This is a genomic window from Eubacterium sp. 14-2 (assembly GCF_000403845.2).
Taxonomy (GTDB): Bacteria; Bacillota; Clostridia; order Lachnospirales; family Lachnospiraceae; genus Petralouisia.
Genome location: NZ_KE159568.1, coordinates 1 through 57,671, shown reverse-complemented (window position 1 = coordinate 57,671; position 57,671 = coordinate 1). Strand labels below are relative to the sequence as shown.

50 protein-coding genes (1 of these 50 running past the window's edge) are annotated in these 57,671 nt (G+C 47.3%); 44 read left to right on the top strand and 6 right to left on the bottom strand.

All coding sequences use genetic code 11. The features are described 5' to 3' along the window. From smc to C805_RS17405, 20 genes are all read left to right on the top strand, one after another. Positions 1-690, top strand: the 3' portion of a protein-coding gene (gene smc / locus C805_RS17500; RefSeq protein WP_016215274.1) for a chromosome segregation protein SMC. Its footprint begins 2,871 nt before the window's first position; only the last 690 of its 3,561 coding nucleotides appear in the window; the start codon falls outside the window, past its left edge; it ends in the stop codon at positions 688-690. Positions 691-711: 21 nt separating this feature from the next. Next, positions 712-1,683: a signal recognition particle-docking protein FtsY gene (gene ftsY / locus C805_RS17495; protein ID WP_016215273.1), complete on the top strand. Its 972-nt coding sequence runs from the start codon at positions 712-714 to the stop codon at positions 1,681-1,683. Between the two features lie 26 nt (positions 1,684-1,709). Further along, positions 1,710-2,921: a threonine ammonia-lyase gene (ilvA, locus tag C805_RS17490; RefSeq protein ID WP_016215272.1), complete on the top strand. Its 1,212-nt coding sequence runs from the start codon at positions 1,710-1,712 to the stop codon at positions 2,919-2,921. Between the two features lie 33 nt (positions 2,922-2,954). After that, positions 2,955-4,988 carry an Ig-like domain-containing protein gene (locus tag C805_RS17485; protein WP_016215271.1) on the top strand — a complete coding sequence of 678 codons (2,034 nt, stop codon included), beginning with the start codon at positions 2,955-2,957 and terminating at the stop codon, positions 4,986-4,988. An 81-nt stretch (positions 4,989-5,069) separates the two neighbouring features. Continuing rightward, the gene (gene ylxM, locus C805_RS17480; RefSeq protein WP_022751225.1) at positions 5,070-5,414 is read left to right on the top strand and encodes a YlxM family DNA-binding protein; all 345 of its coding nucleotides are present in this window, start codon (positions 5,070-5,072) and stop codon (positions 5,412-5,414) included. 1 nt (position 5,415) lies between these two features. Next, positions 5,416-6,771, top strand: a complete 1,356-nt coding sequence (ffh, locus tag C805_RS17475; RefSeq protein WP_016215269.1) for a signal recognition particle protein — start codon at positions 5,416-5,418, stop codon at positions 6,769-6,771. Between the two features lie 124 nt (positions 6,772-6,895). Further along, complete coding sequence (rpsP, locus tag C805_RS17470; protein ID WP_016215268.1) at positions 6,896-7,138, top strand: 30S ribosomal protein S16; 243 nt, start codon at positions 6,896-6,898, stop codon at positions 7,136-7,138. A gap of 18 nt (positions 7,139-7,156) precedes the next feature. Further along, positions 7,157-7,387: a KH domain-containing protein gene (locus tag C805_RS17465; RefSeq protein ID WP_016215267.1), complete on the top strand. Its 231-nt coding sequence runs from the start codon at positions 7,157-7,159 to the stop codon at positions 7,385-7,387. 55 nt (positions 7,388-7,442) lie between these two features. Next, on the top strand, positions 7,443-7,988 hold the full coding sequence (gene rimM / locus C805_RS17460; protein ID WP_016215266.1) for a ribosome maturation factor RimM: 546 nt from the start codon (positions 7,443-7,445) through the stop codon (positions 7,986-7,988). Between the two features lie 9 nt (positions 7,989-7,997). Next, positions 7,998-8,750, top strand: coding sequence for a tRNA (guanosine(37)-N1)-methyltransferase TrmD (gene trmD, locus C805_RS17455; RefSeq protein ID WP_016215265.1), 753 nt, complete (start codon positions 7,998-8,000; stop codon positions 8,748-8,750). A gap of 87 nt (positions 8,751-8,837) precedes the next feature. After that, on the top strand, positions 8,838-9,191 hold the full coding sequence (rplS, locus tag C805_RS17450; protein ID WP_016215264.1) for a 50S ribosomal protein L19: 354 nt from the start codon (positions 8,838-8,840) through the stop codon (positions 9,189-9,191). A 118-nt stretch (positions 9,192-9,309) separates the two neighbouring features. Further along, positions 9,310-9,891, top strand: a complete 582-nt coding sequence (lepB, locus tag C805_RS17445) for a signal peptidase I (protein WP_016215263.1) — start codon at positions 9,310-9,312, stop codon at positions 9,889-9,891. A gap of 15 nt (positions 9,892-9,906) precedes the next feature. Further along, positions 9,907-10,758 (top strand): ribosome biogenesis GTPase YlqF, encoded by an 852-nt coding sequence (ylqF, locus tag C805_RS17440; protein ID WP_016215262.1) that lies wholly within the window; start codon positions 9,907-9,909, stop codon positions 10,756-10,758. A gap of 22 nt (positions 10,759-10,780) precedes the next feature. Beyond that, entirely contained in the window at positions 10,781-11,410 is a 630-nt protein-coding gene (gene lepB, locus C805_RS17435) for a signal peptidase I (protein ID WP_022751224.1), read from the top strand. 44 nt (positions 11,411-11,454) lie between these two features. Further along, positions 11,455-12,225, top strand: a complete 771-nt coding sequence (locus C805_RS17430) for a ribonuclease HII (RefSeq protein ID WP_016215260.1) — start codon at positions 11,455-11,457, stop codon at positions 12,223-12,225. Between the two features lie 5 nt (positions 12,226-12,230). Continuing rightward, positions 12,231-14,132 (top strand): flagellar hook-length control protein FliK, encoded by a 1,902-nt coding sequence (locus C805_RS17425; protein ID WP_196811087.1) that lies wholly within the window; start codon positions 12,231-12,233, stop codon positions 14,130-14,132. A 121-nt stretch (positions 14,133-14,253) separates the two neighbouring features. Then, entirely contained in the window at positions 14,254-14,538 is a 285-nt protein-coding gene (locus C805_RS17420) for an EscU/YscU/HrcU family type III secretion system export apparatus switch protein (RefSeq protein WP_031201377.1), read from the top strand. Between the two features lie 57 nt (positions 14,539-14,595). After that, positions 14,596-14,964 carry a YraN family protein gene (locus C805_RS17415; RefSeq protein ID WP_016215257.1) on the top strand — a complete coding sequence of 123 codons (369 nt, stop codon included), beginning with the start codon at positions 14,596-14,598 and terminating at the stop codon, positions 14,962-14,964. 24 nt (positions 14,965-14,988) lie between these two features. Beyond that, entirely contained in the window at positions 14,989-15,855 is an 867-nt protein-coding gene (gene pgeF, locus C805_RS17410) for a peptidoglycan editing factor PgeF (protein WP_016215256.1), read from the top strand. Between the two features lie 64 nt (positions 15,856-15,919). Beyond that, positions 15,920-16,951 (top strand): M42 family metallopeptidase, encoded by a 1,032-nt coding sequence (locus C805_RS17405; RefSeq protein ID WP_016215255.1) that lies wholly within the window; start codon positions 15,920-15,922, stop codon positions 16,949-16,951. Positions 16,952-17,020: 69 nt separating this feature from the next. On the opposite strand, the gene C805_RS17400 is transcribed toward C805_RS17405, so the two are convergent. Next, positions 17,021-18,661 (bottom strand): ABC-F family ATP-binding cassette domain-containing protein, encoded by a 1,641-nt coding sequence (locus tag C805_RS17400; RefSeq protein ID WP_016215254.1) that lies wholly within the window; start codon positions 18,659-18,661, stop codon positions 17,021-17,023. Positions 18,662-19,053: 392 nt separating this feature from the next. Here C805_RS17400 and C805_RS17395 point away from each other — a divergent pair, with 392 nt between their 5' ends. Together C805_RS17395 and nifJ are read left to right on the top strand one after the other, a co-directional pair. Further along, the gene (locus C805_RS17395) at positions 19,054-21,312 is read left to right on the top strand and encodes a GGDEF domain-containing phosphodiesterase (protein WP_016215253.1); all 2,259 of its coding nucleotides are present in this window, start codon (positions 19,054-19,056) and stop codon (positions 21,310-21,312) included. A 184-nt stretch (positions 21,313-21,496) separates the two neighbouring features. Further along, positions 21,497-25,033 carry a pyruvate:ferredoxin (flavodoxin) oxidoreductase gene (nifJ, locus tag C805_RS17390; protein ID WP_016215252.1) on the top strand — a complete coding sequence of 1,179 codons (3,537 nt, stop codon included), beginning with the start codon at positions 21,497-21,499 and terminating at the stop codon, positions 25,031-25,033. Between the two features lie 142 nt (positions 25,034-25,175). Here the strand turns inward: nifJ and C805_RS17385 are convergent, their stop codons facing one another. Continuing rightward, positions 25,176-26,465 (bottom strand): GHKL domain-containing protein, encoded by a 1,290-nt coding sequence (locus C805_RS17385; RefSeq protein ID WP_016215251.1) that lies wholly within the window; start codon positions 26,463-26,465, stop codon positions 25,176-25,178. 9 nt (positions 26,466-26,474) lie between these two features. Then, on the bottom strand, positions 26,475-27,209 hold the full coding sequence (locus C805_RS17380; protein WP_016215250.1) for a LytR/AlgR family response regulator transcription factor: 735 nt from the start codon (positions 27,207-27,209) through the stop codon (positions 26,475-26,477). Positions 27,210-27,447: 238 nt separating this feature from the next. On the opposite strand from C805_RS17380, the gene C805_RS17375 reads away from it, so the two are divergent. The 10 genes from C805_RS17375 (at position 27,448) to C805_RS17345 (ending at position 38,594) form a co-directional block, all read left to right on the top strand. Next, the gene (locus C805_RS17375; protein ID WP_016215249.1) at positions 27,448-28,059 is read left to right on the top strand and encodes an MATE family efflux transporter; all 612 of its coding nucleotides are present in this window, start codon (positions 27,448-27,450) and stop codon (positions 28,057-28,059) included. Further along, positions 28,056-28,247: a hypothetical protein gene (locus tag C805_RS25365; RefSeq protein WP_155957643.1), complete on the top strand. Its 192-nt coding sequence runs from the start codon at positions 28,056-28,058 to the stop codon at positions 28,245-28,247. The genes C805_RS17375 and C805_RS25365 overlap by 4 nt, the downstream gene beginning before the upstream one ends. Before the next feature lie 123 nt (positions 28,248-28,370). Next, a complete protein-coding gene (locus C805_RS17370; protein WP_016215247.1) occupies positions 28,371-29,690 on the top strand; it encodes an aspartate kinase in 1,320 nt (439 codons plus the stop codon). Between the two features lie 164 nt (positions 29,691-29,854). Further along, positions 29,855-31,921, top strand: coding sequence for a glycoside hydrolase family 31 protein (locus C805_RS17365; RefSeq protein WP_016215246.1), 2,067 nt, complete (start codon positions 29,855-29,857; stop codon positions 31,919-31,921). Between the two features lie 9 nt (positions 31,922-31,930). Then, complete coding sequence (locus C805_RS25360; RefSeq protein WP_016215245.1) at positions 31,931-34,735, top strand: PAS domain-containing hybrid sensor histidine kinase/response regulator; 2,805 nt, start codon at positions 31,931-31,933, stop codon at positions 34,733-34,735. Between the two features lie 21 nt (positions 34,736-34,756). Then, entirely contained in the window at positions 34,757-35,218 is a 462-nt protein-coding gene (locus C805_RS27575; protein ID WP_016215244.1) for a hypothetical protein, read from the top strand. Next, positions 35,196-36,026 carry a hypothetical protein gene (locus tag C805_RS17360; RefSeq protein WP_016215243.1) on the top strand — a complete coding sequence of 277 codons (831 nt, stop codon included), beginning with the start codon at positions 35,196-35,198 and terminating at the stop codon, positions 36,024-36,026. Before C805_RS27575 ends, C805_RS17360 begins: the two co-directional genes overlap by 23 nt. Continuing rightward, entirely contained in the window at positions 36,023-36,691 is a 669-nt protein-coding gene (locus C805_RS17355; protein WP_016215242.1) for a DUF6320 domain-containing protein, read from the top strand. Before C805_RS17360 ends, C805_RS17355 begins: the two co-directional genes overlap by 4 nt. 23 nt (positions 36,692-36,714) lie before the next feature. Beyond that, positions 36,715-37,650, top strand: a complete 936-nt coding sequence (locus C805_RS17350) for an alpha/beta hydrolase (protein ID WP_016215241.1) — start codon at positions 36,715-36,717, stop codon at positions 37,648-37,650. Between the two features lie 89 nt (positions 37,651-37,739). After that, positions 37,740-38,594 (top strand): ZIP family metal transporter, encoded by an 855-nt coding sequence (locus C805_RS17345; protein ID WP_016215240.1) that lies wholly within the window; start codon positions 37,740-37,742, stop codon positions 38,592-38,594. Positions 38,595-38,698: 104 nt separating this feature from the next. On the opposite strand, the gene C805_RS17340 is transcribed toward C805_RS17345, so the two are convergent. Further along, on the bottom strand, positions 38,699-39,922 hold the full coding sequence (locus C805_RS17340; RefSeq protein ID WP_016215239.1) for a 6-phosphofructokinase: 1,224 nt from the start codon (positions 39,920-39,922) through the stop codon (positions 38,699-38,701). A 219-nt stretch (positions 39,923-40,141) separates the two neighbouring features. Between C805_RS17340 and C805_RS17335 the strand changes: the two genes are divergently transcribed. The 6 genes from C805_RS17335 to C805_RS17310 all read left to right on the top strand — a co-directional run bounded on the left by C805_RS17335 (position 40,142) and on the right by C805_RS17310 (position 46,523). Beyond that, positions 40,142-41,542, top strand: coding sequence for an ECF transporter S component (locus C805_RS17335; protein WP_016215238.1), 1,401 nt, complete (start codon positions 40,142-40,144; stop codon positions 41,540-41,542). 296 nt (positions 41,543-41,838) lie between these two features. Beyond that, positions 41,839-43,512 (top strand): M3 family oligoendopeptidase, encoded by a 1,674-nt coding sequence (locus C805_RS17330; RefSeq protein WP_016215237.1) that lies wholly within the window; start codon positions 41,839-41,841, stop codon positions 43,510-43,512. A gap of 54 nt (positions 43,513-43,566) precedes the next feature. Then, entirely contained in the window at positions 43,567-44,202 is a 636-nt protein-coding gene (locus C805_RS17325) for an ABC transporter permease (protein WP_016215236.1), read from the top strand. A 23-nt stretch (positions 44,203-44,225) separates the two neighbouring features. After that, the gene (locus tag C805_RS17320) at positions 44,226-45,125 is read left to right on the top strand and encodes a glycine betaine ABC transporter substrate-binding protein (RefSeq protein ID WP_016215235.1); all 900 of its coding nucleotides are present in this window, start codon (positions 44,226-44,228) and stop codon (positions 45,123-45,125) included. After that, entirely contained in the window at positions 45,088-45,888 is an 801-nt protein-coding gene (locus C805_RS17315; RefSeq protein WP_016215234.1) for an ABC transporter ATP-binding protein, read from the top strand. Before C805_RS17320 ends, C805_RS17315 begins: the two co-directional genes overlap by 38 nt. Then, entirely contained in the window at positions 45,885-46,523 is a 639-nt protein-coding gene (locus tag C805_RS17310) for an ABC transporter permease (protein ID WP_016215233.1), read from the top strand. The genes C805_RS17315 and C805_RS17310 overlap by 4 nt, the downstream gene beginning before the upstream one ends. Positions 46,524-46,525: 2 nt before the next feature. Here C805_RS17310 and C805_RS17305 read toward each other — a convergent pair whose 3' ends face one another. Further along, on the bottom strand, positions 46,526-46,765 hold the full coding sequence (locus C805_RS17305; RefSeq protein ID WP_016215232.1) for a hypothetical protein: 240 nt from the start codon (positions 46,763-46,765) through the stop codon (positions 46,526-46,528). Between the two features lie 195 nt (positions 46,766-46,960). Here C805_RS17305 and C805_RS17300 point away from each other — a divergent pair, with 195 nt between their 5' ends. The 6 genes from C805_RS17300 to deoC all read left to right on the top strand — a co-directional run bounded on the left by C805_RS17300 (position 46,961) and on the right by deoC (position 54,677). Beyond that, positions 46,961-49,063 (top strand): cadherin-like beta sandwich domain-containing protein, encoded by a 2,103-nt coding sequence (locus C805_RS17300; RefSeq protein WP_016215231.1) that lies wholly within the window; start codon positions 46,961-46,963, stop codon positions 49,061-49,063. Positions 49,064-49,078: 15 nt separating this feature from the next. Then, positions 49,079-49,450: a GntR family transcriptional regulator gene (locus tag C805_RS17295; RefSeq protein WP_016215230.1), complete on the top strand. Its 372-nt coding sequence runs from the start codon at positions 49,079-49,081 to the stop codon at positions 49,448-49,450. Positions 49,451-49,487: 37 nt separating this feature from the next. Then, on the top strand, positions 49,488-51,941 hold the full coding sequence (locus C805_RS17290) for an ATP-dependent Clp protease ATP-binding subunit (RefSeq protein ID WP_016215229.1): 2,454 nt from the start codon (positions 49,488-49,490) through the stop codon (positions 51,939-51,941). Between the two features lie 126 nt (positions 51,942-52,067). Further along, complete coding sequence (locus C805_RS17285) at positions 52,068-52,484, top strand: hypothetical protein (protein ID WP_016215228.1); 417 nt, start codon at positions 52,068-52,070, stop codon at positions 52,482-52,484. Between the two features lie 83 nt (positions 52,485-52,567). Further along, positions 52,568-53,935, top strand: a complete 1,368-nt coding sequence (radA, locus tag C805_RS17280) for a DNA repair protein RadA (RefSeq protein WP_016215227.1) — start codon at positions 52,568-52,570, stop codon at positions 53,933-53,935. Between the two features lie 91 nt (positions 53,936-54,026). Then, positions 54,027-54,677, top strand: a complete 651-nt coding sequence (deoC, locus tag C805_RS17275) for a deoxyribose-phosphate aldolase (RefSeq protein ID WP_016215226.1) — start codon at positions 54,027-54,029, stop codon at positions 54,675-54,677. A 157-nt stretch (positions 54,678-54,834) separates the two neighbouring features. Here the strand turns inward: deoC and C805_RS17270 are convergent, their stop codons facing one another. Further along, positions 54,835-57,261 (bottom strand): heavy metal translocating P-type ATPase, encoded by a 2,427-nt coding sequence (locus C805_RS17270; RefSeq protein ID WP_016215225.1) that lies wholly within the window; start codon positions 57,259-57,261, stop codon positions 54,835-54,837. Positions 57,262-57,671 lie beyond the last annotated feature (410 nt).

Genomic DNA, 57,671 nt, shown 5'->3' with positions numbered 1-57,671 from the left:
GAACTGCGCCAGCAGGAACTGGACAGCCCCGCGGAGCTGAAAAAACAGATTTCTCAGATAAAAGAAGAAATCCGTAAGCTGGGAGACGTGAATGTCAATGCCATTGAAGATTACCGGAATCTGTCGGAGCGGTATGTGTTTCTGAAAACCCAGCACGATGATCTGGTGGAGGCGGAAAAAACTCTGCTGGGAATTATCGAAGAGCTGGATACCGGAATGCGCAGGCAGTTTATGGAAAAATTCGGACAGATTCAGAAAGAATTTGACAAAGTATTCAAGGAACTGTTCGGCGGGGGAAAAGGGACGCTGGAGCTGGTGGAAGACGAGGATATTCTGGAATGCGGCATTCGCATTATTGCCCAGCCTCCCGGAAAAAAACTTCAGAACATGATGCAGCTGTCCGGCGGGGAGAAATCTCTGACTGCCATTTCCCTGCTGTTTGCCATTCAGAATCTGAAACCGTCGCCCTTTTGTCTGCTGGACGAAATAGAGGCGGCGCTGGACGATTCCAATGTGGGACGGTTTGCAAAATATTTACATAAGCTGACCCGCCACACCCAGTTTATTGTAATTACCCACAGGCGGGGAACCATGGAAACGGCAGACCGGCTGTATGGGATTACCATGCAGGAAAAAGGAGTGTCCACTCTGGTATCGGTGGATCTGATCGAGACGCTGGCCACAGAGTAAGGACAGGAAGGAGTGTTGTCAATGAGTGAAGAAAAAGAAAAGAAGGGCTTTTTCAGCCGGCTGGTACAGGGGCTGACAAAAACCAGAGATAATATCGTATCCGGAATTGATTCCATATTCAGCGGATTTTCCAGTATAGATGAAGATTTTTATGAAGAAATCGAAGAGATTCTCATTATGGGGGATCTGGGGGTTCATGCCACCACGGAAATTATTGAGAACCTGAAAGTAAAAGTAAAGGAACAGCATATCAAAGAGCCGGCCCGGTGCCGGGAACTGCTGATTTCCAGTATCCGGGAACAGATGGATGTGGGAGAGACCGCATATCAGTTTGAAAATGAAACTTCCGTGGTTCTTGTAATCGGCGTCAACGGAGTGGGAAAAACCACTTCGGTGGGAAAACTGGCGGGAAAACTGAAAGATCAGGGAAAGAAAGTGGTACTGGCAGCTGCAGATACGTTCCGGGCAGCCGCAGGAGAACAGCTCAGCGAATGGGCCGGCCGGGCAGGCGTGGAAATGATTGGCGGCCAGGAAGGGGCAGATCCGGCCTCTGTAATTTACGATGCGGTGGCAGCCGCGAAAGCCAGAAAGGCCGATGTGCTGCTGTGCGATACGGCCGGACGTCTCCACAACAAAAAAAATCTGATGGAAGAGCTGAAAAAGATCCATCGGATTCTGGAAAAGGAATATCCGGAGGCATTTCGTGAAACACTGGTGGTACTGGACGGAACTACGGGACAGAATGCACTGGCACAGGCAAAACAGTTTTCAGAAGTGGCAGATATTTCCGGTATTATTCTGACGAAAATGGACGGAACGGCCAAAGGCGGTATTGCAGTGGCCATCCAGTCTGAGCTTGGCATACCAGTGAAATACATTGGTGTGGGAGAAACCATCGAAGATTTGCAGAAATTTGATTCGGAGCAGTTTGTAAACGCTTTGTTCTCCGGCAATGAGAAAACCGGGGAAGAGGAACAGGAACCGGAAGAGTAAACCAGGAAGACAGGAGAGAGAAAACCATGCTGACGCTGGAAAGATTTGAAGAAGCAAGTAAAATTGTAAAAGAAGTGACACTGGAAACAAAACTGATGTACAGTGATTTTCTCAGTGAACAGACCGGAAACAAAGTCTATCTGAAACCGGAAAACATGCAGTTTACGGGAGCCTATAAAGTGAGGGGTTCCTATTATAAAATCAGTACCCTGTCAGAGGAAGAACGGGAGAAAGGGCTGATCACCGCATCTGCGGGAAATCATGCCCAGGGCGTTGCCTATGCGGCAAAATGTTTTGGAGTGAAATCCACCATCGTAATGCCCACCACTACTCCTCTGATTAAAGTAAACAGGACCAAAGGATACGGGGCCGAAGTGATCCTGTACGGAGATGTATATGACGAATCCTGTCAGAAAGCATACGAACTGGCAGAGGAACACGGATATACCTTCATCCATCCCTTTGACGACCTGGCGGTGGCCACGGGTCAGGGAACCATTGCCATGGAGATTTTTAAAGAACTTCCGCTGGTGGAATATATTCTGGTTCCCGTGGGAGGCGGCGGACTGGCAGCCGGCGTATCGGTGCTGGCCAAACTTCTGAATCCCAAAATAAAAGTGATCGGCGTGGAGCCGGCCGGAGCAAACTGTATGCAGGCTTCCCTGGAAGCAGGGAAAATTGTTACGCTGCCTGGCGTCAGCACCATTGCAGACGGAACAGCGGTCAAAACTCCGGGTGAAAAAATCTTCCCGTATATCCGGGAAAATCTGGATGATATTATAACAGTGGAAGACGATGAACTGATTGTAACCTTTCTGGATATGGTGGAAAATCACAAAATTGTGGTGGAAAATTCCGGGCTTCTGGCTGTGGCGGCTCTGCGCCATCTTCCGGTGGAAAACAAACGGGTGGTGTCCATTTTAAGCGGCGGAAATATGGATGTGATTACCATGTCCTCCGTGGTTCAGCAGGGACTGATTTTCCGGGACCGTATCTTTACCGTATCTGTACTGCTGCCCGATAAACCGGGAGAATTATGTAAAATTGCAAATACTATTGCCACAGAGCTGGGAAATGTTATAAAATTAGAGCATAATCAGTTTGTGTCAACGAACCGCAATGCGGCTGTGGAACTTCGGATTACCATGGAGGCTTTCGGCACAGAGCATAAGAAAAAGATTATGGCTGCTCTGGAACAGAAAGGCTACCAGCCGAAACCGGTGCAGACCAGTCTGTAAAGCAGGATACGGAAGAGACGGAAAGGAGAGACTATGAAGAAACTGATATGTGTATTGCTGGTTCTGGTACTCAGCAGTATGGGAAGCATGGAAATCAATGCGGCTTACCTGGGAGAGGACACACATTCAGCAGAAATATCAAATCGGAATTCCGGCGGACGTTCCGGAGAGGATGCAAATCAGAAACCGGAGGATGACCCGAATCAGAAACCGGGAGACGATGAGAATCAGAAGCCCGGCGATAATACGGGGGATAATTCCGATAACAGCCCCGGAGACAGGCCGGATAACAAGCCGCCGGTCAGCACGGAAAGTCCCATACGCGTGCTTATGGTGGGAAACAGTTTTACCAAATATAAGCCATATAATGTCACATACTCTGTGGAGAAGCCTCTGGAGGAACTGGCTGCCTGGGAAGGGCATAACCTGGATGTGAAAACCGTGAGCCATGGAGGCGCCTGGCTGAGCTATTATGCAGGAATGCAGAGTGAATACCTGTCTTATCACAAGGAACTGATGGTGCAGCTTCTGAATGAAAAATGGGATTATATTGTCATTCAGGAACAGAGCAAATCCCTGGTGGAACAGTTTGACACCAGGACTTATCCGGCCGTAGAGCGTATTCTTCGTATGATAAAAACCTATCAGCCTCAGGCTACGCCTCTGCTGTATATGACCCACGGGTACAGTGATAATTCCCTTACAAAAGTCAACGGAGTACCCACAATGCTCACAGCAGGAGAGCTGGAGCTGTATGTTGCCGCTGCCTGCAAATCACTGGAAGTAAGACTGGGGATTGAGGCGGTTCCGGTGGGAATGCATTATAACCGGGCCCATATTCTCTATCCCTGGATCCGCATGGTGGGACCGGATTTCAAACATCCCACCTATGCCGGGTATTATCTGGCGGCCTGCTCTTTTTACTACCGGATTTTCAAAAGTATTCCGGACCCACGAAAAGCCACGCTGAGCGACTGTGATATCGGAGAACGGGAACAGGTGCTGCTGGCTTCTCTGGTATCAGGCTCCATCCGGATGAGCACCGGCAGTATTACCCTTAATCCCAATGAGTCCACAAAGGTGACAGCGCTTTCCGGCTACTCCCCTGTTTCCAGTGTGACATACAGGAGCCTGAATACGGATGTGGTGTCAGTAAACCCCGCCACCGGAGCAATTCGGGCAAAACAGGGTGGAACCACTTCAGTGGCAGCCATAACCCCTGACGGTCTGCAGGCCTTTTGTGATATTACAGTAAGAATTCCTCTGTCTTTTCCAAGGGAATGGTATCTGGCCAGCAAGGGAGACCGGCTGCAGATTCAGCCTGATACAAATGCAAAAGATCTCAAATGGACCAGCAGCCGGACAAAGGTGGCTTCCATAGATTCCGCTACGGGAATGGTAACGGCAAAAACCTCCGGCCGGGCAGTAATCACCGTCCGCAATAAAGAGGATGCAAACGACAAGGCTTCTTACTATCTTTATGTGACCTGTGATACACCCACAGGACTGAAGGCCTCTTCTGTGGACACTTCTGCAGATAAGGATACTTACGGCAGCATAAAACTGACCTGGAAGGCAACGTCTGATGCCAGCAGCTACGCCATTTACCGTTCCACCAAAAAGAACGGTTCCTATACTTTAATCGGAACCAGTAAAAAGCCCACATATACTGATAAGAAAGCAAAAGTAAATCAGTGTTACTATTATAAAATTGCGGCACGAAATTCCTATCCTCAGTGCGGCAGCAAACTCAGTGACAGCGTGCGGGGAGTTATTCTGAAAGCCCCCGCACTGAAGGGCAGCAGTACCTCAAAAGGATATGCGAAACTTACCTGGAATAAAAATAAAAATGCCAGCGGCTATATTATCTATGCTTCAGCCAGAAAAGATTCCGGGTATAAAAAGATTATCAAACTCACATCAGCTTCCAGAAAAAGCTATACGGATAAATATCTGAAGAAAAAGAAACGCCATTATTACAGAATCCGGGCGTTTAAAGTGTTAGACGGAAAGACTTTTTACGGAATGAAATCCAAAACACTGGAAATACCGTACACAGCTTCTTAAGGAAGAAAAAATATCCGGAGTGTCAGGGAAAAACACTTGACACCCCGGATGTTTTATAGTATGATAGCTCAGGTGATAGAAATGGAAAGAAAAGTAATGCAGACTTACCTCTATGATTTTTACGGAGAGCTGCTCACAGAGCGCCAGAGAAACATTTTTGAGGATTTTGTACTGAATGATTTATCATTGAGTGAGATTGCAAAGGAAGAGGGAATCAGCCGCCAGGGAGTTCACGATCTGATTAAACGGTGTGACAGAACACTGGAAGGCTATGAGGAGAAGCTGCATCTTCTGGAACGCTTTCTGAATACGAAGGCAAAAGTCACCCGAATCCGGACACTCAGCCGGAACTGTCAGGAACAGAGAGAATCGGAGGTAATGGCGGAGATTGAAGCCATTTCCGATGAGATATTAGAGGAGTTATGAAATGGCGTTTGACAGCTTGTCAGAAAAACTGCAGAGCGTATTCAAATCTCTGCGGAGTAAAGGGCTTCTTACAGAAGAAGATGTAAAAACAGCATTAAAAGAAGTAAAGCTGGCACTGCTGGAGGCGGATGTCAACTTTAAAGTAGTAAAACAGTTTGTGAAATCTGTACAGGAGCGGGCAGTGGGACAGGACGTAATGAACGGACTGAATCCTGGACAGATGGTGATAAAAATTGTAAATGAAGAACTGGTTTCCCTGATGGGGTCTGAGACTACAGAGATAGCTTTAAAACCGGGCAGTGAGATTACCGTAATCATGATGGCAGGCCTGCAGGGTGCAGGTAAGACCACCACCACTGCCAAGATAGCAGGAAAACTGAAGCAGAAGGGCAGAAAACCCCTGCTGGCAGCCTGCGACGTTTACCGTCCTGCAGCCATTCAGCAGCTTCAGATCAATGGAGAAAAGCAGGGCGTGGAAGTATTTTCCATGGGAGACAGCCACAGGCCTGTGAACATTGCCAGAGCAGCAGTGGAACATGCCAGAACCAAAGGGTTTAATGTGGTGATTCTGGACACAGCCGGGCGGCTCCATGTGGATGAAGACATGATGGGGGAATTGCAGGAAATCAAAGAACAGGTGGAAGTACATCAGACCATTCTGGTGGTGGACGCCATGACCGGGCAGGACGCGGTGAATGTGGCTTCCACATTTGAAGAGAAAATCGGCATTGACGGCGTGGTGCTGACCAAGTTAGACGGTGACACCAGAGGCGGAGCTGCATTGTCCATCCGGGCAGTGACAGGCAAGCCCCTGTTATATGTGGGCATGGGAGAAAAACTCTCTGATCTGGAGCAGTTCTATCCGGACCGTATGGCCAACCGGATTCTGGGTATGGGAGATGTGCTGACGCTGATTGAAAAGGCCCAGGAGAACATCGACGAGGAAAAAGCCAGAGAGCTGGAACAGAAAATGAAGAAGGCGGAATTTGGCTTTGACGATTATCTGGAATCCATGAACCAGATGAAGAAAATGGGCGGCCTTTCCAGCCTGCTCAGTATGATGCCGGGAATTGGAAGTTCTCAGATTGCCGAAATTGAAAATGCCATGGATGAGAAGAAAATGGCCAGAATCGAAGGCATTATTTATTCCATGACGCCCAGGGAGCGGGCCAATCCCTCCATTTTAAATCCCAGCCGCAAACACAGGATAGCCCAGGGAGCAGGCGTGGACATCAGCGAGGTAAACCGTCTGGTGAAGCAGTTTGAGCAGAGCCGGAAAATGATGAAACAGATGCCGGGGTTAATGGGCGGCAAAGGAAAACGCCGAAGCGGTTTCAAACTGCCCTTTGGATTTTGACAGAGATTTCTGAAAAGATACTGCCCATTCGGGGCAGCGCAGCAAAGTTCGTAACAGGACAGGCTTTTTGCAGGTTCTGCTTACTGATAGAAAACAGTTTAACAATCAGGAGGTGAGAAGTAAAATGGTAAAAATCAGATTGAAAAGAATGGGACAGAAGAAGGCTCCTTTCTATAGAATCGTGGTAGCTGATTCCCGGTCTCCGAGAGACGGTAAATTTATCGAGGAGATTGGAACCTATGACCCTACAAGGGATCCAAGCGAGTTCCATGTGAATGAAGAACTGGCAAAAAAATGGCTGGCAAATGGTGCTCAGCCTACAGAAATGGTAGGAAAGATTTTTAAAGCAGCCGGTATCGAAAAATAATCTTCGTGAGGTGACGTAATGAGAGAATTGGTAGAAGTAATTGCGAAAGCACTTGTGGATAATCCTGAAGAAGTTGCAGTTACAGAGACTGAGAACGAAAAGTCCATTGTGATAGAGTTACGTGTTGCCCAGGCAGATATGGGAAAGGTCATCGGAAAGCAGGGGCGCATTGCCAAGGCAATTCGTTCCGTTGTAAAAGCAGCAGCAGCTAAAAGCGAAAAGAAAGTTATTGTGGATATTATGCAGTAACAGACGAAAATCACAGTGAAGTTTCACTGTGATTTTTATCTGGAAAGGAAACCGTATGGAAGATTTGTTTCAGGTGGGGGTGATTACCACCACCCATGGAATACGGGGGGAAGTAAAGGTATTTCCCACCACAGATGATGCAGCAAGATTTAAAAAATTAAAAAAAGTATTGCTGGATACCGGCAGTGAAAAGCTGGAGCTGGAAATTACCCAGGTGAAATTTTTCAAAAATCTGGTGATTTTAAAATTCAGTGGTATTGACAGTATAAATGATGTGGAAAAATACAGAGGAAAAAGTCTTTTCGTAACCAGAGACCAGGCAGTGAAATGTGAAGAAGATGAATATTATATTGCAGATTTGCTGGGGGTGAAGGTTCTGACAGAAGAAGGACAGGTGCTGGGGCATATTGCAGATGTACTGCAGACCGGGGCCAATGATGTCTATGTGATTCAGGCAGAGGAAATGTCTGCTGCTGAGAAGATTCCCGGCAGAAAGAAAGAACTGCTGATTCCGGCCATTAAAGAATGCATTCTGAATGTGGATATGGGACAGAGAACCATGCGGGTACATCTGCTGCCGGGACTGCTGGAAGAAGACTGAGGAAAAGCTATGAATTTTTATATACTGACTTTATTTCCGGAAATGGTGATGAACGGACTGAACACCAGTATCATCGGACGTGCCATGGAAGCGGGTTTTTTGCATATTGAGGCCGTAAATATCAGAGATTACTCCACAAATAAACATTATAAAGTAGATGATTATCCTTATGGAGGCGGAGCGGGAATGCTCATGCAGGCCCAGCCGGTATACGACGCCTGGAAATCTGTGGTGGAACGGACAGGAAAGAAACCAAGATGTATCTATGTGACGCCTCAGGGAAAAACTTTTTCTCAGAAGGACGCCAGAAGTCTGGCAGAAGAGGAAGATATTATTCTGCTCTGCGGCCATTATGAAGGCATAGATGAACGTGTACTGGAAGAAATTGTGACAGATTACATGTCCATCGGAGATTATGTGCTGACTGGCGGCGAGCTGCCGGCCATGGTGATGGTGGACGCCATTGCCCGCATGGTGCCCGGTGTTCTGGGCAATGAGTCCTCCGGCAGCGCGGAATCTTTTGAAGGCAGTCTGCTGGAATATCCCCAGTATTCCAGACCGGAGGAATGGAATGGGAAAAAGGTGCCTTCCATACTGCTGTCCGGCCATCACAAAAATATCGAAGCCTGGCGCAGGCAGCAGTCTATCCTGCTTACCAGAGAGCGGCGGCCGGATTTGCTGGCCCGGGCAGAACTGACGCCTTCCGAACAGGAATGGCTGGCGGAATATGAAAAATCCCTTGATTTTTCAGGGGAATTATGATAAAATATCAACCTGTGAGACAGAAAATGATGGTCCTCTGTTACGGAAAGTATTAAGAACATCGGAATTTAATCAGGAGGTCACAAGATGAACGCAACAGAAATTATCAAAAGTATTGAACAGGAACAGTTAAAATCAGAGATTACGGAATTCCGTGTAGGCGATACCGTTAAGGTATATGGTAAGATTAAAGAGGGAAACCGTGAAAGAATTCAGATTTTTGAAGGTATTGTTTTAAAAAGACAGGGCGGCAGCAACCGCGAGACCTTTACCGTAAGGAAGTTCTCTAACGGTGTGGGAGTGGAAAAGACCTGGCCGCTGCATTCTCCCAATGTTGAGAAGATTGAAGTTGTTCGCCGCGGTAAAGTAAGACGTGCCAAATTAAATTACCTGAGAGGACGCGTAGGAAAGAGAGCAAAAGTAAAAGAGCTGGTAAAATAATCCGGACAGAATGCAGAAGGGACAAATACAATTGTAGTTGTCCCTTTTTCCTCATACCAAAACTTCCCTGGGAGTTCCGGTATGAGGAAAATCATATGCGCAGTTTGCGGAGAGAAAAATGAGAAGATCATCAGGCTTAAATTTTAATCGGAAAAAGCGAAAAGTTAATACAGGATTGCTGAGAGAGATTGCGCTCTGGACAGGAGAAATTCTGCTGACCATGTTTGTTGCAGTCCTTTTGGTGTTGTTTGTGGGCTTTCGCATATCGGTGGTAGGTCCTTCCATGTCTCCCACACTGGAAAACGGGGAGAAGGTACTGGTCAACCGTCTGGTATACAAGGTATTCAGTCCGAAACAGAATGATTTGATTGTATTTCTGCCCAATGGAAATGAAAAATCCCATTACTATATCAAACGGGTTATCGCCGTGCCGGGAGATAAAGTACAGGTGAAGGACGGAATGATTTATATTAATGGGGAACCCTTTGAAGAGAAGGTGGAAGTTTCTGCCGTGGAAAATGCACTGCTGGCAGAAGAGGAACTTACCGTAGGCGAGGACGAGTATTTTGTGCTGGGAGATAACAGGAACAACAGCGAGGACAGCCGGTATGCCAGTATTGGAAATGTCAGGAAAGAATATATTGTGGGGAAGGCATGGTGCATTGTCTGGCCCTGGGACAGGTTCGGTCTGCTGAAATGACGGAAAGGTGATAATATGCAGTTTCAATGGTATCCTGGACATATGACGAAAGCCAGACGTCAGATGCAGGAAGATATAAAATTAATAGATCTGGTAATTGAGCTGGTGGACGCCAGAATTCCTTTAAGCAGCCGCAATCCCGATATTGATGAGCTTGGCAGGCAGAAAGCCAGGCTGATTTTGATGAATAAGGCGGATCTTGCCAGTGAAAAGCAGACTGCTGCCTGGACGGAGTATTTCAGAAAAAAGGGCTGGTTTGTGGTAAAACTTGATGCCAGGTCCCGGACGGGTATGAAGACCATCACCAATGTGATTGCAGAAGCCTGCCGTGAGAAAACAGAACGGGACCGGAAGCGAGGCATCAAAAACCGCCCCATTCGCGCCATGGTGGTGGGAATCCCCAATGTGGGCAAATCCACTTTTATCAACACCTATGCAGGAAAGGCCTGTGCCAAAACAGGGAATAAGCCGGGGGTAACCAAAGGAAAACAGTGGATTAAACTGAATAAAAGTGTGGAGCTTCTGGATACGCCCGGAATATTATGGCCCAAATTTGAAGACCAGCAGGTGGGACTGTTTCTGGCCCTGACTGGCTCCATAAAAGACGAAATTTTAAATATTGACGAACTTTCTCTGGAGCTGATTCGGATTCTGAAAGAAAATTATAAAGGCGTGCTGGCTGCCCGGTACGGGGTGGAGGAAGAACAGAATCCCCCGAAACTGTTAGCACAGATTGCCGAAAACCGCAATTGCATAAAAAAAGGAAATGAGCCTGATTACAGCAAAGCGGCAGCCCTTGTAATTGACGAGTTCCGCAGCGGCCGTCTTGGGAACATAACCCTTGAGTTTCCCCATGAGGAGAGTTGAAAAGAAAGAAGAATGTATGGCTATGAATAAGAAGGAAGAGGACAGGAAACAGGAAGAAAAGCGCAGAGATAAAAAAGAGGGGCGGGAGAAGTCTCCCAGGGATAAGTCCGATATGGTGAAAGAGACCCTCAGTTTTATTCTGTATATAGCAATTGTATTTCTGGTGACGTATCTGGTGATTCACTATGTGGGACAGCGTACCCAGGTCAGCGGAACCTCCATGGAATATACCCTCAGCGACGGAGATAATCTGATTGTGGATAAAATCAGCTATCGGTTCCATGAGCCGGAGCGATTTGACATCATTGTATTTCCTTTCCGGTATAAGGAAGATACCTATTATATCAAGAGGATTATCGGTCTGCCGGGCGAGACGGTACAGATTGACGATGAGGGGAATATTTACATTGACGGAGAAGTTCTGGAAGAGTCCTATGGCAGAGAGATTATTTTAGACCCAGGAGAGGCTGCTTCTCCCATAGAACTGGGGGACGGAGAATATTTTGTGCTGGGAGATAACCGGAACGCAAGTTCAGACAGCCGGGATCCCAGTGTGGGTAAAATCCTCAGAGAAGATATTATCGGAAGAGCCTGGCTGCGTCTCTATCCCTTTGACCGGATTGGGTTTATCAAACATCAGCAGGAAGAGTGATTCCGGAACTGTCCGGAGACATTTAAGGATAAGAGGAGCGTACAGTGGGAGAACAGAAGAAAATCAGTGAGATAAAAGAGGAATTACAGGCAGCAGAGGAGACGATGCTGCCTGCCTTTATTTCTGAATACGGAAATGACAGCCGCTTGGGGGTTCAGAAACTGCTGCAGCAGGCCAGGAGGCGGTTAGAAAAGCTGGAACAGGAGCGGGACCGGATTGAAAAGCTGAGGGTATATGAAAAACAGTATGAGAAGACAGGATATGTATGCGGAGTCGACGAGGTGGGCAGAGGCCCGCTGGCCGGCCCTGTGGTTGCCGGTGCGGTGATTCTGCCCAAAGACTGCAGGATACTGTATATCAATGACTCCAAGAAACTCAGCGGGAAAAAAAGAGAGGAACTCTATGAGGTGATTATGGAGCAGGCTCTGGCTGTGGGAATCGGCATGGTAAGCCCCGCCAGAATTGATGAAATCAATATTCTGCAGGCAACCTATGAGGCCATGCGGCAGGCTATTCAAAATTTATCCCTGACGCCCGATATATTATTAAATGATGCTGTGACTATCCCTCAGGTTTCTATTCCCCAGGTTCCCATTATCAAAGGAGATGCAAAAAGCATTTCCATCGGAGCGGCAAGCATCATTGCGAAAGTAACCAGAGACAGGCTGATGGTGGAATACGACAAAATTATGCCGGAGTATGGATTTGCCAGAAATAAAGGATACGGCTCTGGAGAACATATACAGGCGATTCAGACTTTTGGACCGTCGCCCATACACCGTCAGACCTTTATTAAAAATATAGAAAGGCAGTGATGGATATGTCATTTTTAGAGGGCGTTCATCAATATCAGGCCAATACAGCCTCCAATACCCAGACCTTAAACAGTGTAAAAGAAACAGCAGCGGTGCGTCCCGCCGGCCGGCTTCCGGAGATGGTTCCGGGCAGAGTATTTGAAGGAATGGTGACGGACATCAAAAGCAACGGTCAGGTAACCCTGGGACTGAGCGACGGAAGTACCATACAGGCCAGAATGGAGGCAGGAGTCACACTGGAAAAAGGGCAGCCCATGCTGTTTGAAGTGAAGGGCACCACAGAAGAACAGATTTCCATCCGCCCTGTGACGTTAGAGAGCGCTCAGAACCCCACCCTGTTAAAAGCGCTGGAAGCAGCGGGTCTGAAAGTAAATCCCCGTAATCTGTCCATGGTAAACCAGATGATGATGGAGCAGCTTCCCATAGACAGAAACAGTCTGATGCAGATGGCCCGGGCAGTGGCAGGCTTTCCCCAGGCAGACATGCAGACGCTGGTGCAGATGCAGAAACTGGGATTTCGGATTACGGAAAATTCCCTGAATCAGTTCCAGAATTACCAGAACGGCCAGCAGGCAATCCTGCCGGATCTGCAGAATCTGATGGATGGTCTTGCCAGTCTGCCTAAGCAGCTGTTCGGACAGGAGGGACAGGGACTTCCGGAGAATTTTATGCTGGGAGGCAGCGGGCAGAATATTGCAGCGGGAGCCGGCGGGCAGACAGGTCAGATTCCCGTAATTCAGCAGCAGATTATGGAAATTCTGCTGGGAGAAATCCCTCAGGGAGAGGGAATGGTTTCAGGAGAAGCACAGACCGGGGCAGCAGATCAGACGGTACAGAATCCGGAGCTTTTCCGTTCCGCTATGGAGCAGGTTCCGGAATCCATGGCAGAAGGAAGTGATATTCTGAATCCGGGGCTGCAGGAAGGAACTGCCGAAGGAACCATGGCGGCGCCGGGAACCGGGGCGCCGGAAAGCCTCACCGGGAAAACAGGTGCGGAGTCTCTGATACAAAGCGGAGTGGGAGTTTCCCCGGAGACGCTGGAATCTGCCGGACAGGACAACAGCCTACAGGGCCAGAATCCCATAGACAGGGTTCTGACCGGGGAGCAGCAGGAAAATCTGGCTTCCATGCTGAAAGAATTTTCCGGTGCGGCAGAGAATCAGCAGCTTCTTCCCCAGGGAAAACTGAATACGGCTTTGTCTGCCGGAGAGCTTTTACAGCAGATGATGAAGCTGTTGGAAAACAGCGAACATGCAGACGGAGGGGCCATGAAAAAGCTGTTTTCCTCAAAAGAGGTGAAAAACCTGATGAAGCAGGCCATGACAGAGCAGTGGATGCTGACGCCGGAAAAATTAAAGGAAGAAGGGGCGGTAAAGGAACTGTACCAGCGTCTGAACCGGCAGATGACGGAGCTGCAGCAGGTTCTTTCCCAGGCAGGAAAGGAAGGAAGCGCTCTGGCAAAAACGGCCCAGTCCGTCCGGAATAATCTGGATTTTATGAATCAGTTAAATCAGGTGTACACCTATGTACAGCTTCCTCTGAAGCTGCAGCAGCAGAATGCTCACAGTGATTTGTATGTGTATACCAACAAGAAGAGCCTGCGGGAGAAGGAGGGAGATCTCTCTGCACTGCTTCACCTGGATATGGAACATCTCGGCTCCACAGACATTTATGTGAAAATGCACGGACAGTCTGTGCAGACGGATTTTTATCTGGAAGACGAGAAATCTTACCGTCTGATTACAGGATTTACAGACAGGCTGGTAGAACGTCTGGAGCAGAAAGGCTACAGCTGCGAAATTAAAGTGGAAAACCGGAAGCTGCAGAAAGAATCCCCCCAGGAGTTTTTAGAGCAGGAAAAGCCCGCCGGGAAACTGCACCGGTATTCTTTTGATGTGAAGGCATAGAAACTATGCCCATACAGACCGTAAACAGAAATACAGTATACAGTCTGTGAACATTATGTGGGAAGGGAGCCAAAGGGCCATGGATGGAACGAGATACAAAAATACAAAAGAGCTGGTGACCATGGAAACCGCATCGGGTGAAAAGCAGAAAACCGCTGTGGCCATAGCCTACAATCCGGGAGAAACCGCACCGAAAATCATTGCCACCGGAAAAGGACATCTGGCGGAGCGGATTATTGAGAAAGCAAAAGAAGACAACATCCCTTTTTACCGGGATGACAAACTGGCAAAAACACTGTCCAAACTGGAAATCGGCGATATGATACCGCCGGAACTGTATGAAGTGGTGGCGGAAATTCTGGTATTTGTGGATGATATGGAGCGAATGCGGGAAAAACTGCGATAGATGGCAGCAGGAGACTCAGAGGGAAAATTTCCGGGAGAACAGAAGGGATAGTATAAGTTGGGAAAAGCAGGAAATAAGAACCGCAGCCTGGGCACAGCCTTCGAACAGAAGGCGGCAGAATTTCTGAAGGAAAAAGGGTATCAGATTCTGGAGGCAAATTTCCGCAGCAGGTACGGGGAAATAGATCTGGTGGCAAAACAGGGGAAGTATCTGGTATTTGCAGAGGTGAAATACCGTAAAGATGGAAAAGGCGGCCATCCCCTGGAAGCAGTGGACCGTTTCAAACAGCGGCGTATCTGCAAAACGGCGGAATATTACTGTTTCCGCCATGGCTATGGGGAAGAAACACCCTGCCGGTTCGATGTAATAGGAATTCTGGGCACAGAGATCATTCATGTGGAACATGCATTTTCTTTTCAGCGATAAGAGGTAAAACAGGAAGGAGCGGTTATGGAGAAGCACATTGCATTTCAGTACAGAGGGCAGGAACAGGTGCCGGTGTTAAAACAGGTGGAGACAGAGACAGGAATGTTTCCCTGCCTGTATTTTCCTCTGCTGGAGGAAACCGGGATAGCAGGGCACTGCTTTACCACCAGACTGGGCGGCGTCAGCAGAGGGATGTTTGAAAGTCTGAACCTGAGCTTTGCCAGAGGAGATGAGCGAGAGGCCGTGGAAGAAAATTTCCGCAGAACTGCAAAGGCTCTTGGCACAGCATATGGGGATTTTGTGCTGACAGACCAGACCCATACCACCAATGTGAGACGTGTGGGCAGAGAAGATGCAGGAAAGGGGTTGCTCAGGGAGCGTGGATATACCGATACGGACGGTCTGATAACCAATGAACCGGGGCTGGTACTGTCTGCTTTTTTTGCAGACTGCGTGCCTTTGTATTTTGTGGATACCAGACAAAAGGCCATTGGACTTTCTCATTCCGGCTGGCGGGGAACCGTGGGACGTATGGGAAAAGCCACACTGGAAGCCATGAAGCGGGAATTTCAGACGGAGGTGGAGGATGTGGTCTGCGCTGTTGGCCCCTCCATCTGCCAGAGCTGCTATGAGGTCAGTGAAGATGTGGCCCTGGAATTTGAACAGGAATTTTCCGGTCACAGAGACGAGATTTTGCAGAATAAAGGAAATGGAAAATACCAGCTTGATTTATGGCGGGCCAATGAAATCGTTCTGTCAGAAGCAGGCATCCGGAAGGAACACCTGGCAGTAACCAGGCTATGTACCTGCTGCAACCACAAACTGCTGTTCTCCCATCGGGCCAGCCATGGAAAACGGGGAAATCTTGGGGCATTTCTTTACCTGAAGTAAACAGCAGAGCCGGTATGCCAGACAGGTGGTACAGAAAGTAATTACAGGAGGAAAAGAGGAAAAGATGGAAACAATAATGGAATATATTCTGGAGCAGACCAGGAACATTCTGGCCATAGACAGTCCCACCGGATACACAGAGGAAGCGGCGGAGTATCTGATGAATACCTACCGCTTACTGGGATATGAACCGGTAAAAACCGTAAAAGGCGGCGTATTGGTGAATCTGGGAGGGGAAAAGGAAAAAGACGGGATCCTGCTGGAAGCCCATATGGATACGCTGGGAGCCATGGTCTGTGAAATCAAAGGGAACGGCAGGCTGAAAGTATCCCCTCTGGGCGGTCTGAATCCCAATAATACGGAAGGGGAAAACTGTCGGATCATAACCAGGTCTGACGGTGTATATGAAGGGACCTTTCAGCTGGAAAATGCCTCTGTCCATGTAAACGACGATTACAGCACTGCCAGACGGAGTTTCAGTACCATGGAGGTGGTGCCGGACGAAAAGGTGAGTTCTAAAGAAGAGACAGAAAAACTCGGAATTATGGCGGGGGATATTGTGGCCTTTGAACCCAGAACCGTGATTACGGAAAAAGGATATATCAAAAGCCGGTTTCTGGATGATAAACTGAGTGTGGGTATTTTGCTTGGATTTGCAAAATATATGAAAGAAGAGAAGATTACGCCCAAACGGAATATTTACCATCATATTACCGTCTATGAAGAAGTGGGGCATGGAGCCTGCGGAACCGTACCGGAAGGCGTAACGGAAATCCTGTCGGTGGACATGGGATGTGTGGGCGAAGGACTGAACTGTACGGAGCAACAGGTATCCATCTGTGTGAAAGACAGTGTGGGGCCCTACAGCTATCCGGTGGTAAGCGGCCTGATAAAAGCGGCGAAAGAACATGACATTGATTTTGCTCCGGACGTTTATCCCCATTACGGATCCGATGCGGACGCTGCACTGAGCGCAGGCTACGACTGCCGCCATGGGCTGATTGGTCCGGGCGTCTATGCCTCTCATGGTTATGAGCGGAGCCATGTGGACGGAGTAAAGGCCACGCTGGAACTGCTGAAGGCTTATTTACTGTAAAAGTTCCGGATTTTTTATCTTAACAGGAAAGACCCTGTCACGCTAAAGAGCGGCAGGGTCTTTTTACGGTCAGTCGTCTTCTTCCTGCGCATTACTGGTAGAATACACCTGACGTTTTCTGGCCATTTCGTCGCTTTCCAGATATTCATCATAAGTGGTGATTTTATCAATCATGGAGCCGTTTGGAAGAAACTCGATAATACGGTTGGCAGTGGTCTGTACCACCTGATGGTCTCTGGAAGCGAACAGCAGGACGCCGGAGAACTTCATCAGTCCGTTGTTCAGGGCGGTGATGGATTCCATGTCCAGATGGTCAGTGGGCTCATCCAGAATCAGAACATTCGCTCCGGTAATCATCATACGGGACAGAAGCACGCGTACTTTTTCCCCGCCGGACAGCACCTTCATTTTCTTTACGCCATCTTCCCCGGCAAACAGCATTCTGCCCAGGAAGCCCCGGACATAGGTGGCGTCCTTGATTTCAGAATACTGGGTCAGCCATTCCACAATCTGCAGGTCGTTGTCAAAGATTTCCGTATTATCCTTGGGGAAATAGGATTGGCTGGTGGTTACGCCCCATTTGTAATTGCCTTCGTCGGGTTCCATTTCTCCGGCAAGGATTTTAAACAGGGTAGTCTTTGCAGTTTCGTTGCTTCCCACAAATGCAATTTTATCGTCATGTCCCACAATAAAAGATACGTTGTCAAGTACCCTGACGCCGTCAATGGTTTTGGTTAAATTTTCAACGGTAAGCACTTCATTTCCAATTTCCCGGTTGGGTCGGAAATCAATATAGGGATATTTCCGGCTGGAAGGTTTGATTTCATCCAGCTGAATTTTTTCCAGCGCTTTTTTCCGGGAGGTAGCCTGTTTGGATTTGGAAGCATTTGCGGAGAACCGGGAAATAAACTCCTGCAGTTCTTTGATTTTTTCTTCCTTTTTCTTGTTGGCTTCCTTCATCTGACGGATTAAGAGCTGGCTGGACTCATACCAGAAATCATAGTTTCCTGCATAAAGCTGGATTTTGGCGTAGTCGATATCCGCAGTGTGGGTGCAGACTTTGTTCAGGAAATACCGGTCATGGGATACCACAATAACCGTATTGTTGAAATTGATTAAAAATTCTTCCAGCCATGCGATGGCGTCCAGATCCAGGTGGTTGGTGGGCTCGTCCAGAAGCAGAATGTCCGGGTTGCCGAACAGCGCCTGAGCCAGCAGGATTTTCACTTTCTGTTCTCCCGTTAAATCCTTCATAAGAGCATAGTGGAATTCCGTTTCAATACCGAGACCGTTTAAGAGCTGGGCTGCGTCCGATTCCGCATTCCATCCGTCCATCTCTGCGAATTCCGCTTCCAGTTCGCTGGCACGGATACCGTCTTCATCGGTGAAATCCTCTTTCATGTAAATGGCGTCTTTTTCTTTCATAATGTCGTACAGATGCTGATTTCCCATAATAACAGTGTCCAGCGCTGTAAAATCATCGTACTTGAAATGGTCCTGCTGCAGGAAAGAGAGCCGCTGGCCCGGAGTGATAAAAACATCTCCTTTGGTGGGCTCTAACTGTCCGTTTAAAATTTTGAGAAAGGTGGACTTTCCGGCTCCGTTGGCGCCGATAAGGCCATAACAGTTCCCTTCGGTGAACTTGATATTCACATCTTCAAATAACGCCTTTTTTCCGATTCTGAGAGTTACATTGTTTGCACTGATCATATTAAAATCCTCGTTTTTCTGAATTTTGCTTTTCATGAAATGATACAGTCCGCAGGGCATGGCGCCATACCATATGCCGCAGTGCTTATGGCATGATACGCTGCTGTTTATGTTCTGGTCAGCGCAGGGCGCCGGCCCTGATAAAGCAGACAGTAACTATTATACATAAAATCCCTGTATTTTCAAGGAAAACAATTGAAAACAGGGGAAATATTTGCTATGATTGGGATTAATGAAATTTATTTGTGAAAGCAGCCGGCTTTCACTAAGAAAGATCAGGGTGTCAAAAGGGTGCGCCGCACCAAAGGTGCGTTTGACACCCTAATCTAAGAATAAGAAAGAAAATAAAGAGCCGCGTAAAAGAAGGGAACAATGAAACGGAGAATGCTTTTATGGACAAACAGGAGATCAGAGAAATATGTCCCAGAGGGCAGGCCGGGTCAGAGGAGACCGGTAAAGCGTCTGACTGTGCAGTTGAGAAAATGCCTGTGGGCTGTGCAGTTATTCGAGGTTTTGAAGGTTGTGAGCTGATAAGGGGCAATGAAGAATTTTTTCATGAGGCAGGGTATACGCAGGAAGAGATACAGGCAGTGGAAGGTGATTTTTCCCGCATTCTGGATCAGGAGGACAGAGCATGTCTGAAGGAAGTCATGGAAGAGGTGATCCGCAGTGACAGTGTGGGGCAGTGCCAGGTGCGCGTCTGCGGCCATGACGGGAAGAGACGTCATCTCACACTGAAAATCCGTCTGTTTTATTATGAGGGCAGTGTACCTTATTTTCTTGCGGCAATCCAGGGCAGCCGGAACGGAATGGAGGAGCCAGAGGCGGGTAACGGCCGGTATAAAGCGGGACAGATACAGGACATGGATTTCATCTCCCAGGCTTTTACCCTGCTTTCCCATGCCAGGGATGTGAACGATTCTCTGAATCTTCTGATGGAACGGATCGGAAGACAGTATGACCTGGATATTGTGGCGGTGCTGGAATGTGACAGGGAGAAAAAGGAACTGATACAGACAAACTGCTGGACCAGAGAGAAGGGTATTCTGACCAGCCTTCAGTTTGTGGATAAATATGAGAACTGGGACGGTTTTTTCAAAGGATTTGACGACTGGGGACTGGCTTATATCAACGACTGTCTGGGAGACAGCCATGTATCGGAATCTGATAAGGCGGTGTTCCGGGAGCGGAGAATGCGGGCATTGGTAAACTGCGGTTTTTCATGGTTTGAACGGGGAGAAGGGTATGTGTCTTTCTGCGATATGGAAAAGCCCAGACAGTGGACCGATTTTGAAAAGGAAACATTCCTGGAACTGTCCCGGATGATTTCTGTGTTTGTGGCCCTGCGGGTACAGCGGGAAGAGGATCAGAAGGCCATTCTGCGCCTGAAAAAGCGGGATCTGCTGACGGGGCTCTATGTGGAAGAGGCTTTTAAAAGCCGGGTACGGCAGGAACTGGAGCGCTGGCAGGAAGGCAGGCAGTATGCCGTTGTTTATACAGATATCAATGATTTTTCCTATCTGAATGATAATTTCGGCCATGAGGCGGGAAACGGGATTCTCAGGGATTTTGCCGCCATGATCCGAAGGGACGGACGGATGGTGTCCTGCAGGCTGTATTCAGATTTGTTTATTACCTTTCTGTGGGATACGGACCGGGAATCCGTGCTGCAAAATATTGTGAAGATCAGCCTGAATTTCACCAGGCGCCAGAAAGAGTATTATCCTTCCTGCAATATAAAACTGACCACAGGCATTTATTTTATGGAAAGCAAAGATGAAAATCTGGACATGGCCATTGAAAATGCCAATCTTACCAGAAAGAGCATTAAGGGAAATCACAATGCATTCTGCAAAGTGTACGAGAGCAGAATGCGCAGTCAGCGGGAGGAAGAAAAGCGGATACTGGCGGAATTTCAGGGAAGCCTGAAGGAGGGAGGCTTTCAGGTATATGTACAGCCCAAATTTCATCTGTCCCGGTTTGTCCTTTCCGGCGCAGAAGCGCTGGTGCGCTGGAAGAAAGGGGATGGAAGAGTGGAATCACCGGGACAGTTTATTCCCCTGCTGGAGAAAACAGGGTATATTGTGGAACTGGATTTTTATGTGTATGAACAGGTGCTGATTTATATGCGAAACTGGCTGGAGGCCGGAAAAGAACCTCCGGTGATTTCCGTGAATTTCTCCAGAAGCCATTTTGAGCAGAACGGAATTTACCAGCGGATTCTGTCGCTGACAAAAGCCTATCGGATTGAGCCGGGATATATTGAAATCGAAATAACGGAAAGCCTGTTTGTGTCAGGTTACGAGCTGGTGAAAACAGAAGTGCAGCAGCTGCGCCGGGCCGGCTTCCGGGTGGCTATTGACGACTTCGGGACCGGATATTCCTCTCTGGGAATGCTTCTCGATATTCCGGCGGATATTGTGAAAATCGACCGGAGTTTTCTGAACCAGGGAACCCGTGAAAATGCAAAGGAATTTATCCGGAATGTGGGCAGATTAATTGAGAGCGTCAAGGAAGAAGTGATTTTTGAAGGAATAGAGACGCAGGAGCAGAGAGAGTTCCTTGTAGACTGCGGATTCCGTTATGGCCAGGGCTTTTTGTTCGACCGCCCCATGCCCATGGAGGTGTTTCAGGAAAAATACATGAAATAAGCGAAAAACTATTGATTTTTTCAGTCACAATTATTATAGTATAAAGGAAGAATCTGTTATTGTCAGGCCGGTCTTTTCGGGTATCGGCGGAAAGAGTGCCGCAGAGTCGGCAGGGCGGACAGCAGCAGGTTAAATTGTAACAATGAAGATGTTACATTCAAATTCAGGCAGGAGGAAAAATGTAATGAAAAGATCTATGAAAACCATGGATGGTAACCATGCAGCAGCTCATGCTTCCTATGCATACACAGATGTTGCAGCCATCTACCCCATCACACCGTCTTCTGTTATGGCAGAAGCTACTGATGAATGGGCAACACAGGGAAGAAAGAACATTTTCGGACAGACTGTTCAGGTAACAGAGATGCAGTCTGAAGCCGGAGCAGCAGGTACGGTACACGGTTCACTGGCAGCAGGTGCTCTGACCACCACTTATACTGCATCTCAGGGACTGTTGCTGATGATTCCCAATCTGTACAAAATTGCAGGTGAGGGGCTTCCGGGCGTATTTAATGTATCCGCGCGTTGCGTGGCAACTCATGCACTGAACATTTTTGGTGATCATTCTGACGTATATGCCTGCCGTCAGACCGGTGCGGCAATGCTCTGCGAATCTTCTGTACAGGAAGTTATGGACTTAACTCCGGTTGCACACTGTGCAGGACTGGAAGGACATCTTCCTTTCATCAATTTCTTTGATGGATTCCGTACTTCCCACGAGATTCAGAAAATTGAAACATGGGATTATGAAGACCTGAAAGACATGGTGGATCTGGATGCAATCGACGCATTCCGCAGGAATGCACTGAATCCGAATCATCCCCGTCAGGATGGTTCTGCTCAGAACCCGGATATTTTCTTCCAGACCAGAGAGTCCTGTAACTCCACTTACGATGCATTACCGGCAATCGTACAGAAATACATGGACAAGGTAAATGAAAAAATCGGAACAGACTACAAACTGTTCAACTACTATGGAGCTGCTGATGCCGACAGAATCATCATTGCTATGGGTTCCGTATGTGATACCATTGATGAGACCATTGACTACTTAATGGCAAAAGGCGAGAAAGTGGGCGTTGTAAAAGTACGTCTGTATCGTCCGTTCAGCAAAGAAGCACTGATTGCAGCAATTCCTGATACGGTTAAGACCATTGCTGTATTAGACAGAACCAAAGAGCCTGGCTCTCTTGGCGAGCCTTTATATCTGGATGTGGTAGCAGCATTAAAGGGAAGCAAATTCGACGCTGTTAAGATTACAAGCGGCCGTTACGGATTAGGTTCCAAAGATACCACACCGGGACAGATTATCGCTGTATACAACAACACTGAGAAAGAAAGATTCACCATCGGTATCTATGATGATGTAACCAACCTTTCTCTGGAAGTAAAAGAAGATCCGGTTACCACACCGGAAGGGACCATCAACTGTAAGTTCTGGGGTCTGGGAGCTGACGGTACTGTTGGAGCAAACAAGAACTCCATCAAGATTATCGGTGACAACACAGACATGTTTGCTCAGGCATACTTTGATTATGATTCCAAAAAATCCGGCGGCGTTACCATGTCCCACCTGCGTTTCGGTAAGAAAGCAATCAAATCTACTTACCTGATCAAACAGGCGAACTTCGTGGCATGTCACAATCCTTCCTATGTACGCAAGTACAACATGGTTCAGGAACTGGTACCGGGCGGAACATTCCTTCTGAACTGCTCCTGGACTCCGGAAGAACTGGAAAACCATCTGCCTGGACAGGTTAAGAGATACATTGCGGAAAACGATATCCAGTTCTATACCATCGACGGTATTAAGATTGGTAAGGAAATCGGACTTGGCGGACGTATCAACACCGTGCTTCAGTCCGCATTCTTCAAACTGGCAGCTATTATTCCGGAAGAAAGAGCCATTGAGCTGATGAAGGCTGCTGCAAAGGCAACCTACGGCAAGAAGGGCGACAAGATCGTACAGATGAACTACGATGCAATCGACGCCGGAGCAACCGGAGTTGTTAAGATTGACGTACCTGCAGGCTGGAAAGACGCTCAGGATGAGAGCTTTGCAAAGGTTGCAACCGGAGACAGAAAAGATGTTGTTGATTTCGTAAACGACATCCAGATTCCGGTAAACGGACAGGAAGGTAACAGAATTCCGGTATCCGTTGTTAAGAAATACGAAAACGGACAGACTCCTTCCGGTTCTTCTGCATATGAGAAACGCGGTATCGCAGTTGACGTTCCTGTATGGAATCCGGAAAACTGTATCCAGTGTAATATCTGTTCCTATGTATGTCCTCATGCAGTTATCCGTCCGGTAGCTCTGACAGAAGCAGAGGCTTCCAATGCACCGGAAGGAATGCAGACACTTCCTATGACAGGAATGCCGGAGTACAAGTTCAGCATGACCATTTCCGCGCTTGACTGTACCGGATGCGGCTCCTGTGCAAATGTATGTCCTGGCAAGAAGGGCGAGAAAGCTCTTACCATGCAGAACTGCGAAGCAAATGTGGGCGAGCAGGCATTCTTCGATTATGGTCTGACTACAGAGAAGAAAGTGGACGTAGTAGAGAAATTTAAAGAGAATACCGTAAAAGGTTCTCAGTTCAAACAGCCGTTGCTTGAGTTCTCCGGAGCCTGCGGCGGATGCGGTGAGACACCTTATGCAAAACTGATTACACAGCTGTTCGGTGACAGAATGTACATTGCAAATGCAACCGGATGTTCTTCCATCTGGGGTAACTCTTCACCGTCCACACCTTATACCGTTAATGAAAAAGGACATGGTCCTGCATGGTCCAACTCCTTATTCGAAGATGCTGCAGAGTTCGGCTATGGTATGCTGCTGGCTCAGAAGGCAATCAGAGAAAAACTGAAAACAAAAGTAGAAGCCCTGGTAGCAGAAGGCAAAAATGCAGACGTTGCAGCAGCAGGAAAAGAGTGGCTTGACACTTATGGAATCGGCGCTGTAAACGGAACAGCTACAGATAAATTAGTTGCAGCTCTGGAAGGATGCGGATGTGACGCTTCCAAAGAAATTCTTGCTGAGAAAGATTTCCTGGCTAAGAAATCCCAGTGGATCTTCGGTGGTGACGGATGGGCATACGATATCGGATTCGGCGGCGTTGACCATGTTCTGGCAAGCGGACAGGATATCAACGTAATGGTATTCGATACAGAAGTTTACTCCAACACTGGCGGACAGTCCTCCAAGGCTACACCTACCGGAGCAATTGCACAGTTCGCAGCAGGCGGAAAAGAAGTGAAGAAGAAAGACCTGGCTTCTATCGCAATGAGCTACGGCTATGTATATGTTGCACAGATTGCAATGGGTGCTGATTACAATCAGTGTATCAAAGCTCTTGCAGAAGCAGAAGCATATCCGGGACCGTCCCTGATTATCGCTTATGCTCCATGTATCAACCATGGTATCAAGGTTGGTATGAGCAAAGCTCAGACAGAAGAGAAGAACGCTGTAGAAGCTGGTTACTGGCATAACTTCCGTTTCAATCCTGCATTGAAGGAAGAAGGAAAAGCAGCATTCTCCCTGGACAGCAAAGCACCTACCGGAGATTACAAGGCATTCCTGAACGGAGAAGTTCGTTACAATGCCCTTGCAAGATTCAATCCGGAAAGAGCAGAAGAACTGTTTGCTGTATCTGAGAAACATGCAAAAGAGCGTTATGAATATCTGAACAAATTAATCACTTTATACGGTGATAAATAAGATGGAACGAAGAATCCTGCTTTGCAGGATTCTCCGCCTGCGGCGGGTCGTTCCTTTAAGATAAGAAAAACTCCCCTCCGGATTCCGGAGGGGAGTTTTTTTGTTCTTCTATATGAAGTTTGAAATTCTTTTTCTGTGGGAATCAGAATTTTATGAATAATATAATCTGGAAGATATGGTTTTCACAGAAGCAGTCTATGGTTCCTTCCGTTTTATCGGAGAATGTCAGCACACTCTGCATGCCAAGACCGTGATTTCTGCCTTTTTCACTTTTGGGAAGCCCGGTTCCGGCGTCAAAGGCAATGTTGTCATGACATTCATTTTTTACATGAATCAGCAGATGTTCCTGGGTACAGTGGACTTTCATTTCTATCCAGCGCTGTTCCTTTTCATAGTTTTTCACACATCTTATGGCATTTTCAAACAGGTTTGCAATCACCGCGGTAAATTCATAATCGTTGACCGGAATTTTTTCCGGAACCAAAAGATCCAGCGTTACCCTGATACCGAATTTGTCTGTCCACTTTATCATCTCAGAGATAATGGTGTTGACAATCAGATTTTTACAGTAACAGGTCACTTTATGTTCGTCCATAACATCATTGACATGAAGTATGATTTTGTTGATTTCCTCATATTCCCCCTGGCTTAGGAGCTGATGAATGATTCTGGAATAGTGGCGCATGTCATGACGCAGGATCCGGAGTTTCTTTTCGGATTTTTCCACCATATAATACTGATCTTCCAGGCCCCTGATATAAGTTTCAAACAGTACATTTTTGTAATAGATATCTTTTCTTTTGGAATCACTTTCAATATATCTCAGCACCACCACATAAGACACGCACATGGTAATCATCATGCACAGGATACCCGGAATGTTCTGGGGATTGTCGTACAGGGTATAAGGAAAAAATGCAATACAGGAAAAACTGCAGTAAAAAAAGACAGGGATCAGGCAAAGTTCCCACCAGCCTTTGGTGTATTCCGTTTCATATTGCCTGAGCCATATGTTTCGGAGGCTTTTATAAAGTATGTACAATATGACAAAATGCACTGCAAAATTTGCCGTCAGGGCCAGCGCCGTATTCTGTGTCTGAATCAGCAGAATGGGCGCAAAAGCGCTTCCCAGAATCGTATAATTGGAAGCACTCAGGCCGATAAACAGGACTTTGCTGTTTCTTTTTCTGGAAATCAGAATGCCCGTGAGCTGAGTCACGCAGATTTGCAGGAGAGTAACAGCAAAGTAGCATATATCATTGTCCGGAAATATATTCAGCTTGATTATGTCAGTGAAATTCAACAGCAGAAAAGAAGAAAGGCAGATCAGCCTGGTTACCCTTTCAGAATAGCGGTGAGTGATAAACAGGTAGAGAAATGCCATTAAAAACAAATGACTGATCATATAGGAGATATTGTTAAAATAATTCATGCTGTTTCCTTATCTGTACTGTTCTGAAATAAAGGTGAGGTACTGTCTCTTTACGTTTGCGGTGTTCTTTTTACTGATTGGAATATGAGTGCCGCTGTCCATGGTAATGCTGTTTCCTTCCAGTTTTTTTATATAATTCAGGTTGACAAGAAAAGATTTGTGAACCTGCATAAAACTTTTTTCTGTTATCAGGTCTTTTATCTCATCATCAAAAGATTTACGGATAAAAATACTGGTAATTACAGAGCCGTCTGTTAAATATACGTTCAGCATACGGGAGGCGTTTTCAATATATTCAATTTTGGAACAGGGGATGGATACCATGCCGGTTCTGGTTTTCACCAGATACAGAGGCCCCCTTTTGGATTCACGGTAAGAGCGGGCATAATCCATGGCTTCAAAAAATTTATCTTCGGTGATTGGTTTTAAAAGATACCTTACTGCGTGCACGTCATAGGCATCCAGTGCAAAGTCATCGGAAGAGGTAGTATAAATAATGGCGGCGTCGCTGCCGGAACGTTTGATCTGATTGCCGATATCAATGCCTGTTGTCCCGGTCATGATAATGTCCAGGATATAAATGTCAGCCATCTTTTTTTCCCGAATTTTTTCAGACAGGTGAGAAGGATTTACAAATTTCTCTGTGGTAAATTCTGCCTGGGGATAAAGTGCCCTGTATTTTTTCAGCAGAAGCTCAATTGCTGCCAAATCTTTCATACTGTCATCACAGATTGCAATTTTCATTTATTTTTCCTCAAAAAAATACTGCAAAAACAATTACATAACTGTATTTATTTTGCAGTATATGTTATGTTAAATTATATGATAAGGCCGGCTTATACCATAACCTGTCATTTGCCGGACAGGTTATGGTATATCTGTACGGGGTCAGATTTATAAGTATTATAATATAAGTATATGGAAAATGCAAGGCCTGTTCCCGGAGCAGCCAGAGGAAGGAAAAGTAACAGGGAGAAAGATTATGTCAGAAAAAAGAGTGACCATTGCAGATATTGCAGATGAACTGGGGGTAAGCACTGTCACCGTTTCCAATGTCATTCACGGGAAAACAAAAAAAGTTTCGCCCAGGACGGTCCGGCGGGTGCAGGAGCTTCTGGAAGAAAGACGGTATATTCCCAGTATGGCGGGAATTTTGCTGGCTATTCTGGCATGTGAATTTTTCTGGAGTCTGGGAGAAAATGTATATGCGGTTATTTACGGACATATCGGTACGGAGTCCTGCGCAGCCATGACCCTGACCACACCGATGCAGGTTCTGTTTATGGGTATGCTGAGCGGACTGGCTCAGGCGGCCGGAATTCTGACAGGAAAAACCCTTGGACGAGAAGAATATGACCGGGCCTTTCAAGAGTCCTTAAAGCTGATGAAATACGGGCTGGTAGCTTCCGGAGTTCTGTCTGTTCTGCTGATTCTGTGCAGCCGGTATTATGTGGAGATGTACGGTGTCAGCCGGCAGGTAAAAGAACTTGCATGGCAGATTATGGAAGCCTTTGCACTGATAGCGCCGGTAAAAGTTCAGAATATGATTCTGGGCGGCGGTATTTTAAGGAGCGGCGGAAAACCGGTTATGTGATGACGGTGGATTTCGTGGGTACCTGGCTGTTCGGAGTTCCGCTGGGAGTTGTGGCGGCCTTTGTATGGAATCTGTCCATTCCCTGGGTTTATTTTATCCTGTCCCTGGAAGAATGGGTGCGGTTTCTGATTTCTGTCCTTATATTCCGGAAAGGGAAATGGATGGGGAGCCTGCCGGAAATCTCTTAAAAAAGCCGGGCTGCTGCCAAAAAGACAGGAAAATTCAAAAAATCAGTTCCCATATGGAAGGTTTTATGGTAAAATGTCCAGTGAAATTTTGAAGAATTTTGAAGAATCCGAAGGAGTGGGGACATGATAAAGGTAGTAAAGTTTGGCGGAAGTTCTCTGGCAAATGCCGGACAGTTCGCAAAGGTCGGGAAAATCATCCGGGCGGATGAGAATCGCAGGTATGTGGTGCCCAGCGCGCCTGGAAAACGCAACGCCAAAGATACGAAAGTAACAGACATGCTTTACCAGTGCTATGAGCTGGCAGAAGCAGAAGAGAATTTTACATCTCTGCTGAAAAAAATACAGGAACGGTATGATTCCATTATCAACGGGCTGAACCTGAATTTTTCTCTGAACAGGGAATTTGAAGTGATAGGGGAAAATTTCCGGAAAAAAGCGGGGGCGGATTATGCGGCTTCCCGCGGGGAATATTTAAACGGAATCATTATGGCAAATTACCTGGGCTTTGAATTTATAGACGCGGCGGAAGTGATTGTGTTTGGAGAAAACGGGGAATTCGATGCGGATAAGACCAATCAGATTTTAGCCCGGCGGCTGAAAGACTGTGAGCATGCGGTGATTCCCGGATTTTACGGCGCCAGAGAAGACGGGAGAGTGAAGACCTTTTCCAGAGGAGGCTCTGACATTACCGGTTCCATTGTGGCAAAAGCGGTACGGGCAGATATTTATGAGAACTGGACTGACGTGTCAGGATTTCTGATTGCAGATCCCCGGATTATCAAAAAGCCGGAAGTTATCAAGGTAATTACCTACCGGGAACTGCGGGAGCTGTCCTATATGGGTGCAACCGTCCTTCATGAGGATGCGGTATTTCCTGTGCGCAAAGAAGGGATTCCCATCAATATCCGCAACACAAACGCCCCGGAGGATGAAGGGACTCTGATTGTGGAGAGCACCTGCCGCCAGCCGGATTATACCATTACCGGAATTGCAGGGAAGAAAGGCTTTGTGGCAGTCAATATTGATAAAGATATGATGAATGCGGAGGTGGGATTTGGCAGAAAAGTTCTCTCAGCCTTTGAAGAGCATGGAATTTCCTTTGAGCATGTGCCTTCTGGTATAGATACCATGACAGTGTTTGTCCATCAGGAGGAATTTGAAGGAAAAGAACAGCAGGTATTGTCTGCAATTCATCGTCTTGCCCAGCCGGACAGCATAGATCTGGAAGGGAATCTGGCGCTGATTGCTGTGGTAGGCCGGGGAATGAAATCCACCAGAGGGACAGCCGGAAGAATTTTTTCCGCTCTTGCCCATGTGAATGTAAATGTAAAAATGATTGATCAGGGGTCCAGTGAGCTGAATATTATTATCGGTGTGCAGAACAGTGACTTTGAAGAAGCAATTCGGGCCATTTACGATATTTTTGTGGTGACTCAGATATAAAATTGCAGCAGATATGAAAAGGTGTGTGGAAAATGCAGAATTTTTTCATGTGCCTTTTTGTTGTTTTGTTTTATAACAGTTTCAGAGAAATGTCAAAATACGGAAGAAATTTTGAGGAAGATATGTTAGAATAGTCAGGAACAAAACAGAAGGAGTATGAGTCTATGAGCAGAATACGCAGATTTTCCATTGGAAATCCTATTAATACAGAAGCGGTGGTACAGAACCTGCCGGAAGCAAAGGGAGAGTTTCCGTATTTCACCCGGATACAGAGCACAGAATCATCCGGGATCAATTTACAGGAGACCATGGAACAAAAGGATTACCTGTTGTATCCGCTGGAGCCGGAAACACGGATTTATGGTCTGGGAGAAAATATCAGGGGAATAAACAAACGGGGCTGGATTTATGAGAGCAACTGTACGGATGACCCAAATCATACAGAAGACAGACGTTCCCTGTACGGGGCCCATAATTTCTTTGTGGTGGACGGGCAGGAAACTTTTGGGGTATTCCTGGACTATCCTGGGAAACTGACGCTGGATATGGGATATGAACGGATGGACGAGCTGCGTATTACGCCGGAGGACTGGAATCTGGATTTGTATATTCTGGAGGGAGACAGTATAAGGGAAATTGTAAAAGCGTTCCGGCAGTTAATCGGAAGAAGCTATATCCCTCCCCGGTGGGCCTTTGGATTTGGCCAGAGCCGCTGGGGATATCAGAGTGCGGAGGATATCCGGGAAGTGGTAAAAGGATACCGGGACCATGGGATTCCTCTGGACAGCGTGTATCTGGATATTGACTATATGGAGGATTTTAAGGATTTTACCGTAAATCAGGAACGGTTCCCGGATTTCCGGAAGTTTGTGGAAGAAATGAAGCAGGAGCATATTCATCTGGTGCCTATTATTGATGCCGGCGTAAAGACAGAACAGGGCTATGATGTATACGAGGAAGGCCTGGAGCATGGTTATTTCTGCAAGGATGAGACAGGAAAAGAATTTACGGGAGCAGTCTGGCCTGGAAAAGTACATTTTCCTGACGTGCTGAACCGGGAGGCCAGAAACTGGTTTGGAAGGAAATATCAGTTCCTGCTGGAACAGGGGATTGAAGGATTCTGGAATGACATGAATGAGCCGGCCATTTTCTATTCCGAGAAAAATCTGGAATCGGTGATGGAGAAAATCAAATCCATAGAAAGCCGGAATCTGGATATGTGGGAAACCTTTGCACTGAAAGATTTGGTCAACGGACTGGCCAATAATCCGGAGGATTATAAGAGCTTTTACCACGATATGGATGGCAGAAAAATCCGCCATGACAAAGTGCACAATCTGTATGGCTTCGGCATGACAAGAGCGGCGGGGGAAGCCTTTGAAGAGCTGGAGCCGGAAAAAAGGATTCTGATTTTCTCCCGTTCCTCCTATATTGGCATGCACCGTTACGGAGGAATCTGGATGGGAGATAATCAGTCCTGGTGGTCTCATCTGCTGATGAACCTGAAAATGCTTCCGTCCCTGAATATGTGCGGATTTTTGTATACCGGGGCAGATCTGGGCGGATTTGGCTCAGATGTTACGGAGGATTTGCTGCTGCGCTGGCTGGCGCTGGGGATTTTTACCCCTCTGATGCGCAACCATGCGGCTCTGGGTACCAGAGAGCAGGAATGTTACCGTTTCACTCAGACGGAAACTTTCCGCAATCTCATTGGGATTCGCTATGGCCTGATGCCGTATCTCTACAGCGAATACATGAAAGCGGCCCTTGGGAATGAAATGCTGTTTCAGCCTCTTGCTTTTGTATATCCGGAAGATGAACATGCGAAAGAAGTGGAGGATCAGCTTCTGCTGGGAGAGAGCATTATGATTGCACCGGTTTATACCCAGAATGCCGGGGGAAGATATGTGTATCTGCCGGAGCCCATGAAGCTGGTAAGGTTAAAGAGTATGGAACAGACGGAGACTGAGATACTGGAGCAGGGCCATTATTATATTGAAATTCCGCTGGATGAAGTGGTGTTCTTTATTCGTCCGGAAAAAATTGTACCTTATACGGATTCCGGCCAGTATATGGACGCGCTGGAAGGCCAGGAACTGAAATTTCTGCATTTTGTCACGGAAAGGGCAGAATATGAATGGTATCAGGATGACGGATACGGGAAGGATTATGAAAATCCTGTCCACAGTAAAAAACTGGTTGTGGAAGTTTCTGCGGCAGATAAGGGTTGAGGATGAAATATGGAAAATGGAATGTTTGACGAAAATGTAAGGATGGGTTCCATTCTTTACGATGCCAAAATCGGATTGTGGTACATTGAAGTGGAAAAAGGGAAACCGGAGCGTATGTTTGCGGACCGGGCCATGCTGGAACTGCTGGGCCTTGAGGGAGATCCTACGCCGGAAGAATGTTACCGTCACTGGTATGAGAGGATTGAAAAATCCTCCATAAGCCTTGTGGAGGAAGCGGTGGGAACCATGATTTCCGGACAGCACGGAGAAATCAGTTATCCCTGGTACCATCCCGCACGGGGAAAAATGTATGTACGGTGCGGGGGAACCCTTGACCGGGGATATACGAAGGGGGTTCGGTTCCGGGGATATCATCAGGATATTTCAGAGATGGTTTCTCTGCGGAAAGAAACAGAGAAGCTGCGCAGCTTTAATGAAACTATGCTCCTTTCCCTGAAAGATCTGTATATTTCCGTTATGATACTGGAGGTGGACAGGGAGGAAGTCTATCCTGTCCATCTGACCAGCGAAGGAAAATCAATGATTACGAAAGAATCCATATTGCAGAATGCTCTGCAGGAGCTGGTACAGTTTTATCATCCGGAAGATCAGGACAGGATGCGCAGGGAAATCACTCTGGACTATCTGAAATTTCAGATGGAAAGCGGGAAAGAGAAATTCATCCGGGAATACCGGAGGAATATTAATGGAGAATATCACTGGGTGAGCGTTACCTGTTACTTTATGCCCAGATTTTCTCAGAACAGGAAAGTTCTGATTGCAATTCAGGACATTGACGAACAGAAACGGCAGGAAAAAGAATATCAGGAATATTTGAAAAATCGTTACGAAGGCAATATGCAGATTCTGCGGATGTCCCTGAAAAATACCAATATCCTGGAATATTTTTATTATCCCAAAGACAATAAGGTTGTTCTGCCGGGAAAAACGGCCCGTTATTACGGATGTGCGGAAGAATTTTCAGATGTAAAGCGGGATTTTGCAGAGGCGCTGGTGGATCAGGAATATTATGACCTGTTTTGCCGGGTTCATGAGTATATCAGAGACGGCGGGAAGAACGACTATTTCTATTACAGCTCCTGCCAGGGGAAATTCTGGTGCAAATGCAGTATTTCCAGCGTAAATTTCGATGAAGAGGGGAAGACTGTCTTTGCAGTGGGAATTATTGAGGACCTGACGCAGCAGCGGAAAATGGAACGGGAAAACGAGCGGTATCAGTCTATCTATAAATTTACCGTGGACACAGAGTATGACGGAATTGGTATTATTGATGTGCTCAACGGTCATACGGATGTAAAGGTTGCGGAACATATCAATCCCAAAGAACCAATTAAACAGGGAACATTTTCAGATATTAAATCACGGTTTATTGACATTTTCATGTGTGCCGAGGACCGGAAGCGCTATCGCGAACGTACCATTACCCTTCAGACCATTCTGGAAGAACTTGACCGGACAGAGGAAGAGGTGCGCTACTATTTCCAGGGACGGGAAGAAAAAGGAAAAAATCACAAGGAATGTACCATACGGTATTTCAATGAAGAGCATACAAAACTGTTTGCCTGCGTCCGGGATATTGAGCAGCAGGTGCTGATGGAAGAAGAAAGCAGGCAGGCGCTGCAGCAGGCATTTGAGGCGGCAGAGCAGGCAAACCGGGCGAAGAGCGAATTTTTAAGCAAAATGAGTCATGATATCCGCACGCCCATGAACGCCATCGTGGGAATGACAGCCATAGCGGAAGCCAATATCGAGGACAGAGAACGGCTTGTGGACTGCCTGAATAAAATTACCATTGCCAGCAACCATCTTACCAGCCTGGTCAATGAAGTGCTGGATATGAGCCGAATTGAAAGCGGCAAGATGAATCTGGTAATTGAAGATTTTGATTTGAAAGAACTGATTGATGAGGCGGCTGCTATTTTCCAGACAAAAGTAGAAGAAAAGCATCAGCATTTTGAACTGGCCATGAACATTGAACACCGGAAAGTAATGGGAGATTATCTGAGCCTGCAGAAGGTATTTCACAATATTCTGGGCAATGCGGTGAAATATACCCAGAAAGAAGGCAATGTGGCCTTTCGGGTGGAGGAACTTCCTTCTCTGCACCAGAATTACGGATATTACCGGTTTGTCATCGAAGACAACGGGTACGGTATGTCAGAAGAATTTCAGAAAAATCTGTTTGAACCCTTTGAGCGTTCCGGGGATCCCCGTGTGGAAAGTCTGGAGGGTACGGGGCTTGGCATGACCATTGCCTGGAATCTGGTACAGCTGATGCAGGGAGATATACAGGTGGAAAGCGAGCTGAACAAAGGGTCAAAATTTATTATTACACTGTTTCTGCCTTTACAGGATGAGATGCAGGACAGTGCGGAAGATGACCCGGAAGCAGGAGAAGAGAATGCTTCTTTCCCCGGAAAACGTGTGCTGCTGGTAGAGGATAACGAGCTGAATATTGAAATTGCAATGGAAATCCTGCAGATGTTTGAACTGGAGGTAATCCTTGCATACAATGGAAAAGAAGCGGTGGATCTGTACCGGAAGCAGGAAGAGGGATATTTTGATATTGTATTTATGGATATTCAGATGCCTGTAATGGACGGTTATACTGCAGCCAGGGAAATCCGCAGCAGCAGCCGGAAGGATTCGGACAGAATACCCATAGTGTCCATGACTGCCAATGCTTTTTCAGAAGATGTGCAGAAAGCCATACATACGGGGATGAATGATCATGTGGCAAAGCCCATTGATCTCCGGCTTCTTGTGAAAGTGCTGACAAAATGGCTGGCGTAAGGGATAAGGAGTATACGAACAATGGCAGAAATAAAATGGGATAAACTGGACAATACAGCCCATCTGTTTCCTGTAATTGCAGGGGAGAGCATGAGCAATGTGTACCGGATTTCCGTTACTTTAAAAGAAAATATCAGACAGGAGATTTTACAGGAAGCCCTGGAACGGGTGCTTCCCTGGTTCGATGTATTTCGGGTGCGTATGCGCTATGGGGTATTCTGGTATTATTTTGAGACAAATCAGAAACCCGCTCCGGATGTGAAAGAAGAATACCGGTATCCCTGCCAGTTTATTTCCCCCAATCGGAACCGAAATTACCTGTTCCGGGTCAACTATTACAAAAACAGGATTAATCTGGAAGTATTTCATGTGCTGACAGACGGAATGGGGGGGAATCACTTTTCTCAAGGAACTGACCTATCAGTACCTCCGCCTTGCTCACTCAGAGCTGCAGGAAAAGATGGGGGATGGACTGTGCAGTGATACTTCCCTGAACCGGGAGGACAGTTATCTGAAAAATTATAAAAAAGGCCATAAAAAAGGCTACAAGACAGAGCGTGCTTTCCTGGTGAAAGGAGAGAAGCTAAAACCTCTGCAGCTTGGGGTCATGCACGGATATATGCCTGTGAAGGCACTGAAAAAGGTGTGCAACGGATATGGGGTATCTGTCAACGAATATCTGGTGGCTTCCTTTCTGTGGAGCATATATCAGGAATGCCTGCATGGGATGCCCTGTAAGCGGCCGGTCAGTTCCTGTGTTCCTGTAAATCTGCGGCCTTATTTTGACTCCATTACCATGAAGAATTTTTTCGTGATTATATCAGCTGTCTTTCGACCGGAAAAGGAAACCTATACCTTTGAAGAGGTGGTGCAGATTGTGGCGGAGAGCCTGCGCAGCCAGATTAACAGGGAACATCTGGAGAATCTTTTTGCTTACAATGTGTCCAATGAGAAAAATTTTATCCTGCGGGCAGTGCCTCTTTTTATTAAAAATATTGCCATACGCTATGTGTACCACAGCAGTGCCCTTGCCAATACCACCACGGTCACCAATATCGGAAATATTCAGGTGCGGGAAGAGTATCAGGACTATATTGAAGGGTTCCGGGCCTTTCTGTCCATGTCTGAAGGGCAGAATATTAAAGGAACCATCTGTTCTTACCGGGATACGCTGGTATTTACCATCAGCAGCAATCTGGCGGATGTGTCTGTGCAGCGAAGATTTTTCCGGCGCCTTTCACAGGATGGAATACCGGTGAGAATTGAGACGAATGGAGTATATGACGAATGAGAGAATGTAAAAAATGCCGGGTGGAAATTCTGGATGATACCAGAGTCTGCCCTCTGTGCAGCAGTGTTCTGGAAATATCCGGGGAGCCGGGAACGTGCACCGGTTATCCGGATGTAAAATCTACCGTGCGGAAACTGAATTTTATTGTAAGGCTGTACAGCTTTCTGGCTATTATCACGGAAGTGACGATGATTATTGTAAATTATCTGAATTTTCACGGAGTCTGGTGGTCGGCGGTCAGCGGCATCTGTATTCTGTATTTTTATATTACCCTGAAATATTCTCTGCAGAAAAATAAGGGGTATCAGACGGTGATTGTTGTGCAGGTGGTGGGGGCTGTGCTCCTTGTGATTGCGGCGGACTATATTGTAGGGTACAGGGGCTGGTCTGTAAATTATGCGTTGCCGGGTGCAGTGCTTCTGCTGGACTTTACCATCGGCAGCCTGATGATCGTAAATGCCTCTAACTGGCAGAGTTATATTCTGATGCAGATTTTTACAGCGCTGGTTTCGGTTGTCTGTATGGTGCTGCTGTGGATTGGGATTATCACCAGGCCCATGTTTTCCCTGGTGGCTCTGGCGGTATCTCTGTGTATGCTGCTGGGCACGCTGATTTTCGGAGAACGACGGGCAAAGGCAGAATTAAAACGGAGGTTCCATGTGTAGGGGAGCGGGCCGGAGGAGGAATTATGAGAGAAGTCAGCGTCAGGGGAAAAGTGATTCGTGACATGATTGCCCATGTGGCCAATGACAATCTGATTGGAAGAAAAATAAAGACAGGAGAGCTGCGGAAGAATCTGGTGGAGCCTAAATGGCACTGTCCGGACTGTTTTTACCTGGAGGAAATCGGAATGCCGAATTTTCAGATGGAGTATTTGTGCAGCAAAGAGTCACCGAGAAAGGACTATGTGATTTTGCAGCTTCACGGAGGGGGATACATCGGAGCCATGCGTAATGCCTACCGTTCTTTTGCAGGCCTTTACTGTGAAGTCAGCAGAGGCATGAGCGTGCTCACCATTGATTACCGGGTGGCTCCGGAAGACCCGTATCCTGCAGCCCTGGAGGACGCAGCGGCTGCCTGGGACTGGCTGAAACGGGCAGGATGGCACAGCAGACAGATTATCGTGGCCGGAGATTCGGCAGGAGGAGGTCTGGCGCTGGCTCTTTGCATGTATCTGAAGGATCGCAACAGGCGGCTGCCAGGGGGCCTGATTCTCATGTCTCCCTGGGCGGACCTGACAGCCAGCGGGCCTTCCTATGAAGATAATTATGAACGGGATCCATTGTTTGGAAAAACCAGGGACAGCCTGATTTATAACCGGGATTATGTGGGATGGCATGACCCAAGAGAGCCTTATATTTCCCCCATGTTCGGAGAATACCAGGGATTTCCGCCCATGCTGATTCAGGCTGGCTCCATGGAGATGCTGCTCAGTGATTCTGTTGTGGTAGCCTATAAGGCGAAGCAGCGGGGAGTGAAAGTTCGTCTGAGCATATACGAAGGCATGTTTCATGTATTTCAGATGGGAATGATGATGATGCCGGAGTCTGTGGAAGCCTGGAAGGAAATCGGCAGATACTTTGAAGTGGTAACAGGCAAACGGGATTTTAGCCGGAAAACTTAATATGGTTTCTGCATGGCAGGCCAGTCCTTAAGAATAACAAATAAACTCCTTTCTGCATAGAGTAATAGAAATGCAGCAATGGAGTTTTTATGATTCATATATTAGTGCAGGTACTTTACGGTACCGGATTCACATTTCTGATGACTTCTCTGGGGGCGTCACTGGTGTTTTTCTTCCGCGGAACCATTGGTGAAAAACTGAACCGGGCTTTTCTGGGATTTGCCTCCGGTGTTATGATAGCAGCCTCCGTCTGGTCTCTGCTGATTCCTTCCATGGAACAGAGCAGCGAGCTGGGAATGCCTGCCTGGCTGCCGCCCGCAGCCGGATTTGCTCTGGGCGGATGTTTTCTGTATCTGGTGGATAAGACATTACCCTGGTTTCATGGAGACTGCCGGGAATGCAGCCCCTTCTTTTCCAGAGACTGCCGTGCAGCCTGCTGCCTTGCAGAAGAAAGAGGGAGTGAAGAGACACGGAAAAAGAAAGACGGGACGAAACTGCTGGTACTGGCAGTTACAATGCATAATATCCCGGAGGGCATGGCGGTAGGCCTTGCTTTCGTCCTGGCGGGGCAGCATCCTCAGGATCCGGTGTATCTGGCTTCCGCCATGGGTCTTGCCATGGGAATCGGGATTCAGAATTTCCCGGAAGGAGCCGCCATCTCTCTGCCGGTTCGGCAGGCCGGTGCAGGAACCATGAAAGCCTTTCTCACCGGCTGTCTTTCCGGGCTGGTGGAACCCCTGGCCGGAATTCTTGTATTCCTCACAGCGGCAGCAGTCGTTCCGCTGATGCCCTGGCTGCTTGCATTTGCAGCAGGAGCCATGATTTATGTGGTGGCAGATGAAATGATACCCCAGGCTCAGCCTGACGAGTCATCCAATGTGGGAACCATTGGAGTTATGACCGGTTTTCTGATTATGATGGTGCTGGATGTGGCACTGGGCTGAACAGAACAAAGCGGGAGCCCATTTCAGCCACATCATAGGATTCCCTCCGTTGTGTGAGAAAACGGAGGGAAAGGACTCTGTATCCGTATGACTGATTTTTTCTTTTACAGGAGATGGGGAATGGGAAGATAGCAGGGAAGTCCCTGTTCAAAAGTAATTTCCGATTCTCCCTGAATCAGGGGCCTTAAATAGGAAATCATTTTATCCGTCACATCATTTCCCTGGGTATTGATAAATTCTGCAGGAACAGATTTTACCTGGTTGGCAATCTCGGATACCGGTGCGTCGCTGCAGACAGTCTGATAAGGATCGTCACCGGTGCGCCGAAGGATTACCATCCGGCCGGTGTTTCCCTGGGCAGCCAGAGAGACACCGTGAATGCCCTGCCGGAAAGATTCATCCAGATCTGTCCGGGAAGAGGCCAGGGAGCTGCAGCGCTGCAGAATATTGAATTCAATGGAACGTACTTTTACATCCAGCCGGTCTTCCACCAGATATTCCAGAGTTTTGCCGGCTCCCCTCAGGCGGCTGTGGCCAAAGTTGTCAGTGGTTCCTCCGGAGGCGCTGATATATTCTCCGTTTTTATCCCGGATTCCCTCTGAAACAGCAACAATCACATTGTCGTATTCCTGGAGAAGGCTTCTCACATCGTCCAGAAAATTTTCCGTGTCAAAAGGACGCTCCGGCAGGTAAATCAGGTGCGGGGCGGCGCAGTATTCATTCCGGGCCAGGGCAGCGGCGGCAGTCAGCCATCCGGCGTCACGTCCCATAATTTCCACAATGGTGACGCTTTTCATATTGTAAATGGCAATGTCATGGAAAATTTCCAGCATGGAGGAGGCCACATATCTGGCGGCTGAACCAAAACCAGGCGTATGGTCCGTCACACATAAATCATTGTCAATGGTTTTGGGAATACCGATAATACGGACGGGACTTTTCATGGAGGCCGCATATGCAGAAAGTTTGTCCACGGTGTCCATGGAATCGTTTCCTCCAATATAGAAAAATGCCGCGACTTCCAGTTCCTGAAATACCCTGAAAATAAATTCATAGGTGTCTTTGCCGTCTTCCGGTTCTGGCAGTTTATAACGGCAGGAGCCCAGGTACATGGCCGGACTTACCATCAGACGGTGAATGGTTTCCTGGTCTCTGAAATCGTCTGTAAGATCCAGAAAACGTTTTTCCAGAATCCCCGTAATCCCGTTAAGGGCGCCGTAAATATGCTCGTAATCGGGATGATCCAGAATGCCCTGAATCACGCCTGCAAGGCTGGCATTGATAGCGGCTGTGGGACCTCCGGACTGGGCAACAATACAATTTTTCATGTGAATTCTCCTTTTTATATACTGATTATACGAACTAAATTTTATTATATTTTGAAGAAAAAGGCAAACAAATATGAAAGGTATTTTATTTGATATTTGACTTTTCATGGAAAACAGGATATACTTACTTAACTGTTTATGAACAGAAAATATCATTTAAGATTAAATGACGGGGCAGTGAAATCATTGTGATACAGAATGACAGGAGAGGTATATTGAATGAAGGTAGTAAAAAAATTGCGGGGTGATTCCTGTTTTGACCGTTATTTTTTCGGGATTCTGGTTGCGATTGAACTTCTGATGTCCTTTACTTTTTTAGGATATATTCATATACCGCCTATTTCCGTTACAGCGGCATATCTTCCGATTCTGGTGGCAGGATGCCTGTTTGGGCCGCAGCAGTCAGTACTTATGGGAGTTGTTTTCGGAGTCGCCAGTATGTATAAGGCGTCTGCTTCTTACGTTTTGCCTGCAGATGCGGTGTTTTCTCCATTTTTGAGCAGTTCTCCCATGAACAGTATTTTGCTGAGTGTGGGAACAAGAGCATTGTTTGGACTTCTTGTGGGAATTGCATTCCGCGCCATGCGAAACAGAAAATACGGTGGCCTGTGGATTGGTATATTTTCTGTAATTGCCCCAAAGATACATTCTTTACTGGTTTATTCTGCCATGGGATTTTTATTTCCGGAACTTGGGTATCATTACACCAGTGCCTTTCATTATGACTGGGACGATGCTTTTTTTGCGGCAGTCTGCGTTATTGTGGTGGAAGCGCTGTGGGGTTTTTATCAGAAAGATACTGTTCAGAAAGTCAGACAGTGTATTGATCAGTCAGGAAATAATCCTTATGCTTCCAGAAAAATGAACATATTTTTTGCCGGGTTTGAATGCTTTCTGCTGTGTATGGCTGTTTCCGCGGCAGTTTATTTTTCACAGAGAGAATCCTATATGCTGGAACAGCATGGGATAGTGGTATCTGACCGGATTTCATCTGAGTTGTTCCATTTGCAGATACAGTTTCTGGTGGCTTCTCTGGCGCTGAATATGATTTCGGTTATCCTGCTGATTTCCATTTACAAATACATGTCTTACAAAGAGTATCAGGGAGAGATGGACGGACTGACCGGTGTAATGGGAAGAAGAATGTTTCTTTACCATTGTGAGAAAGCGCAGAAAGATGTCGGTGCGGCACAGGAAAGAACGGGCTGGTTTCTGTTTGTGGATGTGGATTATTTTAAGGAAATCAATGATACTCTGGGACATTCTGCCGGGGATCGGGTTTTAAGAAAAATTGCGGGAGAGCTTCAGAATACCTTTGAAGAACATGGAACTGTGGGAAGAATCGGCGGAGATGAATTTGCTGTTATCATCGAGAGTTCCATGACCTGTGAGGAGATGGACCGGCGGCTGGAACAGTTTCTGAAGGCGATTTCCGGTATACTGCCGAATAAAAAGGTGAGCTGCAGTATCGGCGCCTGTCAGTTTGCATTTCCCCGGAATGTGGCCCATATACTGGCAGAAACAGATCATATGCTGTACAGGGCGAAAGAAAATGGCCGGGCCTGTTATGTGATGAAAACATGTACTTCTGAAGAAGCGGACGAAGACATGGAAACATAGAATTTTTACGGAATCAGGCATTTTGCCGAAACCATGAAATGAAAGACCAGGAGATGGGAATTATAATTCTGTCACCTGGTTTTTTGTTTTTTTATTCTATAGGAAATTCCGCTGGATTTCCTATAGAATAAAAAAACAATGATGCGCAGCTCGCGGGGTTGATGTTTATTGCTGCGCAATCTTTTTTATCTGAAGAAATTGCCGGCAGATGAAGAAAAGCTGAATTTAGTCATATACTGGCAGGAAAAATATGGTATAATATCGAGAGATATTAAATAACAGAACGGAGGATAATCATGAAATTTTCAGAAATGCCATATCAGAGACTGGACAGAGAAGAGACAGAAGCAGCCATGCATTCCCTGACACAGCGCCAGAAAGAAGCGTCCGGAGGAGAAGAACAGTTCGAAATCCACAGAGAATATTATAAACTGAATGACCACATCAGAACCTGCAGGACTCTGGCCATCATTCGTCATGATATTAATACAGCCGATGAATACTATGAGAAAGAACAGAAATTTTATGACGAGGTAAGACCCGTGCTGGAAAATCTGGATAACGAGTATCACAAAGTATTGTGGGAATCCCCATACAGGTCTTACCTGGAAGAAAAAATCGGGCCGGTGGCTTTTAAAAATATGGAGCTGGATTTTAAGGCCATGGACGAAAAACTGATTCCTCTGATGCAGGAGGAGAATGCATTGGCCAGCAGATACTCCAAACTGATTGCCTCAGCGGAAATATCCTTTAACGGAGAAATCTGCAATCTGTCCCGAATGGGGAAATTTATGTCAGATACCAATCGGGATGTCAGAAGACAGGCATGGAAAGCCGTCAGCGATTATTTTATGAGCATAACCGGAGAAATTGACAATATTTATGATGAGATGGTAAAGAACCGCACAGAACAGGCCAGACAGTTGGGCTATGAGAATTATATTCCCCTGGGTTACTGCAGGATGCACCGGAACAGCTATGGCCAAAAAGAGGTGGAAAATTTCCGCAGGCAGGTAAAGGAATACATTGTGCCTCTGGCCACGAAAATCCATGAAAACAGACGGAAACGCCTGGGACTTGAAAAACTTTCTTATATTGATAATAATATGTTTTTTGCAGACGGGAATCCTGAACCGGAAGGCACTCCGGAGGAAATTCTGGCCAAAGGGCAGGAAATGTACCGGGAACTGTCTCCCGAGACCAGAGAATTTTTTGATTTTATGATGGAAAATGAACTGCTGGATGTGCTTGGCAGAAAAAACAAAGTGCAGGGCGGTTATATGGATTACCTTCCGGAATTTGAATCTCCCTTTATTTTTGCCAATTTCAACGGAACCAGCGGGGATGTGGATGTGATTACCCATGAATGCGGACATGCGTTTCAGGGCTATCTGGTGCGGAAAGAAGAGATTCAGGAATATCTGGATATTACCATGGAGACAGCAGAAATCCATTCCATGGCCATGGAATATTTTACGGAAAAATGGATGGAGCAGTTTTTTGGCAGCCGGGCAGAGGATTATCGCCTTATGCATCTGGAAGACGGAATCTGTTTTGTGCCCTATGGCTGTATGGTGGACGAGTTCCAGCATATTGTCTATGAGCATCCGGAACTGACTCCGGCGGAACGCAAGGATGTATGGAAAAAGCTGGAGCAGGAATACCGCCCCCATATGAACTATGAGGATGATCCGTTTTTCGGAAACGGAGGATGGTGGCAGAGGCAGGGCCATATTTTTCAGAATCCGTTTTATTACATTGATTACTGTCTGTCCACGGTCTGCGCCCTCCAGTATAAAATGAAAATGGACCTGAATTACAAAGAAGCCTGGGAAAGTTATCTGGCTTTGTGCAGGATATCAGCACGGAAATTCTATGTGCCCATGCTGGAAGAAGCCGGACTGAAAAATCCTTTTGCAGACGGGTGTATTCAGGAACTGGTGGAGCATTTTGAAAAACTGGTACTGTAACAGAAAACAGGAATGGGAAGTCAGAAAAAGGATATGATAAGCAGGGAGGCATATATGGATAAGATAATGGAATACTTTTCTGCAAACGGAGCAGAATTTCTGCACCTTTTGCTGGAGCATATGGGAATCAGTGCAGGTGTGGTGCTGCTTGCCATTTTACTTGCAGTTCCGTTGGGAATTCTGTGTTCTCATTATGAAAAACTGCAGCTTTTTCTGGAACGTTTTTTCGGGGTGCTCAGGATTATGCCCGGCCTTGCAGTGCTGCTGCTGTGCATTCCGGTTATGGGAACCGGGATAAAACCTGCGGTGACTGCACTGACTATTCTGGCTGTTCCGCCCATTCTGATGAATACCGTACAGGGATTCCGGTCCCTGCCGGAGGAAATTCTGGAGGCGGCAGAAGCCATGGGAATGAGCCGGACAAGGTGCTTTTTTTGTGTCAGGCTGCCGCTGGCTTTTCCTGTCATGTATGCGGGAATCCGGACAGCGGCGGTGGAAGTGATTGCAAGCGCCACTCTGGCTTCTTATATCGGAGCCGGAGGACTGGGCGATATTATTTTTACAGGGCTGGGACTGATGCGGATGGACCTTCTGTACATCGGAGGGGTTTCCGTGGCAGTTTTATCTCTGCTTACAGGTTATGTACTGGACCGTATTTACCGATATCAGACAAGATATCTCTGCAACTGAACATTTACAACAGGAGGAAGATAATGAAGAAGATTATGAAAAAAGCAGGTATGGCGCTGCTGGCAGGTATTTTGGGAGCCGGGGTTCTGGCCGGATGCGGTTCTTCCGGTGATTCTGACAAACTGATTCGAATTGCCTCCAAAGACCTTACCGAAAATGAAATCGTAACGGAAATCTATGCACTGGCTCTGGAGGATGCAGGATATAAAGTAGAACGGAAGTTCAATATTTCATCTTCTGTGATACATGCCTCCATTACCAGTGATGAAATTGATATATATCCGGAGTACACGGGAACAGGGCTGCTGACAGTGCTGGGCATGGATCCTCTCACAGACGAGCAGGAAGTGTATGACACGGTAAAGGAAGCCTATGACAAACAGTATCAGCTTACCTGGCTGGAATATTCAGCGGCAAATGACGGGCAGGGCCTTGCCATCCGCACGGAAGCGGCGGAAAAATATGGAATTTCCACTATTTCTGATTTACAGCAGCATGCAGGAGAACTGAGGTTTGCTTCTCAGGGGGAATTTGATGAGCGTTCGGACGGAATTCCGGCATTGGAAGCAGTGTACGGGCCCTTTGAGTGGAAATCCAGCAATATCTACAGCAATGCCTTAAAATATCAGGTTCTGGAAAATGATGAAGCCGATGTGGCCCCCGTTTATACCACAGAAGGCAGGCTGGTGGAAGAACAGTTTACGCTGCTGGAGGATGACAAACATGTATGGCCCCCTTATAATCTGGCTCCGGTTGTCCGTAACGACGTATTGGAAGAACATCCGGATATTGCTGACATTCTCAATAAAATCAGCGCGGAATTTACCACAGAGAATATTACCGGGTTAAATGCAAAAGTTGAAATCGACAAAGAGGAGTACGCAGATGTTGCGAGAGAATTCTACGAAAGCATCAAAAAATAAAGACAGAAAAATCGCAGTAGAGCTGATACATGTGGAAAAACAGTTTCCGGGTATGACCGGTCCTGCGCTGGACGATGTGAATATCCGTATAGCAGAAGGAGAATTTGTGACGGTGCTTGGCTCGTCCGGATGCGGAAAAACCACGCTGATTAAAATGCTCAACCGGCTCTGTGAGCCGGACAGAGGAGACATTTTACTGTTCGGAGAAAATATACGGGAGCAGAATCCGGTGCTGCTGAGAAGAAAGACTGGCTATGTGATTCAGCAGGTGGGATTATTCCCCCATATGACCGTAAAAGAGAATATTTCCACCATTCCGAAAATCCTGAAATGGGAAAAAAAGAAAACGGAGCAGAAGGTGGACGAAATGCTGCGTCTGGTGGCTCTGGAGCCGGAAGAGTACCGAAACCGCTATCCGGCTCAGCTGTCCGGCGGGCAGCAGCAGAGAGTGGGCATTGCAAGGGCTCTGATTGCAGATCCGCCCCTTATGCTGCTGGATGAGCCTTTCGGAGCCATTGACGCCATCAACCGTGAAATACTTCAGACGGAACTGAAAAAGATTCAGGAACAGTCAGGGAGAACATACCTCTTTGTCACCCATGATATCCGGGAGGCATGGAAACTTGGAACAAAAGTGCTCGTGATGAATCAGGGGAAAATTCTGCAGTTTGCTTCACCGCAGGAGATTCAGGCCCATCCGGCAGATGAATTTGTGGAAGAACTGCTGCGGACAGCAGATATGGGGAAAGGTGAGAACGTATGATACGGTATTTTGTGGAACATCTGGATTTGTTCGGAAAAGCATTTATGGAACATCTGTACCTTGTGTTTATCACGCTGTTTTTTTCCCTGATACTGGCTTCCTTTCTTTCATGTCTGATTTTAAGGCGGAAATGGGTTTCCAATCTGGTGGTTCAGATATTCAGCGCTGTTTATTCCATCCCCAGCCTGGCGCTGTTTGCAATTCTGATCCCGCTGTTCGGGCTGGGGAACCGGACAGCAGTTCTTGTACTGGTGGTATATAACCAGTATCTGCTGATACGGAATATTCTGGCGGGAATCTGGAATATTGACGCCACGGTACTGGAAGCCGGGTACGGAATGGGAATGAGCCGGTGGCAGCTGGCACGCATGATACAGATTCCGCTGGCCATGCCTTCCATTCTGACCGGTATCCGCCTTGCGGTGATATCCACTACGGGAATTGCCACAATTGCCGCCACTATCAATGCAGGCGGCCTTGGTACCGTATTATTTTCGGGACTGCGTACCATGAATGTGTACAAAATTGTATGGGGAACCATATTAAGTATGGTGATAGCACTGAGTGCAGATGTGGGTCTGAAAAAGCTGGAAAAGCTGTGGAGAGAAAAGGGGGAAGCAGGAGGTAAGCAGTGAGCTTACAGTCCTGCCATAATCATGATTGCAAGCTGATCCCTGCGCACAGCGTCTTCCATTCCCTTTACCGTGGAAGCACTGGCGTCAAGTTCCATTTTACAGGAGGCGGAACGCATAAGTTTCTCACGAAATGCTTCTTCTTCCTGTTTTGCTTTCTCAGCTCTCTGTTCAGCCTTTGCCTGCATCTGCAGCTTCATGGCATTTTCCATGGAATCCAGCATCCGCGTCATATGATATATCATGAAAAGCACCTTCCTTTACGAAAAAATCATATAATAAATTCTGTCTGTAATACATTTATCGGAAACTTTCGTGAATTCTTAATGTTCAAACTTGACAATACGGGATGGAGAAAATTATAATGGTAATGTTAATCATGGGAGATTATGTAAAAATATAAGAGATATGAATGATAAAACAGAAGAAAGGTGTGTTATATGAGAAGAACGAAACAGATAACAGGTATTTTATTATCCCTTATGCTGCTCACCGGTCTGTTCTGGCCCGTCAGGGTTCATGCGGCAGGTACAGTGACAATTTCCGTATCCTCCTCCACGTTAAATGTGGGAGATCAGGTAACGGTAACCGCCTGGGCAGCCGGCCCAGACGGAGAGAAAGCAATTGCGAAACTGGGGTTTAATTACGACAGCGGAAAACTGTCTTTTGTAAGCTGCAGTGAATCTTCCTATTCAGGCGGAGAAGGAGGCTATGTGGGCGTATCGGCCAATACGGCGTCCATTACCCTGAAGGCTACGGCCGCCGGAGTTGCAGCAGTGACAGTCAGCGGCTCCAACGGGGTTAATGTCAGCGACGGAACCGTAGAATACGGAGAACTTACAGCCGGCGGAACGAAACTGACGGTAAACAACGGCACAGGGGCAGGAAACGGGCAGCAGAACAGCAACGGAACTGCGGATGACCCGGCAGACGGGACCAAATCGGAAGATAACAGTCTTGCCTCACTGAAAATTTCGCCAGGCACGCTGTCTCCGGCCTTTCAGTATTCTGAGACAAATTATACGGCAGCCGTGGGAGAGGACGTTACCAGTATTTCAGTGGATGCAAAACCTTCCAATGAAAAAGCAACCATAGAATCCATCACCGGGCATACAGATTTAAAACCAGGACAGAATACCATAAGTATCACAGTAAAAGCAGAAAACGGCACCACTGCTACTTATAAAATTGTGGTGACCAGAGGCGGGGCAGGAGAAACCCAGACGGATAATCCGGAGGGAGAGACGGAAAACCCCACACCGGAGAATACCACGGAAAATCCACAGGGAATTACCCTGAACGGCCATTCTTTTAATCTGGCAGCATCTATTCCGGAAGATGTGATACCGCAGGATTTCACAAAAACCACTACTACCTGCAACGGTCAGCAGGCAGAAGGCCTGCTTTTTGACAAAGCGCCTCTGATGCTGGTTTATCTTACCACCCCCAGTACGGAGGTTAAGAATACCCTTGCGGTATTTGAAGAAGCCAGCGGAGCAGTGTACCCTTTCCGGAAAGTGGAGATGGGAGAAAATTATCTGATTCTGTTAAATCCGCCGGCAGAGCCGGGACTTTCAGCAGAATATACACAGGCTGCAGGAACGCTGGCAGGCTATGAAAATGTGCCGGTGTTTGTAAATGCTGCCGCAGCGCCCGCAGCAGCGGCTCCGGCGGAAAATCCCGAAGGAGAGGCTGCAGTTCCGGAAGGAGAAACGGCTGCTCCGGTTCAGGAACTGCCGGAATTTTCTCTGGTGTATGCTGCCAGCAGCCATGGAAATGTGGGATGGTATCAGTACGATGCGGCGGAAAATTCTTTCCAGCGCCATGTGCAGGCTGCTGCAGCCCCGGAAACCCCTCAGGAATCGGAAAGCGGAACAGACAGTGTGGAGCTGCAGGGACTGCAGAGCGCCTATAAAGATCTGGAAGAACAGTTTAATGAGAAAAAAGAAAGCGCCACAAGAAATACAGCCATTATGGTTTTTGTCATCGCAGTGCTGCTTGTGGTGATTGTAAATCTGATACTCCGTGGAAGGGGAGACGATGAGGAGGAATATGAAGAGGAAGAAGAATTCCCTCCCAGACAGCGTAAATTTCTTCTGAGCAGACGGAAATCCGAAGACAATGAGGAGGATTACGAAGAGGAAGAAGAAAGGCCCAAATCCAGGCAGGGAAAGAAACTGAGCCAGGAGACCAGACCCATCAGGAAGCCGGAACCTGTGAAAAAGCCGGAGCCTTCCGGAAGCGGGAAAATACCAGGAAATCCGGAACCTGTAATAAAATCAGAACTGCCGGCAGGGAAAGGAGCACCCAGGGGAGCGGAGTCTGTCCGTCAGCCGGACATTCATCGGAAACTGGAAATCCCCAGAAAAATTGAGCCGCCCAGAAAGGTGGAGCCGCCCAAAAAACTGGAGCCGCCCAGAATGATGGAAACCAAAAGAAAACCAGAAGCACCGAAGGGACCGGATAAGCCTGTAATGACAGATGTGCGGAAGAATCTGGAATTAGAGGATGATTTTGAAGTGATTGATCTGGAAGATTTATAAAAGACAGGTGTATACATGTATATAGAAATTGATTTTAACAGTGATGAGGCCATCTACATGCAGCTGCGCAACCAGATTGTGCAGGGAATAGCCACAAATCAGTATCAGGAAGGGGAGTCCCTGCCCTCAGTACGTCGGCTTGCAGAAAGCATCGGAATTAACATGCATACCGTAAATAAAGCATATCATGTATTACGACAGGAGGGATTTATCCGCCTGGACCGGAGAAATGGCGCTGTTATTTTTCTGGAGGAAGATAAAAGCCAGGCAGTGCGGGAACTGCAGGAAACCCTGCAGGTAATCCTGGCAAAGGCAGTCTGTAAAAATATTTCCAGAGAAGAAATACATCAGCTGACAGATGCGATACTGGATGAATATGAATTTTAACGGAACGCAGCTTTTGCTGTGTTGACAGGAGGAGCGAATGCATAAAAAATATACGTCCCAGGCAGGAAAAGTTCTGGAACTGGCAGCCAGGCTGTCCAAAAAGCTGCAGCATAATTATGTGGGTACGGAACACATACTGGCGGGACTGCTTCAGGAGGGAACCGGAGTGGCAGCAAAAGTTCTGGCAGATAACCATCTTGAGGAGAAAAAACTGCTGGATTTGATTGAAGAACTGATTGCCCCGGGAGAGGGGACTGCTTTGCTGGACGGGGACGGCTATACTCCCAGAACCCAGAAAATACTGGATACAGCAGAGAAGGAAGCAGGCCACTTTAACAGCAGTGAGACAGGTACCGAGCACCTGTTGCTGGCAATTATCAAAGAAAATGAATCTGCCGCAGTGCGCCTTTTGAACACCATGGGCGTTAATTTGCAGAAACTTTATATTGATTTACTGGTGGCCATGGGAGAAGAAGGCAGTTTTTCCAGAGAAGAACTGAAATCTGCCAAAGGAAGAAAACGCAGCCTGGAAGCCACGCCGGTTCTGGATCAGTATTCCAGAGATCTGACCAGAATGGCTGTGGAAGGTAAGCTGGATCCGGTCATTGGAAGGGAAGAAGAAATACGCCGTGTGATTCAGATTTTAAGCAGACGAGGTAAAAATAATCCCTGTCTCATTGGAGAGCCGGGGGTGGGCAAGACTGCCATTGCGGAAGGGCTGGCCCAGCAGATTTCCCTGGGACTTGTACCGGAATCCGTAGCCGGAAAACGAGTGATTACGCTGGATCTTTCCAGTATGATTGCCGGCTCCAAATACCGGGGAGAATTTGAAGAGCGGATTAAAAAGGTAATACGGGAAGTGGTGGGAGCCGGAAATATCCTGCTGTTTATGGATGAACTGCACACCATTATCGGCGCCGGAGGCGCAGAGGGAGCCATGGATGCCTCCAACATTCTGAAACCTCATCTTGCACGGGGAGAGTTTCAGATGATTGGTGCAACAACTGTGGAAGAGTACCGGAAATATATTGAACGGGACGCAGCGCTGGAGCGGCGGTTCCAGCCGGTTATGGTGGAAGAACCGGACATAGAGCAGACGCTGGAAATACTGAAAGGGCTGCGCAGATTTTATGAAAAGCATCATCAGGTGGTCATTACCGACGAGGGGCTGGAGGCGGCGGCAAAACTTTCCGACCGGTATGTTTCCGACCGTTTTCTGCCGGATAAGGCCATAGATCTGATGGATGAGGCGGCGGCAAAGGTGCGTCTGGAAGGAGTGAAAACCTCCACAAATCTGCAGGATATCCGTATAGAAATCAACCGGGTTACGGAGGAAATGGAAGAAGCCATTCAGAAAATGGAACTTCAGGAAGCCTCAGAGCTGCGCAAAGAGAAGGAAGCCCTGCAGGCAGAGTATGAGAAACTGCAGAAAAAAGCAAAAAAATCCATGAAACGTAAAAGAGCGGAAGTAGGGGAAAACGAAATTGCCGAAGTAGTGTCCCAGTGGACGAAAATTCCCGTAAAGCGGCTGGCTGAGGAAGAATCTGCCCGACTGCGGAAACTGGAATCCGTACTGCACAAACGGGTGATTGGTCAGGAAGAGGCGGTGTCTGCTGTGGCAAAGGCAGTGCGCCGGGGCAGAGTAGGCTTAAAAGACCCCAACCGTCCCATTGGCTCTTTCCTGTTTCTGGGGCCCACTGGCGTGGGCAAAACAGAGATTTCCAAAGCCCTTGCAGAAGCCATGTTCGGCAGCGAATCTGCCATGGTGCGGGTGGACATGTCGGAATATATGGAAAAACACAGCGTATCCAAAATGATTGGTTCTCCCCCAGGATATGTGGGGTATGACGAGGGCGGACAGCTGAGTGAGAAAGTAAGACGGAATCCCTATTCTGTCATCCTTTTTGATGAAATTGAAAAAGCCCATCCGGATGTATTCAATATCCTGCTGCAGGTGCTGGATGACGGTCACATTACCGACGCCCAGGGCAGAAAGACAGATTTTAAAAATACCATTATTATTATGACGTCCAATGCGGGGGCCCAGTCCATCATTGAACCGAAAGCACTGGGATTTGCTTCTGTGGAGGATGCAAAGCACAATTATGACCGGATGAAAGACAGCGTAATGGAGGAAGTGCGCAGAATTTTCCGGCCGGAATTTCTGAATCGTATTGACGAGACCATTGTGTTCCATGCTCTGACCAAAGAGGATATGAAGAAAATTGTAACCCTGATGACCAAAACCCTGATTGAGCGCTGCAAAACCCAGATGGGAATTGAGCTTCATATTACCGGAACGGTAAAAAGCCATATTGTGGACACAGCCTATGAGCCGAAATATGGCGCGCGGCCTCTGCGCAGGATGATTCAGAACAAAATAGAAGACGGACTGGCGGAGGAAATCCTTTCCGGCAGGGTAAAGGCCAAAGATACGGTGGAAGCCGCCATGCACAAAAAGGAAATTACCTTTACTGTCAGAAATAAATAACAGTTCAGCCGGAGGGGAAAGGTTACTGCTGCAAAAGTAAGTAAAATATTGCTGGCAAAACCAGAGGATTTATTATATAATTAATGGTGTCAGGAAAGCAGACAATTTCAACAGGAGGATAAAAAAATGGCTGTAGTAGAAGAACTGATTCGTACAGAAAACAATGGAACTTTAAGTTTTGGGAATTACAGACTGGCTTCCAAAGCAAAAGCAGATAATTTTGAGTTTGGCGGGGACCTGTATAAGGTAAAGACTTTTCAGGAAATCACCAAGCTGGAGCGAAACGGCATGTTCGTGTACGAATCTGTACCGGGGACCACAGTGAGTCAGCTTCAGGTAACAGACAGCGGCGTTGCGTTCCAGGTAGAAGGAGCAGAAGACGCACAGATTACCCTGGAGCTGGAAGAACAGGCAGAATATGAAGTGGTGGTGGATGGCGTGAATGCAGGCCATATGAAGACGAATCTGGGTGGAAAATTAAGTCTCAGCGTGGAATTGAATGAAGACACTCCGGTTGCTGTTCAGATTGAAAAAGTTGGATAACATACAGACAGTAAGGGCATTCCGTAAGTCAGCTCAGCAGGCTTTCGGAATGCCCTGTATCATATACAGGAAGAGGATAAAACATGGCAAAGGGAAAAAAGGTTACGGTGTATTTCTGTCAGTCCTGCGGATATGAGTCTTCTAAATGGATGGGGCAGTGTCCGGGCTGCCGGGAGTGGAATACCTTTGTGGAGGAAGCTCTGGAGAAAAAAGCCGCAGGAAAAATAAAAAGCGCTCCGGGAGGAAAAGAAGAGCTGAAAACCGCCAGAATATCAGAAATCGATATACAGTCCGGAACCCGGATGCAGACAGGGTTTGGAGAACTGGACCGGGTGCTGGGCGGCGGAATCGTGCCTGGTTCCCTGGTGCTGGTGGGCGGAGACCCAGGGATTGGAAAATCCACTCTTTTGCTGCAGGTATGCAGGAATCTGGCAGAAACTTTAGAAGTGCTGTATATTTCCGGAGAGGAATCTCTGCAGCAGATTAAAATGCGGGCCCAGAGGATCGGGCAGTTTTCAGATAACCTGCAGCTGTTCTGTGAAACAGGCATGGAGCGGATTGAACAGGTGGTGGAGCGCCAGAAACCCCAGGTGGTGATTATTGATTCCATTCAGACCATATACAGTGAGGAAATCAGCGCTGCCCCAGGAAGCGTGTCTCAGGTCCGGGAGACCACCGGAAGGCTTTTGCAGATTGCAAAAGGCATGGAGATAACGATTTTTATTGTAGGCCATGTAACGAAAGAAGGGGTAGTGGCAGGCCCCAGAGTACTGGAGCATATGGTGGATACGGTACTTTATTTTGAGGGAGACCGTCATGCTTCCTACCGGATTCTGCGGGGGGTCAAGAACAGATTTGGTTCTACCAATGAAATCGGCGTATTTGAAATGCGGGAAGAAGGGCTTGCAGAGGTGAAAAATCCATCGGAGTTTATGCTGAACGGCAAGCCGCAGGGAGCCTCCGGATCTGTGGTTGCCTGTTCCATGGAGGGTACAAGGCCCATACTGGTGGAAATCCAGGCACTGGTGTGTCACAGCAATTTCGGAATTCCAAGGAGGACAGCAGCCGGAACGGATTTAAACCGGGTAAACCTTCTGATGGCGGTGTTAGAGAAGCGGGCGGGGATGTCTCTGTCTGCCTGTGACGCTTATGTGAATATTGCAGGAGGCATACGAATGAATGAACCGGCCATAGATCTGGGAATTGTGATGGCTCTGGCTTCCAGTTTCCGGGACAAGGCAATAGATGAGAAAATTATCTGCTTTGGGGAAGTGGGATTAAGCGGCGAGGTGCGTGCGGTCCAGATGGCCCAGCAGCGGGTGACGGAAGCACGGAAACTGGGATTTAAGACATGTATCCTGCCCAAAGTGTCCATTCCGGGGCTGACAGATACCAAAGGAATAAAAATCATCGGGGCAGGAACCATTGGCGAAGCCATCCGGCAGATGTAGACCGGAAGCCGGAGAGAGGAAAGGCAGGGAAAGATAAGGGGATTTCACCCATTTGTCTGGAAATCAGGGTAAGAGATACAGGAGGAAAGAAATGGACAGAACAGAAATTTATGTAAAAACAGATCATACATTGTTAAATCAGACAGCCACCTGGCAGGAAATTCAGCAGATTTGTGAGGACGCATTGAAATATGGCACTGCTTCCGTCTGCATTCCGCCTTCTTATGTGAAGCAGGCGCGGGAATATCTGGGAGACAGAATGGAAGTCTGCACCGTCATTGGTTTTCCCAATGGTTATAATACCACGGCTGTAAAAGAATTTGAAATCAGAGACGCCGTTGCCAACGGAGCCGGTGAACTTGATATGGTCATCAATCTGGGCTGGGTAAAAGACGGGCGGTTTGATCTGGTGGAAGAGGAAATTCGAATTCTGAAAAAAGCCTGTCAGGGGAAAATTCTGAAAGTAATAGTGGAAACCTGTCTGCTGACAGAAGAAGAGAAACAGAAACTGTGTGAAACCGTAACCAGTGCAGGAGCAGATTTTATCAAAACTTCCACAGGGTTTTCCACAGCAGGGGCTACTTTTGCTGACATAAAACTTTTCAGGGAGCATATCGGCCCGGAAGTAAAGATAAAGGCGGCAGGAGGAATTGCTTCTTTTGAAGATGCGGAAGAATATATCCGTCTGGGAGCCGCACGTCTCGGTACCAGCCGGGTGATAAAACTGGCAAAAGCTGAATAAAGCAAAAGGCTGCCCGCTTTTTTCTTCTATAAGGAAAGACCTTGTCACGCTAAAGCGTGAAAGTGTCTTTCTATAGAAGAAAAATAATATGCACACTCGTGCGAATAGAAGATGTCACTGCGTGACCGCACCCGGCGCAGCAAACCGTCCAGGCCCATCATGAGTGATGGGTCAGGGGAGCTGAAGTGGGCTTGCCCGCTTTGTTCTTCTGATACAGGATACGAATGGAATTCAGGACACAGAGCATGGCCACGCCGCTGTCTGCAAATACTGCCATCCACATGGAGGCATATCCGGCAAGGCCGAGAACCATAACCAGCGCCTTGACTGCCAGAGCAAAGACTACATTCTGCCAGGCAATCCGGGTCGTGGTTCTTGCTATGGAGATGGAATTGGGCACAGCTCCCATGTCAGAAGTCATAAATACCACGTCTGCAGCTTCAATGGCTGCGTCTGCACCGCTTCCCATGGCGGCTCCCACATCGGCTCCTGCCAGAACAGGGGCATCGTTGATCCCGTCTCCCACAAACATGACGGAACCGTTTGCCTTACGGATTTCCTGCAGTTTTTCCAGTTTATTTTCCGGAAGCAGCCGCGCATGTACCTGCTCTATGCCGGTTTTGCCGGCAACTTCCAGGGCGCTTTCCAGTGCATCTCCTGTCAGCATGGCAGTTGTGATATGGAGACGTTTCAGATCGGCAACTGCTCTGGCAGATTCCGGCTTGATGGTATCGGAAATCACCAGATATCCGGCCAGAACTCCCCGGACTGCAAGAAATATCTCTGTTCCATATACAGCCTGTGTGCATTCGGACAGATCCACATGGAATTTTTCCATCAGCTTCCGGTTGCCTGCCAGAACCTCTCCGGAGGACAGTGTTGCCTGAATTCCGTGGCCTGCCAGTTCTTTCAGGGAAACAGCCTCTTCAGGCAGGAGGTTTTTTTCACGGGCGGCAGCAGTAATGCTTACACCGATGGGATGGGTGGAATGCTGCTCCAGGCTGGCGCAGAGTTGCAGCACTTCTTCTTCAGAATAGTCCTGGAAAGGGATGATCTGCTGCACCACGAAATTTCCTTTTGTGACGGTGCCGGTTTTATCCATAATAACCGTGGAAATATGGTTCAGAGCTTCAATAGCCACACCGCCTTTGAATAAGATTCCCTGTCTGGAGCCGGCGCCAATGCCGGAAAAGAATGCCAGAGGCACGCTTAAAACAAGGGCACAGGGACAGCTTATAACAAGAAATGTCAGTGCGGTGTAAATCCAGTGGTTCCAGTCTCCGGTAATGAGAGAGGGAATGACTGTCGTAGCCAGTGCCGCAATCACCACAAAAGGAGTATAAATTCTGGAAAATCTGGTAATAAACCGGTCAATTTCAGGTTTACTGGCAGCAGCATTTTCCACAGAGTCCAGGATTCTGGTAACCATGGAATGTTCCAGTGATTTTTCCACCTGAATTTTTAACTGACCGGAAGTGTTGATGCAGCCGGAGGTAACAGCATCCCCCACACCGGCTTTGACCGGAACCGGTTCTCCGGTAATGGGAGAGGTATCCAGGCGGCTTTCTCCTTCCAGCACAACGCCGTCCAGCGGAATGCGGTCGCCAGGGCGGACCAGCAGAATATCTCCTGGCCGGGCTTCTTCAGCGTCAATTACTTTCGTATCATTTCCGATTACAAGACTGACAACTTCCGGGCGTAAGTCCACGGCTTCCATAATCTGGGAACGGCTGCGTGAAACTGCCGCCTCTTCAAAATATTCTCCAATACGGTAAAACAGCATAACTCCCACCGCTTCCGGAAAATTTCCTATGGCAAACGCACCCAGTGTTGCAAGACTCATTAAAAAGTTTTCATCAAAAATCTGTCCTTTGCACAGATTCTTAAGAGCAGTCAGTACAATCTGCCCGCCGAGAATAAGATAGGAAATTACAAAAATCACGGAAGGCAGGAGAGCCCCTTCCATACCTGCGTGTTCCAGAATTTCTCCGGCAATAAACAAAAGCGCTCCGGTTATAACAGAGATAAGATCCATCTGCTGTTTACGGAAGGGATGTTTTCCTGAAAGCTCCTGCTCAGAAACAGAAAGGGATTTTTTTCCTTTTTGGGAAGAACTTTGTCTGGTCACCACAACCTCAGATTCAATGGAAGCACAGATTTCCTGAAATTTTGCAATCAGGGCGTCTTCCTTTTTCGCTCCTTCCGGTGTAACGGCTACACGAAGCTGTTTTGTGGCGAAAGTAAGAACAGCGGCATTTACTTCCGGCAGTTCATTGATACGCCGCTCCATTTTGGCTGCGCAGTTGGCACAGCCCAGATTTTCTACCAGGCAGGTGAAACGGATACCTTTTGCATGGTCGGCATCCGGATGCTGCACCGGCTGATGAGTATGTTCCTGTCCACAGCAGCAGGAACCGTCATGTTCATGATGATGTTCATGCTCGTGAGTGTGTCCGTGGTGATGTTCATGCTCGTGAGTATGCTCCTGTTTATGACTGTGTTCGCAGTGTTCCTGTCCGCAGCAGCAGGAATCTTCCTGTTTATGATGGTGTTCTTTTAACTTATATTTTTCAACCTGTTCCATAAGGCTGCCTCCTTTCATATGAATGATTGTTCATATGAATATTAAAGCATATTGCAGATGATTTGTCAATATGGAAATCATTCTTTTCTGAGAGGGACCATTACATTATAATAGAATGATTTTCGGCAGGAAAAATATGAGTGGAAGAAGATAACAGTAAAATACTGACAATTCAAACAATTTGACAAAAAACGGTAATAAAAACTTACTTTATTTTTTCTGGAAAATTCTGTTGACATATGGAAATAAAAGTGATAAGATAACATTTGTCGTCGAGAGCGGATGTCGAAAAAGACAGACAGGAAACGACGAAAGAAAATAAAAAAAGATGAAAAAAGTCATTGACAGACAGGCGAAGATGTGCTAAGATATAGAAGTTGTCGCCTGAGGGAGATGACAGAGGGAACCTT

Bases quoted from the DNA above. Each gene is read 5' to 3' on its own strand.
- C805_RS17340 (WP_016215239.1), bottom strand. From the start codon at position 39,922: ATGAAAAATTGTATTGTTGCCCAGTCCGGAGGTCCCACAGCCGCTATC.
- C805_RS17355 (WP_016215242.1), top strand. From the start codon at position 36,023: ATGAGAGAATGTAAAAAATGCCGGGTGGAAATTCTGGATGATACCAGA.
- C805_RS17335 (WP_016215238.1), top strand. From the start codon at position 40,142: ATGAAGGTAGTAAAAAAATTGCGGGGTGATTCCTGTTTTGACCGTTAT.
- ftsY (WP_016215273.1), top strand. From the start codon at position 712: ATGAGTGAAGAAAAAGAAAAGAAGGGCTTTTTCAGCCGGCTGGTACAG.
- C805_RS17320 (WP_016215235.1), top strand. From the start codon at position 44,226: ATGAAGAAGATTATGAAAAAAGCAGGTATGGCGCTGCTGGCAGGTATT.
- C805_RS17330 (WP_016215237.1), top strand. From the start codon at position 41,839: ATGAAATTTTCAGAAATGCCATATCAGAGACTGGACAGAGAAGAGACA.
- lepB (WP_016215263.1), top strand. From the start codon at position 9,310: ATGAGAAGATCATCAGGCTTAAATTTTAATCGGAAAAAGCGAAAAGTT.
- C805_RS17395 (WP_016215253.1), top strand. From the start codon at position 19,054: ATGGACAAACAGGAGATCAGAGAAATATGTCCCAGAGGGCAGGCCGGG.
- pgeF (WP_016215256.1), top strand. From the start codon at position 14,989: ATGGAGAAGCACATTGCATTTCAGTACAGAGGGCAGGAACAGGTGCCG.
- C805_RS17420 (WP_031201377.1), top strand. From the start codon at position 14,254: ATGGAAACCGCATCGGGTGAAAAGCAGAAAACCGCTGTGGCCATAGCC.
- C805_RS27575 (WP_016215244.1), top strand. From the start codon at position 34,757: ATGGCAGAAATAAAATGGGATAAACTGGACAATACAGCCCATCTGTTT.
- ilvA (WP_016215272.1), top strand. From the start codon at position 1,710: ATGCTGACGCTGGAAAGATTTGAAGAAGCAAGTAAAATTGTAAAAGAA.
- C805_RS17375 (WP_016215249.1), top strand. From the start codon at position 27,448: ATGTCAGAAAAAAGAGTGACCATTGCAGATATTGCAGATGAACTGGGG.
- C805_RS17345 (WP_016215240.1), top strand. From the start codon at position 37,740: ATGATTCATATATTAGTGCAGGTACTTTACGGTACCGGATTCACATTT.
- C805_RS17485 (WP_016215271.1), top strand. From the start codon at position 2,955: ATGAAGAAACTGATATGTGTATTGCTGGTTCTGGTACTCAGCAGTATG.
- C805_RS17310 (WP_016215233.1), top strand. From the start codon at position 45,885: ATGATACGGTATTTTGTGGAACATCTGGATTTGTTCGGAAAAGCATTT.
- C805_RS17300 (WP_016215231.1), top strand. From the start codon at position 46,961: ATGAGAAGAACGAAACAGATAACAGGTATTTTATTATCCCTTATGCTG.
- ylqF (WP_016215262.1), top strand. From the start codon at position 9,907: ATGCAGTTTCAATGGTATCCTGGACATATGACGAAAGCCAGACGTCAG.
- C805_RS17370 (WP_016215247.1), top strand. From the start codon at position 28,371: ATGATAAAGGTAGTAAAGTTTGGCGGAAGTTCTCTGGCAAATGCCGGA.
- C805_RS17285 (WP_016215228.1), top strand. From the start codon at position 52,068: ATGGCTGTAGTAGAAGAACTGATTCGTACAGAAAACAATGGAACTTTA.
- trmD (WP_016215265.1), top strand. From the start codon at position 7,998: ATGAATTTTTATATACTGACTTTATTTCCGGAAATGGTGATGAACGGA.
- C805_RS17385 (WP_016215251.1), bottom strand. From the start codon at position 26,465: ATGAATTATTTTAACAATATCTCCTATATGATCAGTCATTTGTTTTTA.
- C805_RS17405 (WP_016215255.1), top strand. From the start codon at position 15,920: ATGGAAACAATAATGGAATATATTCTGGAGCAGACCAGGAACATTCTG.
- C805_RS17325 (WP_016215236.1), top strand. From the start codon at position 43,567: ATGGATAAGATAATGGAATACTTTTCTGCAAACGGAGCAGAATTTCTG.
- deoC (WP_016215226.1), top strand. From the start codon at position 54,027: ATGGACAGAACAGAAATTTATGTAAAAACAGATCATACATTGTTAAAT.
- C805_RS17380 (WP_016215250.1), bottom strand. From the start codon at position 27,209: ATGAAAATTGCAATCTGTGATGACAGTATGAAAGATTTGGCAGCAATT.
- rplS (WP_016215264.1), top strand. From the start codon at position 8,838: ATGAACGCAACAGAAATTATCAAAAGTATTGAACAGGAACAGTTAAAA.
- C805_RS17295 (WP_016215230.1), top strand. From the start codon at position 49,079: ATGTATATAGAAATTGATTTTAACAGTGATGAGGCCATCTACATGCAG.
- radA (WP_016215227.1), top strand. From the start codon at position 52,568: ATGGCAAAGGGAAAAAAGGTTACGGTGTATTTCTGTCAGTCCTGCGGA.
- C805_RS17425 (WP_196811087.1), top strand. From the start codon at position 12,231: ATGTCATTTTTAGAGGGCGTTCATCAATATCAGGCCAATACAGCCTCC.
- nifJ (WP_016215252.1), top strand. From the start codon at position 21,497: ATGAAAAGATCTATGAAAACCATGGATGGTAACCATGCAGCAGCTCAT.
- ylxM (WP_022751225.1), top strand. From the start codon at position 5,070: ATGGAAAGAAAAGTAATGCAGACTTACCTCTATGATTTTTACGGAGAG.
- C805_RS17270 (WP_016215225.1), bottom strand. From the start codon at position 57,261: ATGGAACAGGTTGAAAAATATAAGTTAAAAGAACACCATCATAAACAG.
- C805_RS17360 (WP_016215243.1), top strand. From the start codon at position 35,196: ATGGGGGATGGACTGTGCAGTGATACTTCCCTGAACCGGGAGGACAGT.
- rpsP (WP_016215268.1), top strand. From the start codon at position 6,896: ATGGTAAAAATCAGATTGAAAAGAATGGGACAGAAGAAGGCTCCTTTC.
- C805_RS17315 (WP_016215234.1), top strand. From the start codon at position 45,088: ATGTTGCGAGAGAATTCTACGAAAGCATCAAAAAATAAAGACAGAAAA.
- C805_RS17305 (WP_016215232.1), bottom strand. From the start codon at position 46,765: ATGATATATCATATGACGCGGATGCTGGATTCCATGGAAAATGCCATG.
- C805_RS17365 (WP_016215246.1), top strand. From the start codon at position 29,855: ATGAGCAGAATACGCAGATTTTCCATTGGAAATCCTATTAATACAGAA.
- ffh (WP_016215269.1), top strand. From the start codon at position 5,416: ATGGCGTTTGACAGCTTGTCAGAAAAACTGCAGAGCGTATTCAAATCT.
- rimM (WP_016215266.1), top strand. From the start codon at position 7,443: ATGGAAGATTTGTTTCAGGTGGGGGTGATTACCACCACCCATGGAATA.
- C805_RS17350 (WP_016215241.1), top strand. From the start codon at position 36,715: ATGAGAGAAGTCAGCGTCAGGGGAAAAGTGATTCGTGACATGATTGCC.
- lepB (WP_022751224.1), top strand. From the start codon at position 10,781: ATGAATAAGAAGGAAGAGGACAGGAAACAGGAAGAAAAGCGCAGAGAT.
- C805_RS17290 (WP_016215229.1), top strand. From the start codon at position 49,488: ATGCATAAAAAATATACGTCCCAGGCAGGAAAAGTTCTGGAACTGGCA.
- C805_RS17465 (WP_016215267.1), top strand. From the start codon at position 7,157: ATGAGAGAATTGGTAGAAGTAATTGCGAAAGCACTTGTGGATAATCCT.
- C805_RS25360 (WP_016215245.1), top strand. From the start codon at position 31,931: ATGGAAAATGGAATGTTTGACGAAAATGTAAGGATGGGTTCCATTCTT.
- C805_RS17400 (WP_016215254.1), bottom strand. From the start codon at position 18,661: ATGATCAGTGCAAACAATGTAACTCTCAGAATCGGAAAAAAGGCGTTA.